The sequence below is a fragment of the Photorhabdus sp. RM323S genome (assembly GCF_042879375.1).
Lineage (GTDB): Bacteria > Pseudomonadota > Gammaproteobacteria > Enterobacterales > Enterobacteriaceae > Photorhabdus > Photorhabdus tasmaniensis.
Genome location: NZ_JBHFKZ010000029.1, coordinates 1 through 57,671, shown reverse-complemented (window position 1 = coordinate 57,671; position 57,671 = coordinate 1). Strand labels below are relative to the sequence as shown.

The following is a 57,671-nucleotide window of genomic DNA, read 5'->3' as shown; positions in this document are numbered from 1 at the left end:
GAACTTCATATTTTTTTGACGGTTATGATGATGTAAACCAAAGAATAAATAGAGAAGATGCGAGGATTTTTCTCGCGGCGCGGTCGGTAGCCAAAGGAGGTTTATTTGAGAATAATGTTATAAAAAAGTTTGTTGATATTTACATAGATAAATTATTGGAGCCTCATGAGCATGATCAGGCTTTTCTAAATGAACTGCATGAAAAATTAGTTCGTTCGTCTGCCAATATGATGTATTTAGTAGCTAAATTTAAGACATCAGGGTTGGCAAAAAATGCTGTTGTTTCTGCTATAACAGAAGCTATTTATGTAGCAGTAATTAAAAAAGCATTTATTAGGGAAGGCTTTAAGAAGCTTGGAATGTCGATCACTTTAGCGTTTCAATTTTATGGTTATTTTGATAAGTCAGCTGTATCTGCGAATAAGTTAAAAAGAGAATGTCCTGTTTTATATTGGTCTTTTTATGCTAATGAGATAGAGATGTTGTATTTTATTTTTGAACCTTTATTTAAAGAAGGCATGACTGCAATACAAAAAGGAAAAGGGAGTAATATAGATGATGTTTATTTGGCTATAATGGAAATCGTTGGTTATAACTGAACTGTAGGTCATGTTAGTTAGGAGCTAAGATATGTTTAGTAAAGGATGGTTAAGAAGAGAAATAATGTCATGGCTAAAGGAGGTTTATTCTTATATAATATGGTCTTTTATTCCAACTTTATGTGTTTTTAGTTGGTCTCTTTTTGTGTTTATTGTTTTCCCAAATCATTGGGGCTTGTTAACTGTGGTAGGTATCATTGTTGTTTTATTATTTACTGCTTATTTTGCATTTAAATCTAACTAAGCATATTTTATATGCTTAGTTAATGTTTTTAATAAATTCGTTCATTCCATATGCTATAAGCTGATGTTCCGGCTGTTATATGATTCCATGTGATAGATTTATATTTTAGCTGTACTTTTTCATATGGCATTTTTTCATTATTGTTTATTGAATTTGGGTAAACACAAGATATATCAACAATTGTAGCTTCTATAATTTTTACTTCATAGAACAATTCCAATTGCCCTGCTTGACTTGTTCGGAGGAATATAAATTCGCCATTTAATAATTCGTTACAATCTATAGACATAGCCAATAATGGAGATGATTTATCTATTGGTTTTATGAATTGTATTGGGTGATGACTAACATTTTGATCTCTAGTTATCGAGTGGTCTAGACTCAATATCTGTATTTGGTCTTCGTGCCCTTTTTGATACCGATTCCCTATAGAATCAAGTGTTGAACACCCTGCGGAGATTAAACCTTGCTTCTTGCCGTTTAAAGTTAAATAGATCATGTATGACATAAAGATTACCATCCTAGTTTTTTATTCAAATGATGTTAACTCAATAGATAGGGGTAGAATCAACAGTTACACTATGAACCGCCATCTGATGGAAAGCTAGTACTGGCGCAGGTTGACGCAAAACACTTGTTTTCCGGTGCCCACTCGCCAGAGCCTCATCTCGCACCGCCAAAAATACCCGGTAAACCATGTCGGATACTTTTCTAACCGGAAACCTCATATTGGGCGTTTTCCGGTGGCAACATGGCGGCTGGTGACTCAACTGTTGGGCCTACCCTTAATATGAGGTTCGGTATTAATTCTTGCAAGCATAATTTAACATATTAAAAATAATATCTATAGTCGAATCCGCCCTTGATATCTTTCTCAGTTGGTATAGAGAAGCTGATCGCTATTTCTGACATTATTGGTTTCCAGAATTAACCTGCTTAACAACCATAAACAGTTGGCTTTCATATAAAATTGCCAATTTCCCCTCAAATTGATATTTATCCACCAGCATTTTTAATCTTTCAATAAATAACTCACCGTGGACAGCTAAAGCACGTTGCACTTGAGTCGATGAACGACTCATCCCGATAAATGCTTCGCCGGGAATAGGCATACTCCAGCAGGTATTGAGTGTAATATGGAGGACATTTTCATGCAGGAATGTAGTATTCAATTCCTGCGCATAATCAAAATCCCGATAGTGACGGCTATAGTTAGGGCTTAATTCTTCCAGCAGATTTTCATACTCATTCAGAAATTCACTATGCCGGTAATCTCGGTTATTTTGCAGGATCGCTATGATGCCATTATCTGCCAGACTGTTTCTGACCAGATTTAATACCGTTGCTCGATCCATCCATTGAAAAGATTGTGCTGCTATGATCAGGTCAGGATTACCCACATTGGTTAGATGCTGCCATGTAACCAACTGACCCATGGCAGTTTCTGTTTACCGGTGTCAATCATATCCTGCGAAATATCAATGGCAGTGCAGTGGTGTTGCTGACCAAGCAGATTTGCCAGCCCTTCGAGAGCAATGCCGGTTCCTGCACCGATATCGACAACAGACAGTGCCCTGTCTTTAGGCAGCCAGTGGCAAATTTCACGGAAAAGTGCCTGCGGGTAACGAGGGCGGTAGCGATCATAACTTTTAGCCAAACCATCAAATTTTTCTTTATGCTGTGTCATATTATCCTCTGCTCCTTCCCTTTGGGTGATGGGTTTTCGGGCAATTGATTAAGAATGTAATTGAGTCGTCCACCTGCGCGGACAACAACCAACATTTGTTCAGATGGTGGATAAAAATCCGCTAATGACGTTTCAGCGATAAAACGGCCTTCGTGAATTAAGCATTCAACAGCTAATCCTTCACGAAAACCTTTAATGTCGGCTTCAATCGCTAACAAGCCAAGATTCCATGCGTTGCGGAAAAAAATCCGCCCGAAAGCAGGAGCGATAACCATAGATATACCTACGGCTAACAAAGTGCTCACCGCCTGTTCCCTTGAACTGCCAATACCAAAAATACCATCACAGACAATGATATCTCCAGGTTGAAGTGTAGAGACAAACTCAGGAAACCGGTTTTCAAACAGATGAGTTTTGTTCTCTGAATTTTATGACCATAAGATCACGATATTTATCCTATTAACATGACAAAAGTGTGACATTCATCACAAAAATAGCCCATTAATTACTCCCCCTCGTATGGAATGAATAAACATCGCCGGATGTTTTCGCCTAATTCGGGGGAAATTTGAAACGCCGAAAGCGTCAGGATATTAATCCGGTATATTGGAGCTGATGATATATAACTTTGAGTGTTTCTATTTGAATTTGGTGACCGTTTTAACGATCACCTTTAATTGAATGGCAATGAGATAAAATGGTGTCGAAGTTAATTAGCAATTAACTTGCCCATTACTCTTCCTTTATTGAGTTATTACCAGATGGTGTATTCTTATCTTCAAGCTTCGCCTCCAATTCACTTAAACGCTGCTCCATCGCCGTTAATTTTTCACGGGTACGCAACAGAACCTGAGTTTGAATATCAAATTCTTCGCGGTTAACTAAATCAAGTTTGCCAAGCTGGGATTGCAAAATCATCCGTAATTTTTTCTCTATATCGTCACCAAACTCTTTAACTCCCTTTGGTAAGGAATCCTGGATCTGGCGGGCGATTTGTTCAATTTTTTTGGGATCGAGCATGATGCATCCTTCTTTATGACATAAATAATTCCCGATAGTGTAATACCAGATGGTAAAACCACAAACCATTGTGAGCCAGGTTTCACATCTGATTTTGTTGATTGCCCCCGGTAAATATTAGCGTTATAGTTTGCTGGCTTATCTCAGGGCGGGGTGAAAGTCCCCACCGGCGGTAAACATCAGGTCATCTTACGGGTGACTGGGTGAAGCCCGCGAGCGCTCCGTTTGTAGTTATCTTTATGATAAATCGGAGGTCAGCAGATCCAGTGTAATTCTGGAGCCGACGGTTATAGTCCGGATGGGAGAGAATAACGGCATCTGTCGGGCTTTTTGCCCGCCTGTTGTTCCGGCTATGGCATACGAACATTGTATTAATAACATTAATGTTGCGACCCAGTGTCATAGTGAGAACTCCTCAAGACTGCCCTGATTCTGGTAATCCATAAATTTTAATGAGGTTTTTTACCATGAATCAGACGCTACTTTCTGAATACGGCACATCATCAGAACGTGTTGAACGCGCGATTGACGCTTTACGTGATGGCGGCGGTGTGATGGTGCTGGATAATGAAGATCGTGAAAATGAAGGTGATATTATCTTTGCGGCCGAAACGATGACCGTAGAGCAAATGGCACTGACTATCCGTCATGGCAGCGGTATTGTCTGCTTGTGTCTGACCGAGGACCGCCGGCAGCAATTGCAATTGCCCATGATGGTGGAAAATAATTCCAGCTCGTTCCAGACGGCTTTTACTGTAACCATTGAGGCGGCTCAGGGGGTGACAACCGGCGTTTCTGCGGCTGATCGTATCACTACCATTCGTGCAGCAATTGCGGATCATGCGAAGCCCAGTGATTTGAACCGTCCGGGCCATGTTTTCCCACTGCGCGCTCAACCTGGCGGTGTTTTAGTCCGTCAAGGACATACTGAGGCGACAATTGATTTGGTCAGTTTGGCAGGTTTTAAGCCAGCAGGTGTATTGTGTGAATTGACCAATGATGACGGTTCAATGGCGCGTACTCCTGAAGTAGTGCAATTTGCCAAATTGCATCATATGCCAGTGGTAACCATTGAAGATTTGGTGGCTTATCGCCAGGCAGTAGATCTGAAAGCCAGTTGAAACGTAATTATCTGATAATTGGCTGAAATATCGGTTATAACGTACATGCATTTACCAAAACCACAGTTCGCACAAGCTGTGGTTTTCAGTTTTTTTGAATAACTCAATCACCTTTGGCACACTGTTTTACTGGTCTGAAAGGCGTAATCTCTCTACAAGTATTAAAATTATCTATATTTGGTATGGGAGATCATTATGAATATTTCCAGAATGCCAGCATTGTTTATTGGTCATGGTAGCCCAATGAATGTACTGGAAGAAAATCGTTATACCAACGCCTGGCGTGAGCTTGGCGAAAGACTGCCTGTCCCCAGAGCGATTTTGGTGATTTCTGCTCATTGGTACACCAATGGCACAGCGGTAACTGCCATGACTCAGCCGAAAACTATCCATGATTTTCGCGGTTTTCCACAGGAATTGCATGAAACTCAGTATCCGGCTAAGGGATTACCTGAGCTGGCCGCTTTAGTGCAGGAAATACTGGAACCCGTGGAGGTTTATGCCGATCACCATCAATGGGGATTAGATCACGGCACTTGGGGCATTCTGATTAAGATGTATCCTCAGGCCAATATTCCTGTGGTGCAGTTGAGTATTGATGATGCCAAACCCGCGACGTATCACTATGAATTGGGGAAAAAGCTGGCTGCTTTACGAAATGAAGGGGTGTTGATCCTGGGAAGCGGTAATGTGGTACACAATCTTCGTGCCATGAAGCGGCAAGAACCTAATGCTGAACCGTATCCTTGGGCAGAAAGATTTAACCATTATGTACGTGATAACCTTACCAGCAATGAACAGCCTTATCCTTTGGTTCATGCATTGGACAGAGAAGATGGTCAGTTATCCAACCCATCTCCTGAACACTTTTTGCCATTGCTGTATGTCATGGGAACGTGGGATAGAAAAGAGGTGGTTTCTATTCCTGTAGATGGCATTGTATCCGGTTCACTGAGTATGTTGTCTGTGCAGGTTGGTTAAATAGTCAATTTTTGTGCTGGGTTGTTAGCATGTGATTTACTGTATTGACAGGCAAAATGATAGATGCGCTCCAAATCATTTGGTGGCATAGTTATTAACCATTATAGCATCAATAACGGTCAGATTCTTTACTTTTTAAGGCTTAATAGCTGACCGATGAGACAGGGATTGTGTGAAAATGCATTGATGTTTCGTCACCAAAAATTTCATTGGTTTAATTATCTTTGTGTTATATAAAAAGGAATCGGTTTCGTGAGCAGCCTAATAGAATGAGGTGGTGGATTCACATGATAAGTGCAACGTTTTTTCATCGGATATTTAAGGGAGGAATTTTTGGCGTTTTTACTATCTTCCTCATTCCTCCCTTGTTTGGATATTAATCCAAAATAATGTGCGGATAGAAGCGGGATAAATCCTGGGTTATCAGTTCACGATCTTCACGCAAACCAATACCACAAGGTTGATCATTGATCAGCCAGCTACCCATCAGCGTATAACTGTCACCGAATTTTGGCAGTGTATGGAATTGCTGAATGATCATGCCTTCTTTACCGTAAGGACCATCAGCACGGGCAATTTCCTGGCCATTCTCAATGATGCGAATATTTGCCCCTTCCCGTGAGAACAACGGCTTAATAACATAGCTGTCCATTGCTGGATGGTTATCATCAGCAAAATAAGCGGCTAACAGGTTTGGGTGATTCGGAAACATTTTCCACAACATTGGCAGTAATGCTTTGTTAGAGATAATGCTTTTCCAGGCAGGTTCTAACCAGCGAACACCAGCATCTTCCAGTTTGGTGGCGAAAATCTCACGGAACATCATCTCCCAAGGGTAGAGTTTGAACAGATTGCTGATCACCTGGTCTTGCAGATCAGTAAACTGGCCTTTCTCACCCAGACCGATCTCTTCGATAAACAAGAATTCAGTCGGAACACCGGCTTCCTGCGCGCAATCCTGTAAGTACTGAATAGTACCGCGATCTTCTTGCGTATCTTGACAGCAGGTCATGTGCAGTAAGCCAAAACCCTGTTCATCACGCAACTGAGCAAAGCGTTCAATCAACTGCTCTTGCATACTGTTGAATTGATCGGCATGGGCTGGCAGTAACCCAGCATTCATCTGATCTTCCAACCAGATCCATTGGAAAAAAGCAGATTCATACAGTGAAGTTGGCGTATCGGCATTATTTTCCAACAATTTTGCTGGGCTTTTACCATCGTAAGCCAAATCCAAACGGGAATAGAGTGACGGCTGGCTGGTAATCCAGGAACTGCGGACAAAATCCCAGCAATGTTTTGGGATCTGGAATTTAGTCAACAGCTCTTCACTATCGATGACTTTCTCTACTACCTGCAAACACATCTGATGCAGCTCGGCAGTGGTATTCTCGATTTCTTCAATTTGAGCAAGAGAAAACTGGTAATAAGCATCTTCACACCAGTATGGTTCACCATGCATGGTGTGAAAATTAAAGCCATATTCTGTCGCTTTCTCGCGCCAGTCCGGGCGCTCAGTAATCGCAATGCGTTTCATCCGTGATTAGCCCCCCATTGAACGTGAAGTAGAACTAGAAGAAGAACTACGTTGCATGGTTGACTGTTTTGCAACAGAGTTACCGAAGCCGCCACGGGTGATGGTTGTTGTTGTTGCCGGCTTTGGTGCCATAGCGGTTTTAGGCACTGTCATGGAACGGCCACCGGCAGTCGCAGGGCCATAGCTTTTGCCTGTCGCATCAACAAATTTACCGTTTGCCGGGCTGGTGGCAGATTTGGAGCTAAACAGCGGTTGTGAGGGTGCTGCACCGCCGCCCATCAGACGCCCCATCATAAAACCTGCCATCAGAGGCATCCAGATGCTGCCACTTTGCTGCGGTTGGGCTTGTGCATTGCTATTCGCTGCTGTGCTGGAGCCATCCGTGGTAGATGTGCTGCCAAGGCCCGCCTGTGCCGGAGCCTGAGTACATTGTGCTTCACCAAACTCAGCGATACAGTCTTCTTTGGTCGCATATTTAGGCGCTGTTTTTTCCGCTTCTTTCAACGCGTTGTTGTAAGTAAGGGTGCATTGTTCACTTTGTGATGGGTTTGTCTGAGAACAATCATCTGCATTCATGTAAAGAGAGACGGTTTCATCACTCTGTTCACAGGCAGATAACATAAAAACTGCACTGACAGCGATTGCCACAGGGGCAAGGCGATAGTGACGCCAAGCCTTACGGAATGCGTCGTGATTAATATTTTTGGTCCGTTTTATTGTCATAGTCGTATACCCAGATTTTAGGTGTCTGTGATTCTTTAATGAAATAGCTCTAAGGATAGGGGAAAGATGAACAAAATTAAAGCATAAACCTTCGAATTGATAACCTAATTTTTTGTCTGACAAAGCGGCTGCTGGATATTGATTATCTGGTATTCCGTTAAATCTGGTTTTAATGTTGTGAAATATTAAAAATCAGTGCTGTAATTGATATTTTGTGGTATTAATCCTGCCCGTATAAATTCCGGTAAATTAAGGATAATTAAACGAGTAACGTTATGGTGTAAGTGAATTTACTAATTACAGCATCTGCTGTTTTAGCGACAAAAAATAATCTCAGCAATATAATCTTAAATTAGTAACAAATAGTTATTATATTATTGATGTTGTATTTTCTATTTTAATTCAGGAATTAAGTAGTATGGATAAAAGCCAATATTCGGAAAAATGGCAGGCGCGTTTTGCATTCTATGAACAATACGGTTCTCCTCAAGCACCTGAGCATAAAGCTGCCATGAAAGCAGAACCATTTAGGCACCGTATCTTGTTGAACATGAATTTTATCGCCTTCTTTTTTGGTTTTATTTACTTCTTTGTTTTAGGGTTATGGCGGAAGAATCTGACCTTATTGGGCATCGCCGTTGTAGTGAGTACGCTATTAGTGATTATTGCAAGTGCTCTGAATCTTGAGATCTCTCAGGCTGTGAGTACGGGAGTTAACTGTGGTTTTGCGGCAATATGGGGAATGACGGCTAATTACGCTTATTATCTGAAAGAAACGGTGAATAGCCAGAGTTGGAATCCATTTGAAGGATTTTTCTGATTTATATATTTCCTGCATTAAGATAAATATCGCATTTTCTTTCAGAACAAGTTGTCGTTGGCAGGAAAAAACAGCCCGCTTTCTGGCGGGCTGTTATTAGTGAAGGTTGAAGAGCTGAATTAGTTACGGCCAGACGTTGCGGGTGCGTTTGTTTCCCGAACAATACTGCTGGCTGATGTTGAGATCTGTTTATCCAGCGTATTATTCAGAGCCGCTAAATCGTTCTCATTTAGCGTGCCAAGTGCGTGCTGAATGTTCAGTTGATTAATCAGATAATCATAGCGAGCGTTGGACAGTTTTTGTTTGGCATCGTACAACGTTGTCGTCGCATTCAGCACATCAACAATGGTACGTGTACCGACCTGATAACCCGCTTCCATTGCATCCAGTGAGCTTTGCGCGGAAACAACAACCTGCTTGTAGGCGTTGATACTGCTGATGGAGGCAGATATGTTGTTAAAAGAAGAACGGACAACCTGTACAACATTGCGATAGGTGCTTTCCAATTGTTCGCTGGCGCTGACAAAACCATATTGTGCCTGTTCAACGCGGGAACTGGTCGCCCCACCGCTGTAAATGGGGAGGCTGAGTGTTAGACCAACACTGTTTTCGCCATTATAGGCATTGCCGGGTTTTCTATTTAGCTCATAGCCGGAGCCATGAGACTGGACGTTTGAAACGCCGGTAGAAGCGCTTAGATCAATTGTTGGCATATGACCGGTTTGTGCTGCTTTGATTTGCTCACGGGCCAGATCCTGACCTAAACGGGCGGATAACAGGCTTAGATTACGTTTCTCCGCCTCTTTCACCAGAATATCCACTGCTTCTGGTTTATGTGTTTTGAAGCGATCAATATTCAGCGAAGATAACAGAGGATAATAAGTACCGGTTACCTGACGCAGAGCTTCCAATGCATTATCCAGATCGTTGCGGCCGACTACTTCCTGAGCGAGCACGCTATCGTAGTTAGCCCGGGCGTTCTGAACATCAGTAATGGCGACCAGACCGACATTAAAACGCTGAGTGATTTGATCCAACTGGCGGTAAACAGCTGCTTTCTGCGCTTCAATGTAAGAGAGTGAATCAATAGCGCGCAGTACTTTGAAATAAGCCGTTGCACTATCCAAAATCAGTTTTTGTTCACTGCTCTGATAGCTAACGTCGGCAATACCCGCTGTTTTTTCTTGTAAGTTCAACTGACGCCATTTCGACATATCAAAAATGGTTTGAGTCAGCTTAAGCGACGCGCTCAAGGCATTGTTTTCTGTGTCACGCGTATCGCGGTAACCACTGTTATAGGTATATCCTGTATTTAATCCCAACTGAGGTAATAATGGACTACGGGATTCATTAATTTTTTCAAAAGCCGCATTACGCTCTGCCATTGATTTACGTAGTTCAGGATTACTTTCTTTTGCTTGCTTATAAACCTGCAAAAGATTTTCAGCCTGACTGACAGAGCTAAATCCCGCTAGGCTCATAGCGATAAAAAGGGAGAGCAGTTTCTTCATTTGCATTCCTTGTTGTGCAGCTATTTTGCTTGTTGCCTTGATGAAAAACGAAATATCACTGATTCTAGCAGAGTATGCTATCAGCTGAAGGTAGCCGTTTGTGCCATATTGCCTTAATTAAGCTTAACTTTACACCACCAAAGGATGAATTTTTTAACTCTGCTTGATTAATATCATTTGGTGGCGAGTAAATTAAGAAAGTATTTAGGAGAATTTTGTGAATAAAAAACTGTCAATACCTGTCGTGCTGGATAAACAGGATGTGGAAATTATCGCGAAAAAGAGTTTGTATGAAGGATTCTTTAAACTGACAAATTATCGCTTCCGTCATCGTCTGTTTGCGGGTGGCTGGAGTGAAGAGGTCAGCCGTGAAGTTTTTGAACGGGGACATGCGGGAGCTCTGTTACCTTATGATCCGCGTCGGGATGAAGTTGTGCTGATAGAACAGATACGAATTCCGGCGATAGAAACTAAAGCAACGCCGTGGTTGCTGGAAATTATTGCCGGTATGATTGAAGAGGGCGAGGATGTGGAGCATGTGGTGCGCCGCGAAGCGATGGAAGAGGCAGGAATTGAAGTTAAACGTTGTAAACCGGTATTGAGTTATCTCTCCAGCCCTGGAGGAACAACTGAACGCATCTCTGTCATGGTAGGTGAAGTGGATGCCACTACCGCCGCCGGTATTCATGGATTGTCGGGTGAACATGAAGATATCCGAGTACATGTGGTCAGCCGTGAACAGGCTTATCAGTGGATGGAAGAGGGAATTATTGATAATGCCGCTTCAGTGATTGCGATACAATGGTTGGCATTGCACCATGAAAAGTTAAAAAAAGTGTGGAATTAAGATAATTCCTGATTTTTAACTGAGAAAAGGGAAGTGTGTGCCAGTCAGCAGATCTCTTGCGTTAAAACGGGTTATGATGCCCGTCAATGTTTATAGGACAAGGAAACCATTTGGAAAGCCAGTTTGAACTGCCTGTGGTAGAAGGAACCACAGCCAAAATATTGCAAATAACAGATACGCATCTTTTTGCCGGCAAAGAAGAGACTTTGTTGGGTATTAATACTTATCGCAGTTATCACGCGGTGCTGGATGCCATCCTCAAACAAAATGCTGATATTGATTTAATCGTTGCGACAGGTGATTTGGCACAGGATCAGTCGCTGGAAGCCTATTGGCATTTTGCTGCGGGTATTGCCCGTTTGCCTGCGCCTTGTGTCTGGTTGCCCGGTAATCATGATTACCAGCCTGCTATGGTGGATGCCCTGGCAGCTGCGGGCGTTTCTCCGTCGAAACAGATTTTGGTCGGTGAGCACTGGCAACTCCTAATGCTGGATAGTCAGGTACCGGGTGTTCCGCACGGAGAGCTGTCAGAATATCAGCTTGAATGGATGAAAAAGTGCCTGGATATGTATCCTGAACGTTACACGGTGATCCTGCTTCATCATCATCCATTACCATCGGGTTGCACCTGGCTGGATCAGCATAGTTTGCGTAATTCACACATCTTGGCTGAGTACCTGCAAGGTTATACCCGGGTTAAAGCGATGCTTTGTGGGCATATCCATCAGGAGATGGATCTGGATTGGAATGGCATCCATATGATGGCGACACCATCAACAAGCGTGCAATTCAAGCCACACTGCACTAATTTTACGCTTGATACCGTCGCTCCGGGGTGGCGTTATCTCGAATTGTCTATTTCTGACCGTGGTGAATTTGGTTTGACAACTCAGGTCCACAGATTGGAGAGCAATGAATTCTGCCCTGATTTAGATTCGGATGGATACTAGGTTGTGGTTGTCTCCTTGTGCCGCTGTGTTACCCTCTGCTTATTGGGTCTGCCAAGCCTCACAATTTGTGGCTTATCGCACAGGAGCATAGCGGCCAGTGGTATTTACGCACAATTGAGGGATACAGCCTGATGTCAACATTACTTTATCTGCATGGTTTTAACAGTTCCCCGCAATCCGTAAAAGCAAATGCCCTGAAAAAGTGGCTGCATCAGCATCATCCTGAAATTGACATGCTGGTGCCTCAGTTACCGCCTTATCCTGAAGACGCGGCTGAATTGCTGGAAAATCTGGTGGTGGAACGTGCCGGTGATTTGGGTATTGTTGGCTCTTCTTTCGGCGGTTATCTGGCGATATGGCTTTCACAATGTTTCAGTTTGCCCGCAGTGGTTGTCAATCCGGCGGTTCGCCCGTTTGAGTTACTGCGCGATTATCTTGGGGAAAATATTAACCCCTATACCCATCAACGGTATATTTTGGAACAGCGACATATTCATGATCTCAAAATCATGCATATTGAACCGCTAGAGTCACCGGATCTTATCTGGTTGTTGCAGCAAACCGGGGATGAGGTGCTGGATTATCGTCAGGCTGTTGCCTATCTTGTATTATGTAAGCAAACTATTGAATCTGGTGGTAATCACACTTTTATCGGGTTTGAGCACTATTTCCCGCAAATCATCAACTTTCTTGGGTTTTCCAGTGATGGCGAGAAAAAACTTGCCAAAAATGTTTGAACGACTGGTATTATCAACAGTATACAAAACTGATTAGCCCTTTAATCAAGAAGCAACCGACAGAATTACAACATGACTCAATCTAGTTACAACGCAGATGCCATTGAAGTTCTCAGTGGTCTGGAGCCGGTTCGCCGTCGTCCGGGAATGTACACTGATACAACTCGTCCGAACCATTTGGCGCAAGAAGTGATCGATAACAGCGTGGATGAAGCCTTGGCGGGTCACGCTAAACATATTGAAGTGATCCTTCATAGCGATCAGTCACTGGCGGTCATTGATGATGGCCGTGGTATGCCGGTTGATATCCATCAGGAAGAAGGGGTTTCAGCGGTTGAACTGATCCTGAGCCGTTTACATGCCGGTGGTAAATTTTCTAATAAAAACTATCAGTTTTCCGGTGGTCTTCACGGTGTGGGGATCTCGGTGGTTAACGCGTTGTCCAAGCGGATTGAAGTCACCGTCCGCCGTGACAGCCAGGTTTATCAAATCGCTTTTGAGAATGGCGATAAAGTGCAGGAGCTGGTAGTGCTCGGTAGTTGTGGTAAACGCAATACCGGTACCAGTGTTCACTTCTGGCCTGATGACAGTTTCTTTGACAGCCCGCGTTTCTCAGTTTCTCGTTTGACGCATCTGCTGAAAGCGAAAGCGGTTTTGTGTCCGGGGGTGGAAATTGTTTTTAAAGATAAAATCAACGATACCGAGCAAAAATGGTGTTATGCCGATGGTCTGACCGACTATCTGATGGCGGCGGTTAATGGCCTGATAACATTGCCGGAAACCCCTTTTGTCGGTACTTTCAGCGGTGAAACCGAAGCGGTTGACTGGGCGCTGCTCTGGTTGCCGGAAGGGGGAGAACTCCTGGCTGAAAGTTATGTGAACCTGATCCCGACGATGCAGGGGGGGACCCATGTAAACGGGTTGCGTCAGGGGTTACTGGATGCCATGCGTGAATTTTGTGAATTCCGCAATATCCTGCCACGTGGTGTGAAGCTTTCTGCTGATGATATTTGGGATCGCTGTGCTTACGTTCTGTCTGTAAAAATGCAGGACCCGCAATTTGCCGGTCAGACGAAAGAACGTCTCTCTTCCCGTAAATCCGCTGCCTTTGTTTCTGGTGTCGTCAAAGATGCTTTCAGCTTGTGGCTGAATCAGAATGTTCAGGAAGCCGAGCAATTGGCGGAATTGGCAATCGCCAGCGCACAGCGCAGAATGCGTGCCGCGAAAAAGGTTGTGCGTAAAAAACTGACCAGTGGCCCTGCGTTGCCGGGAAAATTAGCTGACTGTACATCACAGGATCTGAATCTCACTGAGTTATTTTTGGTGGAAGGGGATTCTGCGGGCGGCTCGGCGAAGCAGGCTCGTGATCGTGAATATCAGGCGATCATGCCGTTGAAAGGGAAAATTCTGAATACCTGGGAAGTCTCTTCGGATGAAGTGTTAGCGTCACAGGAAGTCCATGATATCTCAGTCGCTATTGGCATCGACCCGGATAGCAGTGATCTCAGCCAGTTACGCTATGGTAAAGTCTGTATTCTGGCGGATGCCGATTCGGATGGCTTGCATATTGCGACGCTGCTGTGTGCACTGTTTGTTCGCCACTTCCCAACATTGGTTAAGAATGGCCATGTTTATATGGCAATGCCACCGTTATATCGTATCGATTTGGGTAAAGAAGTGTATTACGCACTGGATGAAGAGGAAAAGAGCGCGGTGCTGGATCGCCTGAGCCGCAAACGGGGTAAGCCTAACGTACAGCGCTTTAAAGGGTTGGGTGAGATGAACCCGCTGCAACTGCGTGAAACGACGTTAGACCCGAATACTCGCCGTTTGGTGCAATTGACTATCAATGATGAAAACTACCAGGAAACCTTCTCGGTGATGGATATGCTTCTGGCGAAGAAGCGTTCAGAAGATCGCCGTAACTGGCTGCAAGATAAGGGTGACACTGTGGAAATTGAAGTGTAACGCCCACAGCGATAGTCAAAGAAGATTCTGAGGAAATTAACGAATGAGTGAGATAACTCACGATGGCGTGGAGCGTTTGCCGCTCCATTCATTTACTGAAAACGCTTATCTGAACTACTCCATGTACGTCATCATGGACAGGGCGCTGCCTTTTATCGGTGATGGTTTGAAACCGGTTCAGCGCCGTATTGTTTATGCCATGTCAGAGCTTGGGCTGAATAATACCGCTAAATTTAAGAAATCCGCCCGTACCGTAGGTGATGTATTGGGTAAATACCATCCACATGGTGATGGTGCTTGTTATGAAGCTATGGTGCTGATGGCGCAGCCATTTTCTTACCGTTATCCGCTGGTGGATGGACAAGGGAACTGGGGGGCACCGGATGATCCCAAATCTTTCGCCGCAATGCGTTATACCGAATCCCGTCTGTCCAAATACGCAGAGTTGCTGCTGACGGAATTGGGGCACGGCACCGTTGACTGGGTGCCAAACTTTGACGGCACGTTGCAAGAACCGAAAATGCTGCCGGCGCGTTTGCCAAATATTCTGCTGAATGGTACCACCGGTATTGCGGTTGGTATGGCGACAGACATTCCACCTCATAACGCTCGTGAAGTGGTCAATGCACTGGTAACGCTGCTGGATAAGCCACAAAGCTCCCTTGATGAGCTGATGGAACACGTTAAAGGGCCTGATTATCCGACCGAAGCGGAGATCATCACGTCGCCCGAAGATATTCGTAAAATTTATAAAAGTGGCCGCGGTTCGGTACGGATGCGTGCAGTTTGGTCAAAAGAAGATGGCAATGTGGTGATCACTGCGCTACCACATCAGGTTTCTGGTGCCAAAGTGCTGGAACAGATCGCCAACCAGATGCGGGCTAAAAAATTGCCTATGGTTGATGATTTACGTGATGAATCTGATCATGAAAACCCAACCCGCTTGGTGATTGTTCCGCGCACAAATCGGGTGGATTTGGAGCAGGTCATGAACCACCTGTTCGCGACAACCGATCTGGAAAAGAGTTATCGCGTCAACCTGAATATGATTGGATTGGATAACCGCCCGACGGTGAAAGGTTTGGTTGAAATCCTTTCCGAATGGCTGGTATTTCGCCGGGAAACGGTCCGTAAGCGTTTGAATCATCGTCTGGAAAAAGTCCTTAAACGCCTGCATGTGCTGGAAGGTTTACTGATCGCGTTTCTCAATATTGATGAAGTCATCCACATTATCCGTAGTGAAGATGAGCCAAAACCGGTGTTAATGGAACGTTTTGGTTTAAGTGAGACTCAGACAGAAGCCATTCTTGAGCTGAAATTACGCCACTTGGCGAAACTGGAAGAGGTGAAAATCCGTGGCGAACAGGATGCATTGGCAAAAGAGCGTGATAAGTTACAGGCAATTTTAGGTTCTGAGCGCAAGCTGAACACGTTATTGAAGAAAGAGATTATTGCTGATGCGGCGACTTATGGTGATGCGCGTCGTTCTCCAATGAGGGAACGTGATGAAGCCAAGGCCATGAGTGAACACGACATCACACCTTGCGAGCCGGTGACCATCGTCTTGTCAGAGATGGGGTGGGTGCGCAGTGCAAAAGGTCATGATATCGATCCGGCCGGGTTGAATTACAAAGCAGGCGACAGCTTTCGTGGCACCGCTCGTGGTAAGAGCAATCAGCCGGTGGTCTTTATTGATACAACCGGGCGTAGTTACTCTCTTGATCCACGGGATATGCCTTCTGCCAGAGGTCAAGGGGAGCCACTGACGGGTAAATTGACGCTGCCCGCAGGTGCAACAGTAGAACATGTACTGATGGCACCGGATGAACAGAAATTTTTGATGGCATCTGATGCCGGTTACGGTTTTATCTGTACCTTTAGTGATCTGGTAGCTAAAAACCGGGCAGGTAAGGCACTGATTACATTGCCGGAAAATGCGGGTGTCATGACGCCGCTGGAAATAAATAACGCGCAGGATGATATGCTACTGGCAATCACCAGTGCAGGCCGAATGTTAATGTTCCCGGTTGCGGATTTACCTCAGCTTTCCAAAGGGAAAGGAAATAAGATCATCTCAGTTCAGTCAGCGCCAGAAAATGATCTATTGAGTTGGTTATTGGTACTACCGCCACAATCGTCTATTACACTTTACTTTGGTAAACGTAAACTGACACTGCGTCCTGAAGATTTGCAGAAATTCCGTGCAGAGCGTGGGCGTAAAGGAACATCTCTACCTCGTGGGTTGCAACGTATTGAGCGGGTTCAGGTTGATACACCACCCTCTGCTATCGGTGTAACCAAATAGTAGGATTAAATGAAACTAACGGGCTTGAGTGAGGGCCCGTTAAACAAGAGGCGGCTATGTTAGCTATTATTCGTGGCATTATTGTTATTCTGTTTTCGATTGTAGTGTGTGTCTGTGGTGGTATTTACTGTTTATTTAAACCCCGTAATCCGGACCATGTCATGGTATTTGGTAATATGTTTGGTCGGTTGTCGAAAATATTTGGCATCAAAATAATTGAGCGTATTCCTGCTGACGCCAAAAATTATGGTCCGAGTATCTATATAGGCAATCATCAGAACAACTATGACATGATAACCATGTCCAATGCGGTTCAGCCGGGCACGGTGACGGTAGGTAAAAGAAGTCTGGTGTTGATCCCATTTTTTGGTCAGCTTTATTGGCTGACAGGTAATATCCTGATTGATCGAAATAACCGAGCTAAAGCACACGGCACTATTACTCAGGTTGTCGAGCAGATTCAAAAGCGCCGTATTTCTGTCTGGATGTTCCCGGAAGGAACGCGCAGCCGTGGCCGTGGCTTACTGCCGTTTAAAACGGGGGCTTTCCATGCGGCTATCTCTGCGGGAGTGCCGATTATCCCGGTCTGTGTCTCTTCCATCACGAATGGCAATATTAAGTTGAATCGCTGGAATAATAGCACCGTTATTGTGGAAATGTTGCCACCCATTGATACTTCTGGATATACCAAAGAGCAAGTGCGTGAATTGGCAGAGTATTGTCATCAAATGATGAAAGACAAAATAGACGCGCTGGATGAGGAATTAGCGGCAATGAAGAAGCAGGGTAGGTACTCATAATAAGTTATCTTGTTTGCCCTCTTTTTTGTAATAAAGAGTGGACCTGACAAAAACGAACGTACTTTAATCCTCACATATCTGGCATATGTGAGGATTTTTGTCTGTTATCCGTGTCCGCAATGTATTGTATAGAAATGATATGTACTGATCGCTTACAGAGATAGATTCGTGTAATGCATTCGGATAGTTTAATTCCCTGTCTATTCGCGTTATGATGAGCGCTTGATAAATAATACTTTTGTTAAATGCAATCAAAAGGATAATAAACTTTAATAACTTCAATAATGAGTTATTAGCTTCCAGGTGAATGATTGCAATATTTCAGGTATTTCTGAGACACATAATACCCGGAATTTCATTAGGTTTGTCGCGGAGAAAATATGTCATTTAGTCGGCGCCAATTTATTCAGGCATCAGGCTTGGCAATGTGTATCGGAGCCGCTCCTTTTGTAGTTGGGGCCAGCAAAAATCAGCAAACTGCCTTGCCGATTCCCCCTTTATTGGAATCCCGTGGTGGGCAGCCGCTATTTCTGACTTTACAAAAAGCGCACTGGACTTTTGGTGGACAATATAAAACCAGTGTGTGGGGGATTAATGGTCAATATCTTGGTCCGACGGTACGGGTTCATAAAAACGATGATGTCAAACTGATATACAGTAATCGGTTGGCGGAGCCAGTTTCAATGACCGTCAGCGGATTGCAATTACCGGGAACGCTGACCGGCGGGGTTGCCCGTCAAATTGCTCCAGGGGCTGATTGGTCGCCGGTGTTGCCTATTCGTCAGCAGGCGGCGACGTGCTGGTATCACGCCAATACCCCTGACCGGATGGCACCCCATGTTTATAACGGTTTGGCTGGTATGTGGCTGGTGGAAGATGAAACCAGCCGTAATTTGCCGTTGCCAAAACATTATGGTGTGAATGACTTCCCGGTTATTTTGCAGGACAAACGGCTGGATAATTTTGGTGTTCCTGAGTATCAACCCGTCGCGGGTGGTGGGTTTATCGGTAATATATTGCTGGTGAATGGCGTACAGAATCCTTTTGTTGAGGTATCTCGTGGTTGGATCCGTCTGCGTTTACTGAATGCATCCAATGCCCGCCGATATCAGCTACAGATCAGTGATGGCCGTCCTTTCTATATGATAGGCACCGATTTGGGGTTGTTACCTGCGCCGGTCGCTGTTCCGCAACTGTCCCTTGCGCCAGGTGAACGGCGTGAAGTATTGATTGATATGTCAGAGGGGGATGAAGTTTCTGTTACCGCGGGTGAATCAGCCGGCATACTTGACAGGCTGCGTGGGTTGTTTGAATCGTCTACTATGCTGATTTCCAGCACTGTTCTGACCATTAAACCGACAGGTTTGTTATCTTTAGTGACAGATGCTTTGCCATCCCGTCTGGTCGATGATGTTATGCCGGTTTCTAACGTCATCCGTAACCGGGAAATTTATCTTGATGGTAATACGCCAGGAATTAACGGCATGTTGTGGGATATGAACCGGGTAGATATTACCAGCCAGCAGGGAACATGGGAGCGTTGGATCGTAAATGCAACCTTCCCACAGCCGTTCCATATTGGCGGTGTGCAGTTTAAAGTGATTAATCACAATGGTGAGACGCCTCAGCCACAGGATTATGGTTGGAAAGATACTGTCTGGGTTGATGGACGCGTGGAATTACTGGTTTATATGAACCAACCATCTTATAAACACTTCCCATTTCTGTATTACAGCCAGATCTTGGAAATGGCCGATCGCGGCTCTATTGGACAATTAGTGACCATACCTGCCAGTTAATAAGTGAAAACCGAGGTTGGTGATAATGGTTGGGTAAAACCGAAGCGCGGTATTGATACCGCGCATGTTCTCACCCTTTTACCCATTATCACCATATGAATTCAGTACTAATTATCAAAATCAATATAATCAAGCAAATGGCTGAACTCACTGAAATCAACGAATGTCTCAGGGCTTGGTCCCAGACGTTTACCGATATCCAGTGCGGTCATCGCGGTCAGATCTTCTTTGTCCAATTTGAAGTCGAACACGTCAAAATTCTCTTTGATTCTTGATAACGTGCTTGATTTTGGGATCACAATCATACCGTTATCAATATGCCAGCGGAGAACTATCTGAGCCGGTGTTTTGCTGTACTTTTGTGCCAGATGTTGAACCAATTGATTATCGAATACACCTTCACCACCTTGTGCCAGCGGACTCCAGGATTCGGTAACGATATTGTGAGTGGCATTCCAGGCATGAAGCTGGCGTTGTTGCAGTAGTGGGTGTAATTCAATCTGATTAATCACGGGATGAACGCCAGTTTCATTGATCAGCCGTTGGAGGTGCTCGGTATGGAAGTTAGAAACTCCGATACTGCGGATAAGCCCTTCTTTCTGTAATTCAATAAATTGCTGCCAGGCTTCTACATATTGATCCTGCGGTGGTGCAGGCCAGTGCATGAGATAAAGATCAATATAATCCAGTTGCAACTTTTCCAGACTTTCTGTCAAAGCGGCGCGAACATCACGATGCCGGTCATTCCACAATTTGGTTGTGACAAAGATATCTTCACGCGGGATATCTGTTTCTTGTAGCGCTTTGCCTACTCCTTTCTCATTATTGTAAATCGCGGCGGTGTCAATTGCCCGATAACCGATATCCAGAGCAGTATGGATTGCTGCCGCTATCTGTTGATTATCTGCGGCCCATGACCCAAGCCCCAATTGGGGCATCTGGTTGCCGTCAGCAAGTCTGATGATTGGTTGATTGTCCATGACTACCTCCTAAAAGATAGATTTAAAATATCAGCTAAAATGAATAATGCAGCCTCATAACAGGGTGGTTGATATTAAGTTGATGTTAAAGGTAATTGAAGAAAGTAATACGACGGGCGTGATCTAAGCCATGTATTTTGACTAAGATATGGCTCAATACATGAATTGATCGGTTTTATGGAGCGGCGACACCAGGAATATCACCCATTGACTGGGCCGCAGTTCACATAATATTGACGCATTAAGTTAAGAATAAAAATCCTGTTGCAGCTTGTAAACCATAATGACTTTTATTTACGTTTTACCGCAGTGATTTTCCTGTGGTGCCAGTACATCAGCAGAGAGGCAATTAAACCACTTAACAGCAGCACAATGGGTAGAATGATCAAAATGTTTATCACCAGATCCTGATGATTCTTAACAAACGGGATCTGATTGAGGAGATAACCAAAACCGACCATGATGACCACCCATAGTAAGCCACTCAGCCAGTTGAAAATTTGGAAACGCTTACTGTTGAGCCCGGATATACCTGCCAGTGTTGGTAACAGAGTACGGACAAAAGCCAGAAAACGGCCAACCAGCAAAGCGGGCAGGCCATGCTTGAAAAACAGCATATTGGCCCGTTGGCGGTACTGAATAGGAAGGTGTGCCAACCAACCTTTAACCCGTTTAGTATCACCGAGCCATCTTCCTTGAAGATAGCCGAGCCAGCAACCGATACTTGCTGCGGCTGTCAGAATGAAAACGGTTGGGATAAAACTCATTACCCCTTTGGCAATCAACGCACCGGCGAGGATTAATAGCGTATCACCGGGCAGAAAAGCGGCGGGTAATAAACCATTTTCCAGAACCAGTGTTACAAACAGAATGCCATAAATAATCCAGAGAACATCGGGGTTGGCAAGTTTGGAAAAATCATGCTGCCATAATGCTTGCATGATCTCGTTTAGCACTTCCATTGTTTATCCTGTGACTGTTATAAGTGAATTTATTGCAATTGCATTATAAAAGTCAGTTTACCGTAAAATTTCAAGCATAGCTTGATTTGATCCCTTACTGGGGAAAACTTATGGTTGGTGTTCATCAATAAAGGTAGATAAGTGTGGTGAATCGATCGATTCTTTTAAAAGTGAATTCCAGTCATCTGGTGGGCGTCCAGCGTTAAGCATTTCACCAAATACTTTGCAAGCGTCATGTTGATCACCATACACTCTTTTTGTTCTCTCATCATTCACCCAACTGAAGATAATCATTTTACTTTCGGTGTGAAAACGGAAAAAGAGTCGATATTGTTGGATGAATTTTGCTCTGAGCCAGTGTTTTCTTTTGCCACCTAATGTATGACTCAAACGAAAGGCTATATTAGTTGGGTCACTGGGAATAATTTCAGTAATGAATTTTATGATTGCAGCCAAACGTTTTGTATCATTTTTTTTCAGATAGTTATTTGGATATTTCTGTTGAAGTTGTTCGACTTTATCTATTATTTGTTTCAATTGTTCTATAAAACCCGGATGGGTAAAAAGAGCCCATCCGTTTATTACACATACTCGATCGTACATAATCATTTACTCATCGTCAGCAGATAGTGGGTTATTTAGAACTATGTCTATTCCTGCGGTAAGTGACTTTGCCTGGTTGATGAGCTGTTCACTTAATTGTTGTATTTGTTCAGGATTTTCCTTAATGTATTTATCAGCGACGTTATCCTTCGCTTATTTTACATTTACCTGTCCTGTCATAACCATTTAAAAGCACGAAAACAGATGTATTAAAGCTTTTATATAAAAGACGGATTTAACTATAAGTGCAATTTTTTAAATTACATTAACCATTAATAGAAAACTTAAAATAAATCAGCGAGAAAAAGAATATTATTCGAAAAAACATAACGGGGTATCTTTATACCACCAAGCTATTTACGGATTGATTTATGAAGATAAAAGACTTATAAAAACTGTTCATAATTGCCAGTAAAACAACGCCAGTAAAGATAAAAAACGAATATGATTAACATTGGTTAAACGTAAAACATGAATCATACCCGGTTTTTATTGTTATAAATCAGCCAGTAAATAGTCTGATGATATAAAAATATCTCTTTATGTTTTTTCGGATAATCTCGTTTTTTTCAGGGCTTAAATACGGAAAAATTAACCGTTTTATCTACTTTTTATGGCTTACTTTGTAAAATAACGGCAAGAAAACGCTTTAATACTCATTTATTGATTTAAATCTACTGGTTAAATAAAGTTTTTAATGATTTTTAATGATTTTTAATCTTTTTAAAATGTTTTCATGTTTTTTTACGGCTAATTTTTTAATGCGATTGATCCTGTTAAATTTTTTAATATAATATCATGTTTTTGTTATTGGATTAACGTTGTCATTTTTCGCCTTATTAATCAATTTAAAACCTGTTTTTCCTGATGTTTTTTCTTTCAATGCCAGCAGAACATCGAATCTTTTACCCGCTTTAAAAAAACTTAATCACTGCTTTTTACTTTTAATAATTAAAGTTTTCACCTGTTTTTTCATGATGTGCTTGTTCTTTTTTTCCAGATTTTAAAACCACATTGACAACCGAAAAACAGCTTTTCTTAACCGCTGTTTTATCACATTTAGATAAAGCGTGTGAAATACCGTTTAAATAAGGTTCAGTGACTTAAACATTATTTAAATCTCAGTCATTAACGGTAGTAATCCTAAATTCACTAACTGAATTTCAATATCATTGGCTTTATCAATATCGTCCTGATTTTCACCGTCAAAAATGCCTTTTTTAGTGATAATTAATGTACCCAATGGTTCTTTATCATTAGAAACAGGCAAGATTTCTTTTGCCATTGGTAACAATGAGGGTTCTATGACCGTGGGTAAATAAATCATCCACCCTACACTTAACCTGTCGGGGAAGACCTGGTTTCGCTTCAAGGTATAACCGTTAGTTTCTACTATAATATAAGGGGCATTACGGCTGAAAACCAAAAAGGTGATAAAATCAATCAACCGTGAAAATTGAAACTCTTTTTCGTCAATGTTGAGATTTATTGTTACCTTGGTTTTCCCTAGTTTGTCACTACGGTAATTTTCATAAAATAGGGAACAAGCAAGATCATCAACTTCACCATCCCAGATTTTTTTTCCTATAAAAGGAAAATTTTTTTTATAACTTTTTTCAAATTCCTGGACCGCTTTTTCTGTCGGGTGTTGTTTTTCAAAAACAGGATGCTCCAATGCTTCCTTACGGGTATGTCCAGTTAAATACCAGGTTTTATGACAGCCAAAAAAGTGATCGATTTGTTGAGTAATTCGATATAAATCAGTCAGTATTACTTGTGGAGTCAAAGGTTTTTTCAGGTCAAAATACAGTTTTATTTTTGTTGATAAAATAGCCATGAATTGCCTCACACTATCCGAGTAAAGGGGTATGAAATACTTTAATATTGTGGAATTCAGAAAATTCCTGTGAATAATAAGTAGCGCTCACAGGCTCCATAAAATGCCAGTGAGTGCGTGGAATACCGTTTAATGAGACACACACGTCTTGTTGTCGCCTTCCTTGATCTTTTATGGGTTCATCCCCCGTCCACCATCCCATTGGTTCTCCCTTCCTAAAAAACTGATCATATTTAGCCTTAGATTCCAGAAACAGGCAGGCTTTTGGTCGCCAGCCATCAAAACTGACACCCAGACATTCCCATACTTGTATGAGTTTTGCGTCTGGTTTGTAAACGGTTTTGGCGATCTGGAGTTGATAATCAAGGGTAACCTGCGAATATGAGCGGGTACTTTCCCAGCCAGGATTCACTTTTTCAATATAAGCATCGTCCTCTGCATCAATAAATTTATTGAACTGTTCCTGAGTGAGTTTAATCATGACGTAGCTCTTTAACCATAAGCTGTTATTACTTATATTGGGTCTTTGCTCTGTATGCAATTTGTGCCAAACGATCACGCGAGAAGCAATAATGCTGTTTTTTAATCAATTAAGGCAATAAAATCATTCGATATTGAGTAGAAACAATAAAGTTTGGCTTCAAGAAAGATGAAGTTTGTGCATGTACCTGTGTTTAAGCAGTGCTGAGGTTAATGAGAGAAGTTTTTTAGTTGAAGTGTGGGAGAAAATACCTTTATTGCGTGCAGATTATTTGTAGCGAATTTAAGGTTCGGGTATACTGCTTTCCCGTCCTGGTTGTATCCATCATCTTTAAACCTAAACTTTCAGGTTCAGCATGAAAACTAATTATATTTTTGTGACCGGCGGGGTCGTATCCTCTCTGGGTAAAGGCATTGCCGCAGCCTCTTTGGCCGCTATACTTGAAGCCCGTGGACTCAATGTCACTATTATGAAACTGGATCCGTACATCAACGTCGATCCGGGGACGATGAGCCCAATCCAGCATGGGGAAGTTTTCGTTACCGAAGACGGCGCTGAAACTGATCTCGATTTAGGTCACTATGAGCGTTTCATCCGCACTAAAATGACCCGCCGTAATAATTTCACCACTGGCCGGGTTTATTCCGAAGTTTTGCGTAAAGAGCGTCGTGGCGACTATCTAGGCGCGACCGTTCAGGTTATTCCTCACATCACCAATGAAATCAAAGATCGCATCATCAGCGGTGGTGAAGGTCATGATGTGGTGTTGGTAGAAGTCGGCGGTACCGTCGGCGATATTGAATCTCTACCATTCCTTGAAGCGATTCGTCAAATGGCTGTAGAAGTTGGCCGTGAACACACTCTATATCTGCACCTGACGCTTGTTCCTTATCTGGCTGCGGCTGGGGAAGTCAAAACCAAGCCAACCCAACATTCTGTAAAAGAGTTGCTTTCTATTGGTATTCAGCCGGATATCCTGATTTGTCGTTCAGATCGCGTTATTCCTGCTAATGAACGGGCAAAAATTGCCCTTTTCTGTAATGTGCCGGAGAAAGCGGTTATCTCCCTGAAAGACGTTGATTCCATTTATAAAATCCCAGGGCTATTGAAATCTCAGGGTTTAGATGATTATATTTGTAAACGATTCAGCCTTGATTGCCCGGAAGCAAATTTGTCCGAATGGGAACAGGTCATTTACGAAGAAGCGAATCCTGCCGGTGAAGTGACTATCGGCATGGTGGGTAAGTATATTGAATTGCCTGATGCGTACAAATCTGTGATTGAAGCGTTGAAGCACGGTGGATTGAAAAATCGTCTGACGGTTAATATCAAGCTGGTTGATTCTCAGGATGTTGAAACCCGTGGCGTTGAATTACTCAAGGGGCTGGATGCGATTCTGGTGCCTGGTGGTTTCGGTGGTCGTGGTGTGGAAGGCAAAATCATGACAGCCCGCTATGCCCGCGAGAATAAAATCCCTTATCTGGGGATCTGTCTCGGTATGCAAGTGGCATTGATTGAGTTCTCACGTCATGTTGCGGGTTTGGAAAAAGCCAGCTCAACAGAATTCGAACCTGATTGCCGGTTCCCGGTTGTCGGCCTGATCACCGAATGGCGTGATGAGGAAGGTAATTTAGAAGTGCGTAGCGAAGAGAGTGATCTCGGTGGAACGATGCGTGTAGGTGGTCAGCCATGCCACCTGACAAAAGACAGTCTGGTTCATACTTTGTATGGGGCAGATACCATTGTTGAGCGCCATCGGCATCGTTATGAAGTTAATAATTTGCTGTTGAAACGTATTGAAAATGCCGGCCTGCGGGTAGCTGGTCGTTCAGTAGACAATAAATTAGTGGAAATTATTGAGATCCCAGACCATCCTTGGTTTGTAGCTTGTCAGTTCCACCCAGAATTTACTTCCACTCCTCGTGATGGTCATCCGCTGTTTGCCGGTTTTGTTAAAGCAGCCGGTAAATACCAGAAAGGCCAGCTCAAATAAGATGTGCAGTAAGTGGCGGTATAGGTGTTCCGTCACTTACCTGAAATGTAACTTGTACTGAGGAAAACCTAATGTCCAAAATCGTTAAAGTGATCGGTCGTGAAATCATTGATTCTCGTGGTAACCCAACCGTAGAAGCAGAAGTGCATCTGGAAGGGGGCTTTGTTGGTTTAGCGGCTGCGCCATCTGGCGCATCTACCGGCTCCCGCGAAGCGTTGGAACTGCGTGACGGTGACAAATCCCGTTTTATGGGTAAAGGTGTACTGAAAGCTGTTGATGCAGTAAATGGATCCATTGCCCAGGCAGTTATCGGTCAGGATGCTAAAGATCAGGCTAACATCGACAGAATCATGATCACCCTGGATGGTACTGAAAACAAATCTAAATTCGGTGCTAACGCGATTCTGGCGGTTTCTTTGGCTAATGCTAAAGCAGCGGCAGCGGCGAAAGGTATGCCGTTGTACGAGCACATTGCTGAACTAAATGGTACTCCAGGTAAATTCTCTATGCCGTTGCCAATGATGAACATCATCAATGGTGGTGAGCACGCGGATAACAATGTTGATATCCAGGAATTTATGATTCAGCCGATTGGCGCAAAAACGCTGAAAGAAGCAGTTCGTATCGGTTCTGAAGTGTTCCACAACCTGGCTAAAGTTCTGAAAGCGAAAGGGATGAGCACTGCCGTTGGTGACGAAGGGGGTTATGCACCTAACCTAGAATCTAACGCTGCCGCGCTGGCCGCGATCAAAGAAGCGGTAGAGCAGGCAGGTTATGTTTTGGGCAGAGATGTCACTTTGGCGATGGATTGCGCCGCTTCTGAATTCTACAACTCAGAAACAGGTAACTATGAACTGAAAGGTGAAGGTAAAACTTTCACTTCTCAGGAATTCACTCATTACCTGGAAGATTTGACCAGAAAATACCCAATCGTATCTATCGAAGATGGCTTGAATGAATCTGACTGGGACGGTTTTGCTTACCAAACTAAAGTGTTGGGTGAGAAAATTCAGTTGGTTGGTGACGATCTGTTCGTGACCAATACTAAAATCCTGAAAGAAGGTATTGAGAAAGGCATTGCTAACTCTATTCTGATTAAATTCAACCAGATTGGTTCTCTCACTGAAACGCTGGCCGCGATCAAAATGGCAAAAGAGGCGGGTTACACCGCCGTCATCTCTCATCGTTCCGGTGAAACTGAAGATGCGACCATTGCTGATCTGGCAGTAGGTACAGCAGCAGGTCAGATCAAAACGGGTTCTATGAGCCGTTCTGATCGGGTTGCTAAATATAACCAACTGATCCGTATCGAAGAAGCTTTGGGTAATCGCGCTCCTTTCTATGGTCTAAAAGAAGTAAAAGGCCAAGCTTAATCGGTAATCAAAGCTAAAAATGATTGATATTAACAGGAGGGGTAAAACTCTCCTGTTTTTTTATGTCTGCAAGCTTGCATAAAATGCAGTGACCGCCTATACCTAAAAAGACGTAATAGTGTGATGTAAAAACAAAAAAATTGTATAAAATACCATCTGTTATGATTTTATTAGTCAATTCCAACGTTTTAGATCCCAAAATGCAAAGAACTGCGTTTTCTTCCTAGAAAAGACTCCTTATATTCACACGCCTTGTATTTTTTTAACAATTGTAGCAATGGTGGATAAGATATCACCGGCGCTAATGGAGTCACCATGGATGCTTCTGAATCTTTAACCCCAGCCATTAGGTCAAATTTCTCAAATAAAAAAGGCTTAATCATTCTGGCTGCTGATATTGTATTGCTGTTTATTCTGCTCAATGTCTTGCCGTTTGATGAAAAAGCTAATGCGGGTTTGGCACTGATGGTATTTGTTGGCGTGCTATGGCTTACCGAAGCTATCCACGTCACTATTACTGCGTTATGTATTCCGCTTCTGGCGGTTGGCATGGGATTGATGAATACGGGAGACGCGTTGAAATCTTTTGCCAATCCTATCATCTTCCTGTTTTTTGGTGGTTTTGCACTGGCAACGGCACTGCACATACAAGGATTGGATCGACTGATTGCTAACCGTCTGCTGATGATTGCCCGTGGACGTTTGTCTGTCGCAGTGATGTTGCTGTTTGGTGTGACTGCCGGTCTTTCTATGTGGATCAGCAACACAGCGACCGCCGCGATGATGCTGCCATTAGTATTAGGTATTTTGTCTAATCTGGATGTACGCACTGAGCGTCACACTTTTGTCTTTGTATTATTGGGTGTGGCTTACAGTGCAAGTATTGGTGGTTTAGGCACGCTGGTTGGTAGCCCGCCGAATGCGATTGCGGCAGCTCAACTGGGTATCGATTTTTTCAGTTGGATGAAGTTTGGTATTCCACTGGTTGTTATTTTGATGCCAATGATGATCGGCTTAATGTATCTGATGCTACGTCCGAATTTGGATCATAAATTCGACATGAAGCTGGAAGAACTTGATTGGACAGGTAAACGTCTGATTACCATGCTGATTTTTCTGTTAGCTGTGTTTTGCTGGATCTTTAGCTCGGTGATCGGTTCTGCTCTGGGGGGCGTGAAAGATCTGGATACCATTATTGCAATCGGTGCGGCTATTTTGATTGGTATAACCGGTGTAGCGAGTTGGTCCCAAATTCAGAATAGCACCGAATGGGGTGTATTGATGTTGTTCGGTGGGGGCCTGACGTTAAGTGCCATTCTGAAAAACTCAGGTGCCAGTGAGATTATGGCAAACGGTATGGCCGCTACTTTCGGTGCCAGCCACTGGTTTGTGATTATTATTGCGGTGGCGGCGTTTATCATTTTCTTGACTGAATTCACCAGTAATACCGCAAGTGCCGCTCTGCTGGTACCGGTATTTGCAACGGTTGCGGAAGCGTTGGGTATGCCGGTAGTGACTTTGACACTAATTATCGGTTTCGGGGCATCCTGTGCTTTTATGCTACCGGTTGCAACACCACCTAATGCCATTGTTTTCGGCTCCGGTTATATCAAACAGGCTGAAATGGTAAGAGTGGGTATAGTGCTGAATATTGCCTGTGTCGCGATCATCTCGCTGTTTGCCTGGTTTTTCTGGCTGTAACTGAAAATTTAATCGATGCCCTTTGAGCGCTACAATGTATAACGACCCTGCCTGATGTTCCGGCCGGGAGATAAAGCCAGAGGGTAAAGAATTCATACCAAAGAGTTTGCTGAATTTTTGGAACGAGTCAGCCAGAAATCTAATATTGTTAATGTAAGACCGATAACCAATCCTACCGATAATACAACCATTGCAGCGTGTGGGCCTGCTGTGGCTAGTCCTGTCATGGCTAATGGCACTAAACTCAAAATGCTCAGATTATTGAACGTTTCTGCAAAGGCCAAAACCATACCTTTATTAGCACTTGCTCTTGTCACCAAAACCACTGTACTTGAAGGTGCTCCAGCACCAAGTGCGATTCCCCAAAATATCAAACATTCCAATGAACCGAAGAGTGTAATTGGAACGAGCATGAAAACTGAGATCACACTAGTTAGTAGCAGACTGATAACGACTAAAGTCGCTTCTTCTCGACCACAAAGCTTGCGAAGCCCACCAACTGAGATATTCCCTATCCCCAGACCGACGCCAAAGGCTATCACGGTCAAGCCGATTTCGGTTGGACCAAATCCGTACCGTTGACGCAAAACTTCTCCCGACAGAAGAAAAGCAGAGACACCGGCACCATTCCAGGCCCCTTTTGCAATGAGTGGTCTGATAATTGACCATTGCCGAAACCAGACTAATTGCCGCCCTACAGGCTTTTTTGATGCTGTTTGTGTCGGAAAACAGTAAAACCCGGCGACAAATGTGATGATGCAGCCAAGTGAGCTAAATAAAAAGGGGGCTTGCCAATTGATGAGATCCGTGAGTATTCCGGCTAAAGCTGGACCAAATGCAATACCGAAAGTCATACCAATCATTACGCTGCCCATAGCGCCCGCTTGATGATTATAAGGAATGATATCGGAGATCAAGGCAAATACTGTGGGTATGATTACCGCTGATGCTATACCGCCAAAAATCCGTAGTACGATCGCGATCTCAAGGGTAGGCGCAAGAATGATAGCGAGGCCATCTGCGGCGAAAAACAACAAAGCGCTCAGAAGTAATCCGCTTCTGTTAATACGATCTGAAAAATATCCAAATATAGGTGCTGCCAGAGCGTAGGAAAATGCATAGCTGGATACCAGCCAGGAGGCACCGACCGCAGTTGTCCCGAAGGCTACTGCGAGAGGGGTAAGCATGGACGATAACATGAATTCGGTCGTGCCGACGAAGAATACGGTGACTGAAAGGATAAATAAAAACGTATAGTTTGTATTCTGTCTTAACGTTGGTGGATGTTGTGTTTTATTTTTCATAAATTCAATTTTACTCCGTATGGATATAAGGTTTATTTCATCTATTTCTTGCGATAAAGCCTGATGGACCGGTGACAGAGAAAAGCTGTTGTGAAATACGCAGAAGGGAGGAAATACCAAGCCAAATTAGAAAGGATAAAGGAGTGATAGTGAAAGTATTAGGTACTACAAGAGCGGTTGGGAAAAAGGAGGGTATAAGATTGTTAGCAATATACCGGGCAAAGAAAGCTTGCACTTATTAGTCGAATCCGCCTGAGATTAGTATTTGATGCTCTCTATCTGATTACATGAGGATTAAGTGAATTTGGCACACCTGACGTCCATAGAGAGCAGGTTTGTTCTTTAAGCTGAATTAATAAAGCCCTTGAGTATGTTGTTCATACGTATTCTGAAGAGTTTTATTTACAGGGTCCCGTAAACCCTTATCTTTGATAAGGTGGGGAGCAGTCACAAAATCTTCAAAACTTGTTTCAAGGGCCAGACCTTTATCATGTTTGTATTTTTTATTTTGGCCATGCTCATTCATATCTATTATTTATATTATTACTCCTCAGATTGATTATGTGTAAAATATCTACAAATTACCATCACTATCATCGAATGTCCGACCCGTTTCCTGAACAGCAAATTCTTCGAAGGATTGAACTCTGATTGGACCTTGGGGAGAGTGTTTGTAGATATGACTGGTCAGATTGTTGTCTAAAAGCATCACATATGACATCCTGTCGCGCTGTCCATTTCGTTCTGTGCGAACAACACCATGCACATTGGCCCGAACATTCCTCGTTAAATTTTCTGTCAGCACTTCCATCGAACTACCAAAGTTAATTATTAGGTAGCCTGGAGCCGGATCGATAGCCAAAAGCTCATTATCTATATAGGCCAAAAGGCCGCGTTCGGTTGTTCTTAGGACTGTCACCCATCCTAAATCGCGATGAAACTTAGAACCTCTGGTTGCTTTCTCTGAACGGTAGTGATTAAACCCGAACATCTGGTGCCCTAGGCCTTCTGAAAGGCCATCAGTGACTAATTCCCAGTCCCTGCGAGGAATACCAACATGGTTTAACACTGATCGTAGTATACATATACCTACGTATGCCATGTGGCGGCCTAGTGTAGCGACCTCAGATGGAATAAGGTCCCAGTGTTTTCGTTCGACGAAGAAACTTTCCCATTGATCATGTTTTCTGTCGTAATAACCTTCGTAATCGGTAGAAAGAGTGCATGATTTAAATCCCGTATAGGGTCGAAGATCACCTTCTGTGACGGGTTCAAAGAAGTGGTGTGCAAATCGATCTCCATGTTCAAAATTTATATAGGATGGCGCTTTCAGGAGGAAAAAACCATACCGGAGGGCCCGGTCAAATCCGTCACTGTCAGCGAAAATAAGATTATCACCTTCCAGATGGGCTCGTGCCATATTTGCTGATTTATACATTTTTAAGGCTACGCTTTCGGATAGTATTGATGGTAGTTTCACCGGAGTTCGCGTTGTTGGTGAGGTTTTCATAGTCATGGTCCTTGGTATGGAGAAAGAACTTTTGTTTTATCCGTGAATATTCTCGATTTTTGGATGAAATTCATAATCAATTTCATCAGCTTTCCTTTTCCCTTCTGAAAATCGAGAAATGATTCTATAGATGTAAGAACGCCATCGTTATCGTATTGATAAATATCTTTGGCTATTATAATAGGAGCCAAAAGTAGATTTATACCTGCTCTATATTGAGCATTTTTTAGAAAAGGATGACATCGTAATTATCTATTACAGCCACAAACATCAACGAAACCACATTAATTGAATATGGTTAACGTTTTTACTGCATGTAATTAATGTATGGCATAGAAAGAATTAAAATGCAAATGATAAAAATAAAAAACACACAATATATTTTCTTTATGGAAAGCAATTGGAATAAAGCTTTATAAATCATTTGGTTATATGTGTAATTTTTTGTTATTAATTTTTAAATACGATGATTTATAAATGAAATTTCTTTATGATTTTTATTAATTCTATTTTAATTCTCTATATTGAGAAAATAACAAATGATTTATTTCAATTAAAATCTATTTAAGAATAGTGATTTCAAAGGATTGTAAATTCAGACTCGATCTTCTAAGGTTAAAAGTGTAGGTAAATAACCTGACTGTCATTTTCAATAAAAATATTATTATACAACTGTGTTGTGAATTTTGACTAATTGAATCCTTCTCAATTAGATAATGTTTTCTTTGAATTATATTTTCCTATAGTGATGACTATTTTTTCTTTCACTTTTTTATGAATTAATTTGTTGTTGAAATTATTATCTCCTAATTATATCGTTAAAAAACAACAAAGCTTCCAGAGGTTTTATTGTAAAGTTGCTGCAAAAGCTGAGTAATGGAATTATTTCTATGAGCCGGATATTTCCTGGTTTTATTTTTATAATGTCCAATCTTCAAGGGACAAATCCGGTATCATTGAAAACGCTTTATCGTTCGTTACCATAGTGATCCTTCGGCTAAGTGCGTGAGCGGCGATAAGTTGATCGAGTGCCCCCATAACTTTCCCTTTCTTTTCCATAGCAGCTCTTAGAGTGCCGTAGCTTGCCGCAGCTTCACTATCCCAATCATAAACTTTAATGGAATCTAAAAAGACATGTACCGTGGCTTTCAGCACTCTATTTTGATGTTTAGCAATACCGTAAAGTAATTCAGCTTCAGTAATACTGGAAATGCATATTTCTGACAGTGGCGTACATTTCATTTTTGCTATAACTTGTGGATGTTTCCGGTATAGATAACTAACTGTATTTGTATCCAACATATACATTATTATTTCACTCCAGCAAACGGATCACGATCTGCTATTCCTTGCTGCCGTTCATCAGCATCTAGAAATGTTGAAGGTACAGTTGTCTTTTCAAGTAAATTGAAAAAATGCTCTAAATTATCTGGTTTGGCTGGTTGTTTTGACAGGATAATATTACCGTTATCGTCTCGACGAATATATACACGGTCTGTATCAAACTCAAATTCGACGGGTAATCTTACCGCTTGATTCCGGCCATTTTTAAATAGTTTCGCGATTCTTTCCATCGTAATCTCCTTCTCTAATCATATGCTAAAGCATAGGCCACAAGTAGGCATATGTCAAAGCATATGTTTTAGTATGCTGGGTCGTGCCTTTTACGGTTGAAATTTATGAAGAAATGGCCCTAAGGGAGGGCCATCTATTATATTTCTTTAACAACAAACAATTGCCGGAAAAGGCTTTATGCTTCATCATAATATTCATCGATATAAAGCGTTAGTTCAATTCCTGGTTTTATATCTGTTGTTTTTATGCCATCGTTCCAGTTCATTAAATCCTTAATATTGATACCGTGACGTTTAGAGATACTGGCAATTGAATCCCCTTGGCGGACACGGTAAATAATGGCATTGTCATTATTTATTCTTAATACTTGTCCAATTTTCAACAGTTTGGTGGTTCTCAGATTATTTATGCGTTGTAATTCACGGGTGGAAACATTAAACCGTTTTGCAATAGCGGATAATGTATCACCTGAGCGAACTTTATATTGATTTTGCTTATTTATCCGCCGGTTGTTCTTCGCAACTTCCTGACGCATATTGCCCAGAATAGTTTCATTTGCCAACGAGTTTTTAAACTGATCAACTTTTGCCTTTGGCAGCATGATGTAATGCGGACCGTTAGGTGATGTGACTCCCCGTTTATATCCAGGGTTATATGCTTTAATGGATGTCAGGGACATGCCCGCCATTTCTGCGGCTTGAGACAGTGTGATTTGCTGACCAACATCAATCTGATCAAGTGCTCGTTGATCATTGGATTTTGGCAGTGTAATACCATATTTATCACTGTGACGGATGACATCACTGAGCGCGAGAACTTTAGATACATAGCGCGCAGTTTCTCTTGGCAGCGATAAGGACCAAAAATCGGTTGGTCTACCTTTTGCTGCATTTTCTTTCATTGCGCGCATAACACGGCCTTCGCCGCTGTTGTAAGCCGCAATAGTCAATAACCAGTCACCATTGAACATTTTATTCAGGCGTTTTAACAGATTCAGGGCGGCAGTTGTTGAGGCAGCAACGTCTCGGCGTGCGTCGTACCATTTATCCTGAGTGAGACCGTAATTGCGACCCGTATCCGGGACAATCTGCCACAGACCTGCCGCTTTAGCGCGTGAGGTAGCATGCGGGTTAAAAGCACTCTCCACTATGGGTACCAGTACCAGTTCCATGGGCATATCGCGCTGCTTGATTTGCCTGACTATCCAGTACATATACGGTTCAGCCCGTAAAGTGACATCGTGGAGATAGCTCTTGTTTTTCAGGTAATAATTTCGTTGTTCACGAACCCTGTAATTATCAGGGATCTGCATCCTCAACTCATCACGGATGTATCTCCACAGCTCCTGTTGAGCGCTGGGATCGCCATCCTTCCAGGCAGCAAACTGATTGGTGCCATCAGTTGCTGCTATCTTGCCTGTTTTTAGATTCGTTGAAGACGAATTCTGTACCCGTTGCTTGGCTGTCATTGACCAATCAGGTCCGGATTGACAGCCAACCAGCAAGACAGATGCGAACAGAATCGCTTTTGTCTTCATAATTAATTTTTATAGTTGCTTAAAAGACGAGCAATAATACTTATCTTGGCTTGATATAGCAACTATCTAAATCAGAATTGATCTTTTTGTATTCTTAGCTGACGGAAAACGCTGGAAAGCGGTTGAGAGTGCGGTGTGATCCCAATATTTCTTTGTAAATCAATATCATCACATTTTAAGAAAATATTGATTTTTTTCTCAGTTTGTAACGTGGTTGGTACTGTTGGTTGATTATTTTCCCTCATTTTAGTTACTTTTTGCTGGTATTCGCTGATAGTCTGATTGGGCAAAACAGCATGAGCGAACTTCATATTAGAAATGGTATATTCATGGGCGCAACAGATCAGTGTGTCATCAGGCAATTCAGCTATTTTTCCTATAGATGCGTACATCTGTTCTGCGGTGCCTTCAAAGAGACGTCCGCAGCCACCAGAGAACAATGTATCCCCACAAAAGAGATAAGGGGCTTGATAAAAAGCAATGTGTCCCAGAGTATGGCCTGGAACATCAATAACCAGAAAAGAAAAACAACCAAAATTGATGCTATTACCGCCACGTACTATTATTGTGGCACCTTTGTTCTGGGTTTCTTCTGGGCCGTATACTGGCAGATCAGGGAATTGATCAATAATCCCAGGGACGCCACCAACATGATCGTGATGATGATGGGTAAGTAAAATTGCATCGGGTATCCAGCCACGGGATTTCAAGGTATCAAGAACCGGTTGTGATTCTGCCGGATCAATAATTACAGTGTGTCTATCTTCATCACAAAGTAACCAAATGTAATTATCCGAAAGGGCCGGAATGCTGATAAGCTCCATTGTATACCTCTTATTAACAGCGGTTTATTAAGGAAAAGAAGCCATGAAATCTGCACAGACAACACAGAACATGAGTCCCCCGGCTTCTTGGTCTGATTTACCTTGGGGGGAGTATTACCGTGCCGCGTTGGAACGTCAATTACAACCCTGGTGGCAGAAAATATTTGGTTTCCATTTGTTGAAAATCGGTCATTTGAGTGCTGAAATTGACAGCAAGGCGTGTCCGATTTTTAATCAGATCAATGTGGGTAAGGAAGGAAAGAATATGCAGGTGATTACTGATCCTTACCATCTGCCATTTGAAGGAAAGTCTGTTGATGCTTGTTTGCTGAGTCATGTGTTGGCTTACAGTGCTGATCCTCATCGTCTTTTACGGGAAGTTGACCGGGTGATGATTGATGATGGCTGGCTTATCATCAGTGGTTTCAATTCATTGAGTCTGCTAGGTTTAGGGAAATTAGTACCAGGATTATGGCGACATCAGCCCTATTGCAGCCGTATGTTTTCCCTGATGCGTCAACTTGATTGGTTGAGTCTGCTTAATTATGAAGTGATGTATCGTGGGAATTTTCAAGTACTACCCTGGCGAAATGAAGCCGGCTTTTTTAACCGGCATTCGCCTGTATTTGGTTGTGTAAGCCTGATTATTGCCCGTAAGCGGACACTGCCATTAACGCTAAACCAGATAAAAATGACGCTATTAAGGCCCAAACTGGGGGGGGCCGTTGGTGTAACAAAATGTTACCGAAAGCGCGATTAATCTGTATTTTCGACATACCCGGTATCGGTTTTGGTTGGTGAGTTTGCGGCGGTTCGAGCCAATTCATCACAACGTTCATTTTCATCATGCCCGGCATGGCCTTTAACCCATTGCCAGTCAATATCGTGGCGGGTAATTGCCTGATCGAGACGTTGCCATAAATCGACGTTACTGACAGGAGATTTATCTGCTTTACGCCAGCTGCGCTTTTTCCAATTATGGATCCATTGGGTAATGCCCTGGCGTACGTATTGACTGTCGGTGGTTAAGACAATTTTACAAGGACGGGTTAGGGTTTCCAGGCCAATAATTGCGGCCATTAGCTCCATTCTGTTGTTGGTTGTGCGATAAAAACCGTCACTGAGGGTTTTTTCGTGTTGTTGATAACGTAATAAAACACCATATCCACCTGGCCCTGGGTTTCCAAGACAAGATCCATCGGTGAAAATTTCTACCTGCTTGCTCATATCTGGTAGACTCTTCTTATTCAATCCAAAACCTTAAGTCTGACATAAAAAAGCGTTATGAGCACTGCGATTACACGACAAGTTGTCCTCGATACCGAAACTACCGGTATGAATAAGTTAGGTGTTCACTATGAAGGACACAAAATTATTGAAATTGGCGCCGTAGAGGTTATTAACCGCCGTCTGACAGGCCGCCATTTTCATATCTATATTAAACCGGACAGATTGGTCGATCCTGAGGCATTTGAAGTTCATGGAATCAGTGATGAATTTTTGCAGGATAAGCCGATATTTGCTGATATCGCAGATGAGTTCATTGAGTTCATTCGTGGCGCTGAGTTAATTATCCATAACGCTCCCTTCGATATCGGTTTTATGGATTATGAATTTGGGAAACTGGGCCGTGATATCCCACCAACAGCTGATTTCTGCAAGATTACCGATAGCTTACAATTAGCAAGAGCGTTGTTTCCGGGAAAAAGAAATAACCTTGATGCGTTGTGTGATCGTTATGATATAGACAACTCTAAACGCACCTTACACGGGGCGTTACTTGATGCTGAAATATTGTCTGATGTCTATTTGATCATGACCGGCGGGCAGACTTCTCTTACATTCTCAATGGAAGGGGATGTTTCTGGCAATGCGGGGGGTTCTGAAGTGCAGCGTATTATCCGGCCTCAAACTGCGTTAAACGTTATTTATGCAGCGGATGAAGAACTTGCCGCTCATGAATCCAGATTGGATTTAGTTGAGAAGAAAGGCGGGAGTTGTTTATGGCGTACAAGTTCTGGACAGAGTTAAAATAAAATTGCAGATAAATCACCTTTAAGGGTGAAAAGTTGATCAGGCGCGCCACTTTGTAATAAAAAATATTGACGGGATGATCCTGGGTTCGTAATATCTACCTCGTTCTCAACCAGAACGCTGCGCGGTGCGGTAGTTCAGTCGGTTAGAATACCGGCCTGTCACGCCGGGGGTCGCGGGTTCGAGTCCCGTCCGCACCGCCAAAGATTTCGAAGCCTTGGGTAATCGCCCGGGGCTTTCCCGTTTATGTCATGCAGCAGTCTCTTTATTGGCAATGATGAAATTGCATTAAAATAAGACATAGGGAAGCTACCAGCTTTCTATATTTCTTGTTTCTGCAACCTTTATCAGGAACTTATTTTCTTTACCAGGTCTATAGCGTGATGGCCAAATAGCCGATGGATGTAAACCCAATTCGGTGGCGATTAACGCTTCTCCCTTTGGCCATGGACGATGCAATGCATTACTCAGTGTAGATGATGCCAAACCTGCTTTGCGGGAAACCGCTGAAAGGTTTGTTCCTTGTTTTCTTAAGGCTGCAATAATATCCGCTGGATGCCAATCTTGAATATTCATCATAATCTCCTAATTTTAATTATTAGAAAACACTGATAATAGATAAATTATCAATGTTTTTACCACTTGGTGGTAATTGGGAGACAGATTATCAATGAGGGTTAATTAAAGAGGCTATCGAAACGATTACGTAATAATGGTAACGGTTATTTTTCAACAAAATAAGACCTATATATTGAAGGTGTTTTTGCCGGATGTAAAGGTCATAATTATTATATATTGAAAGTATTCTTGGTTTAATAGCTCGATTGGCTAATAGTTTCTTATTGGTACTTTTGACGCATTTTTTACAGTCTCAAGACAGCATCCATCCAGGGTAATTCACAATCAAAATGCCCCTCAATGTTCAAATCAAGGGGGAATATCTTGTAGCATAGCCATTACTTTATTTTCATAAATAAAATAAGTGCTTTTGTCTTTAATGCTCCAAGGATCGGAGCTATTTTTATTATTCTATTTAAAATAACCTGATTATATAATGGATTGCAATAATTAATTCGTCAAAAAATAATATTTTTGTTTTATCGATATTTGTTAATTAAATTTTTTATTACTTTACGTAAAAATATCATTATATAATAAAATATTAATATAAGTATTATTTGATTTTAAATTATTTATTTGTTGATGTGACGATGATATTGATATCTGGAGGGGGGCTGAGTATTAATCAATGTGGTAGTTGGAAATTGCCTTGAATTGAAGGTGTGTTTCCGTTTAATTGGGTATTTTATCTATCACTTTGCGCCTAATAGTTATGTTTAATTAAATGACCTCTCTCTATAGCGTAATGAGTTTGTTTATTACTCTGATAATGATGAAGTTCATGCAAACCAGTAACGTAAATCAAAGAATTGTTGTTCAGGTGAGATTAAGATAGTTTCCTTAATATCTGGCTTTAAAGATTGCGGTTTGTACGCTGTGCTGAGAAAATTATCCCCCTAAACGTTTTTATCCCACTTGGAGTAGAAAATGACCACTCGTAAAACCCTTGCTAATGCTATTCGCTTCCTTAGCATGGATGCTGTGCAGAAAGCAAAATCAGGGCACCCTGGTGCGCCTATGGGAATGGCTGATATCGCTGAAGTTTTATGGCGTGATTATTTAAATCATAACCCAACTGATCCACATTGGGTCGATCGTGATCGTTTTGTATTGTCTAACGGCCATGGCTCTATGCTGATTTATAGCCTGTTGCATCTCACCGGTTATGACGTTTCTATTGATGATCTGAAAAATTTCCGTCAGTTACATTCCAAAACTCCAGGCCATCCTGAGTATGGTTATGCGCCAGGCATAGAGACAACGACCGGTCCTTTGGGGCAGGGGATTGCCAATGCGGTAGGTTTTGCGATTGCTGAACGTACTCTGGCTACACAATTTAACCGTCCTGGTCATGATATTGTTGACCATAACACTTATGTGTTTATGGGGGATGGTTGCATGATGGAAGGCATTTCTCATGAAGTTTGCTCACTGGCGGGAACGTTAAAACTGGGCAAACTGATTGCTTTCTATGATGACAATGGTATTTCTATTGATGGTCATGTTGAAGGCTGGTTTACCGATGATACCGCAGGTCGTTTTGAGGCTTATGGCTGGCATGTGGTTCGCGGCGTTGATGGTCATAATGCAGATGCAGTCAAAGCAGCGATTGAAGAAGCGCGTAAAGTTTCTGATAAACCTTCATTACTGATGTGTAAAACAGTGATCGGTTTTGGCGCGCCAACCAAAGCGGGTACGCATGATTCTCACGGTGCCCCACTGGGTGACGCAGAAATTGCTGCAACGCGTGAAGTGCTGGGTTGGAATCATCCCCCCTTTGAAATTCCAGCGGAAATCTATTCTGCGTGGGATGCAAAAGAGATGGGTAACGCGAAGCAAGCAACCTGGAATGAGAAGTTCGCTGCTTATGAAAAAGCGCATCCTGAATTAGCCGCTGAATTCAAACGCCGTACCGGTGGCGAATTACCGGCAAACTGGGAAACCGAATCAAAAGCATTTATCGAACAATTGCAACAAAATCCTGCCAATATTGCCAGCCGTAAAGCTTCTCAGAATGCTCTGGAAGCTTTCGGTAAAGTGCTGCCTGAATTTATGGGGGGGTCTGCTGACCTGGCGCCAAGTAATTTGACGATGTGGTCTGGTTCTAAGCCATTGAACGAAGATCAGGCAGGTAACTACATCCATTATGGCGTTCGTGAATTTGGCATGTCCGCCATTATGAACGGTATTGCTCTGCATGGTGGTTTTGTACCTTATGGCGCAACTTTCCTGATGTTCGTTGAATATGCCCGTAACGCCGTGCGTATGGCGGCACTGATGAAAATTCGCAGCATCTTTGTTTATACCCATGACTCAATCGGTTTGGGTGAAGATGGTCCGACTCACCAACCGGTAGAACAGATTGCCAGTTTGCGTGTGACGCCAAATCTAAGCACATGGCGTCCATGTGATCAGGTTGAATCCGCAGTGGCGTGGAAATACGCTATCGAACGTAAAACAGGTCCATCAGCACTTATTTTCTCTCGCCAGAATCTGGCACAGCAAGAGCGTACTGCTGAGCAGTTGGCGAATATTGAAAAGGGTGCTTACATCCTGAAAGATTGTGAAGGTCAGCCAGAGTTGATTCTGATCGCAACAGGTTCAGAAGTTGAATTGGCGGTAGGGGCCTATAATCAATTGACTCAGGAAGGCCGTAAAGTACGTGTCGTTTCTATGCCGTCTACTAATGCTTTTGATAAGCAGGATGCAGCGTACCGTGAAGCGGTATTACCAACGGCGGTTTCTGCGCGTGTTGCAGTTGAAGCGGGTATTGCTGATTACTGGTTTAAATATGTCGGTATGCATGGCGCTATCGTGGGCATGGAGACATTTGGTGAATCGGCTCCTGCTGATCAGCTGTTTAAAGAGTTCGGTTTCACTGTAGAGAATGTCGTCGCTAAGGCTAAAGCTCTGCTGAAATAATGAATTAGTCTAGAAGTGAGCGCATCCGGGGTAAATGTTGATCGGGTGCGCTCTTTTACTTATGCCTCGCAGATTCCGGGAACGGCTAGTTTTTGAAATATGTGCGGTGACCCGGTTATCCCATCGGGATACTTGGCGAGCTTCGCCTGAAATTCTGGATTAGTGAATGCAGCGCGAAAACATTCCAAATTTTCCCAAACAGCATAGTTCATGAACGTACCACTGCCAGCGATCCCGCGATGTAATTGTGCGGAAATCAGGCCGGTTTGTGCCAGCATATACTCCGCATCTTCCTTCCAGGCCGCCTCCAGGATGTCTGCCTGTGCGGGATCAACATGAAATATGTTCATCAGTACTATGGAACCATCGGTGTTCGAAAATAATTGTTCCCGCATGGTCACGTGGGTGTCCATTTCTTCTAGCTTTAGCATCTTTATCTCCTGAAAGTGACTTGTTTGTATTTATGTTTGTTTTACTATTCTGCCGGAGTGAGCCGTGCGATTCATGCGGTTCACGACGGCGACATGCCAACATAGGTATGAAGGTTGTGCAGCGATCCGTTGGTGCGTCGTACTTTTAGTCGAATTCTTTGTCGTGATTGATAAACCAATCCTCAGTACTGTCTGGCATCGATGGATCTTCCAGTCTGGCCTCCAGGCTGAGTAATGTGTCCAACGTCACTTTCAGCTCGTTGAGTTCAGTGTCTTTCACGAGCGATTCCATCCATTCGGTTTCAAGCGACGTCGCCGTATCAAAGGTACGCTGACCAAGCTCAGTGAGTCGATAGAGCGGTGAGCGTTCGTGTCGGGGATTAATGATGGCTTTCACCATTCCTGCCTTCAATCCAAGATTCAGTTGTTTCTGCGCACCTTGGCGTGTGATGCGCATCGTTGCGGCAATCTGCGGCGCTGAGAGTGGATGCGGTGCGAGTGCAATCGCACTGAGTACCTGCCATATCGCGCTCGTGATACCCAACGGGGCAACGAGCTTATCCCCTTTAGAGAGCAGTCGGGCATTGAGCCGGAATACCGCCAATGTGATTTCGTTGAATATCTCAGACGCCGGAGTTTTCCTGATCGACACGATTTACTTCCTTTCCTAGACTTCAATAAACGACAACCAGTTTCCATATATTGAAGCTGGTTGTCAATATTTGAGCGAATGGTATTGATAGATCAATGTATTGGGTTTGATTTATATCAAATGCTGTCACAAAAAAGTGACAGTTGATTGTCGTATTCATCATTTGTGGATTAAGGTCGTTGTTTAATCTATGCAGGCTCTTATGGCACGTTTTCCATTTCGTGAGTTTACTATTGCCATCAATCTACTTTTCCCTTAATCTCATTGTCAGTAGCTGAATCGTTTCATTTTGTTGTCTGGAGAGGTTTTTTGTGCCACAGTTTTAGCAATTTTGTGATAAACAATCAGTACATTAGTGATTGAGTCAGTTATCCTAAACGGTTGCGTGGTAATAACTATATTCAGGGAGTAACATGACAATCAAGGTAGCAATAAACGGTTTTGGCAGGATAGGGCGCAGTATTTTACGTGCTCTTTATGAGTCTGGGCGTCGGGCTGAAATTGCTATTATTGCTGTTAATGAGTTGGCCAATGCCGAAGGGATTGCTCACTTGCTGAAGTATGACTCCAGTCACGGTCGTTTTGCCTGGGATGTGCGGTTGAATAATGATTTGTTGCAGGTTGGTGACGATAATATTCGTCTGTTTCATCAACCCGATATATCGGCATTGCCCTGGCAAGAATTGGGGATTGATATTGTTCTTGATTGCAGTGGGATATATGGCAGCAGAGCTGATGGGGAAGCGCATCTTGCCAGTGGCGCAAAAAAGGTGCTGTTTTCTCATCCGGGTGGTAATGACTTAGACGCGACGGTGGTTTATGGTGTGAATCAAGACTTACTGACAGCGGAGGATCGCATTGTATCCAATGCCTCTTGCACCACCAATTGTATTATTCCCATCATTAAATTATTGGATGATGCATTTGAGATTGAATCTGGCACAGTGACAACAATTCATGCCTCAATGAATGATCAGCCTGTGATTGATGCCTATCATCAAGATTTACGGCGTACCCGGGCTGCCAGTCAGTCTATCATTCCGGTGGATACCAAACTGGCCGCAGGGATAACCCGGATTTTTCCAAAATTCTGTGACCGTTTTGAAGCCATCTCAGTACGCGTACCAACGATTAATGTTACTGCTATTGATTTGAGCGTTACAGTAAAATCTCCAGTGAATGTCAGAAAAATCAATGAATTAATGCAAAAATCAGCTGCAACTTCATTTCGTGGTATAGTTGACTATACCGAATTGCCGTTAGTTTCAACGGATTTTAACCATGATCCCCACAGCGCGATTGTTGATGGCACACAAACGCGGGTTAGTGGGCAACATCTGATTAAGACATTAGTCTGGTGTGATAATGAGTGGGGTTTTGCTAACCGAATGTTGGATACAACGTTAGCAATGGCTGCTACGGGTTTCAAATGATCTGTTGCTGACAGACGGTGCATAATAATAGATCTGCACACGGCACAAGATTAAACAATTTAGAGAATCAACGAGAGGATTCACCATGTCTGTAATTAAGATGACCGATTTAGATCTGGCGGGTAAGCGGGTTTTGATCCGCGTTGACCTGAACGTTCCGGTAAAAGATGGCAAAGTCACCTCTGATGCGCGTATCCGGGCTTCTTTGCCGACCATCGAAGCAGCATTAAAACAGGGCGCTAAGGTTATGATTACTTCTCACCTCGGCCGTCCTACTGAAGGCGAATATAATGAAGAATTCTCGCTGAAACCAGTAGTCGATTACCTGAAAGAGAAATTATCTTCCCCGGTTCGTCTGGAAAAAGCGTATCTGGAAGGCGTGGACATAGCGGAAGGTGAGCTGGTTGTTCTGGAAAATGTTCGCTTTAATAAAGGTGAGAAGAAAGACGACGAAACTCTGGCTAAAAAATACGCTTCTCTGTGTGATATTTATGTCATGGATGCATTCGGTACGGCGCATCGTGCTCAGGCTTCTACCCACGGTGTGGCTAAGTTTGCTCCTGTAGCCTGTGCAGGTCCTCTGCTGTCCGCAGAACTGGAAGCATTGGGTAAAGCGCTGGATAAGCCGGCCCGTCCAATGGTTGCTATCGTTGGTGGTTCTAAAGTTTCAACTAAGCTGACCGTATTGGACACCCTGTCCAAAATCGCGGATCAACTGATTGTGGGCGGAGGTATCGCGAATACTTTTGTTGCCGCGGAAGGCCACAATGTGGGTCGTTCACTGTATGAAGATGACCTGATCCCAGAAGCGAAAAAACTGCTGATAAGCTGTGATATTCCAGTGCCAACTGATGTTCGTGTGGCAACAGAATTCTCTGAAACTGCGGAAGCCACCTTGAAATCGACCGGCGATATTAAAGATGATGAGCAAATCCTCGATCTGGGAGAGGAATCCGCTCAACGTCTGGCAGATATCTTGAAAAACGCTAAAACTATTCTGTGGAATGGCCCGGTTGGTGTATTCGAATTCCCTAATTTCCGTCAAGGAACTGAAATTGTCGCCCGCGCAATTGCTGATAGTGACGCATTCTCTATCGCAGGTGGTGGCGATACGCTGGCAGCGATCGACCTGTTCGGTATTGCTGACAAAATTTCTTACATCTCTACTGGTGGTGGTGCTTTCCTTGAATTTGTCGAAGGAAAGAAACTGCCTGCGGTTGTGATGCTGGAAGAACGTGCAAAACAGTAATTAAGTCATGACGGGCAGTTTTATCTGCCCGCTCTAAACAGGACCCACGTAACATGTCTAAAATTTTTGATTTCGTAAAACCGGGTGTCATCACTGGTGATGATGTTCAAAAAGTGTTCGCAATAGCCAAAGAAAACCACTTTGCGTTGCCGGCAGTAAACTGTGTAGGTACTGATTCAATCAACGCAGTGTTGGAAACGGCCGCCAAAGTTCGTTCTCCTGCCATTATTCAGTTCTCTAACGGTGGTGCTGCTTTTATTGCCGGTAAGGGTGTGAAAGCTGAAGGTCAGCAAGCGGCTATTCTGGGTTCAATTTCGGGTGCTCACCATGTTCATCAGATGGCTGAACATTATGGTGTGCCTGTGATCCTGCATACTGACCACTGTGCGCGTAAACTGCTGCCGTGGATTGACGGCTTGTTAGATGCAGGTGAAAAGCATTACGCGGCGACGGGTAAACCGTTGTTCTCTTCCCATATGATCGATCTATCAGAAGAATCGCTGGAAGAAAATATTGAAATTTGCAGCAAATATCTGGCTCGTATGGCAAAAATCGATATGACGTTGGAAATCGAGTTAGGTTGTACTGGTGGTGAGGAAGATGGTGTTGATAACAGCCATATGGATAGCTCCGCTCTATACACTCAACCGGAAGACGTTGCTTATGCTTATGAGAAGCTGAATGCTATCAGCCCACGTTTTACTATTGCGGCTTCTTTCGGTAACGTTCATGGTGTTTATAAGCCTGGCAACGTTAAACTGACACCAAAAATTCTGCGTAACTCGCAGGACTATGTTGCTGAGAAATTCAATTTGCCACACAACAGCTTGGACTTTGTTTTCCACGGTGGTTCCGGTTCGACAGCGGAAGAGATCAAGGAAGCGGTCAGCTACGGCGTTGTTAAAATGAATATTGATACCGACACCCAATGGGCGACTTGGGAAGGTATTCTGAACTATTACAAAAAGAACGAAGGCTATCTGCAAGGCCAGTTGGGTAATCCGGAAGGCGCAGATAAACCCAATAAGAAATTCTACGATCCACGGGTATGGTTGCGTGCCGGTCAGGTTTCTATGATTGCCCGTCTGGAACAAGCGTTCAAAGAATTGAATGCGATTGATGTGTTGTAATTAGAATTATTGTCGTAAATAAACAACCCCTGGAAGAAATTTCAGGGGGATTAATATTTATAGCTAATTTGATTATTTATTTTGATCTAAATAATCTAGCACTCTTTTGGTGACATGATTTAGAAAATCTAACGCGGTAGTCTCCCATAACTCTGGATCAAAGTCATATTGATACCGATCTTTGAACTCTTTTTCTAAATCTTTAGCATTATGAATAAAATCCTCAATCTCCTCTAATAATTCTCTTTTCATCCCCTCAGTTGTCGTCTCAAGATAGTCATTTATTGTGTCATCAATTTCCGGGCCAAATATAAATTCGCAATCTTGATTAAAGTAAGCGCCGATTAAACGATTGAGTTCCATTTTTCTTTCCTATGTTTCAATTAAATTTTGGAAACGCTGTCAATATATAGTATGGTTGACCATTATACTCAGAATGAACTAAAACAACTCTGATTTTATATAATTTTTCCGCATTTTGTGAGCCTTTAATAACACCAATGCCGACAGGCGTATGTGAGATGTAATCTATCTCTAGCTTTAATTCTTTTGGAGCATATTTTAGCATGGAGGTTATTCTAAATTGATTCGATTTTAAGGCTTTTGAAATTGCTGTCTCTGCTGTTTTTATATCATAGAAAGAACTTGATGCTCTCATTGATTTAGATGCTAAAAGTCGAGCTTTTAGTTCCTGCTCTGATAATCCAACATGTTTAAGCAAAGTATGGCCTCCTGGCTTTAACCCAGTCTCTGATTCATGTTCAATTAATTTAATTCTGCCTACCCGTACAGAAGCAACTCTAACCGCACCTACCATTGAAGCAAATGAGAGCGGTACAGCGATATCAACGGTGAGCCCTATTTCAGACGCGGTGTAGTCATCAGCACCAAACTCTTTTGCTAATTCTACCGCCTCTCGATAAGTTTCGGTCGTTGTTTCTCTACCGGTTATCATTTGATTGGCAGAAGCATTCATTACATCAAGACTGTGTGCCCCGATAATAACGCAACCAACTTTGGTTAATGTTGTTGGATCAGGTGCAATGCAAAGCCCTCCGGCACCAATGAGCTCAACCACTCCAGCGGCTAAACCCGCTCCGCCTAATATTCTATTACTCCAAGTTTCCTCTTCTGTAATGGTATTATCCGACAGAATTGCCGCTAGCTGAACTGGCGATAAAACAATGCGTAACCCATTTTCAAATTCTGAGTCAACAGCGTCATCAGTTAAGTAATTGGTATTATTCACGTTAATAAATCCTGTCATCTCAGCGGCGGTAAGAATCTATTGAGCGGCGATATAGCTAATTCTCAGGCCTTTTGTTGGTATCGAATGTATCAAGGATCGTCACCAGTGTAGATCAAACCTTGTTTTTCACCTTTTCAGTGTTGAATAAAACATATTTTTCATACTGGTTGCTCCTTATACTGGATTTGTCTGATTTTGCTTCGCTTCTGTGGAGAAATCAATCAAAAATTTATAAATTTAAAATAATTTACATTAGTTAATAAGGAGAGTTAAGGAAGAAACAGGGTCAAGAATGCGATTGATACTATTCAATATCACAATGCCATAAAATTATTTATATTTTATATCATATGGTTAACTTTATTTTCGTGTTTTTATTTACTCAATGGATATAGGGTTATAAGGGCATAGGTATAAGTAATCATCAAATTTATTAATTTCTTCTGCTAAAATTAAAATATATTTCTATGAACAACTAATATAATAGAAAAACAAGCTATAAGATGAACTTTTCCTTAATAGCTTGTTTTTAAAGATGTTTGTTGACTCCCCCTTTGAATCTTTATTTATTCAGGGAGGAGTGGTATTCAGCAAGTGGTATTATCTTCTATTTGAGATTCTGCTCGAAATTCATGAAGCTCTCCTCATTCCTAATTTTTCAGCAATAGCCGCAGAGCGAATATTAATAGCGTCTGTTGATATTTTATTTATATTTTGTCCTTTTAATGATTTCTTTATGGATTTTATTGTCAGGAATTTTCCAACACCTTTGAAATTATATTCTCTATTAGTTGCAATAGCTGATTCTGTTTCTTGCAACATAGCTCTTTCTTCATTACTGAATTGAGTGTAGGGATGAGCTAATGCATAGTTGACATGTAGTTCTGTTTTTTTATTTTTTACATCATGATATGTTTTAACTTCCATTGCTGCATAAATTTTTCTTTCACCGGTATAATTGTTTTTTTCACTTTTATCCATTAAAGCAAAGAAGTCTGTTTCTGCATAAAAATCAGGGTGATTGCTTCTATATTTATGTCCTTCTCTGTACTCTGATATCGTATCCTTTATCGTTTTTACCATATAGCCAGATATGTCAGATCCTAACGAAAGATTTTCCTTTGATTTTTCCGAAAGGGCTGTATTTGCTTCAAGCCTGCTATATATTATTTGACTTTGTTCTATACTTTTTAGCAATTCTTCATGACCAAGTAAATAGCCGGAAGGATTGGAGTCCCCTACGCGAACAACTTTTAATGATTTATTTTTTGTATAACTGCTTTCTCTTTCATCCCATTTAACGACATGTGAGCTTCGTGCCGCTAATTTAAATTTTAATTTATCAAGTGAACTCACCTCTTTGGTATATTTTCCTGTTTCTGGTGCTAATCCATTTTCATCTTGTAAGCTAACTGGATTATTTCTTACCATCCGGTATAAATTCAGTCCATCAATTGTTCCTGCCGGGTCTGCACTTAACCATCTGCCTGTCCACGGTTGATAATAGCGGTAACCGTAATAATACAGACCGGTGACATCCCGCTCTTTACCTGAGTAACGAATGGTTTTATAACCGGCCTCTATCTGGCTGTTTGCCGCCCATAATGCGGTACCACCAAATGGGTAATATTCTTCCTCACTGATAATCTGTCCCTGATTGTCCAGTTCAAGCTGGCTGGAGCCGATAAGGTTATCGTAACTGTAACGTAGCTGATTGTTGTCGATACCTTCTGGTTTTCCGTTCTCCCAATACAATGCCCGCACCTGTGCGCGACCGGCTTCACCTACGGTGATAACTTGCAGGTCTTCTATTATGGTAGTGCTGTTTTGTGTTGTGCGTAGCTCTAATCCAGGCAGATAAGTGACTCGCTGCTGCGTGGTATTTTGTGTTTGCTGTTGATTGACTTTCAGCCGCCGCATCCCGTCACTGTCATAGCGATACCACTCGTTTCCTGTGCCGTTATTGACTTGCTTCAATTCGCCTCGTGGTGTCCACACCAGAGCCTGTCCGGGCAACAGACTGGTTTGATGACCGCCAGCATCGAACAGTGCATCAACTTTGTTTGGATCGGTCGTCAACGTGCTGAGAACCCCCCGATTGCTGTGATTTGAGATCGTTATATCTGTCGTGTAGTTGTTTTGAGTGGCCGGTGAGCTGTGCCGGATTTGCATCAGATTACCGCTGTGATCGTAACTGTAGCGGCGAGTATAGTTGGTGTAAGTGTTGTTATCAGAAGGTAGCGCAGGTGAAGGAAGTTGATTACTTTGCTGACTAATATTCGCCATTTCACGCCCTGTCGCCGTGATAAGCTGATACAGGGAGTCGTAAGTATAAGTATTCTCTGGCACCACTTTTTGATTGCGCCAGAAGCGGGTGGCTTCTGCGTCATTACGGATACTGATGACATTGCCTACCGGGTCATATTCATAGCGTAAATCCTGTAACACCTTGGTATCTGACGAACGGCGGGTGGTGATACCGATAAGCCGCTGAGTTTCCGGTTCATAGCGGTATTCAGTGATAACCCCGTTACCGTGCTCTTCGCGTAATTTTTGTCCGGCGGCGGAGTAGGTCAGGGATTTGATAATAACTTGTTCATTCTGGCCTTTTAGTGTTAACCAGCTCCCTTTTAGTTGCCCGGCCACATCATAGGTTAGACGTTGTATATTTCCTTTTGCATCGGTTTGGCTCAACAGAGCGCCAGTTGTATCGGTTTTACTTTGGGTAATATAGACATCGTTGCTCAGTTTCTTCTGCCAGATGCTCTGGTCTTCACCTGTCCAATCAGCTTCCTGACCATCAAGCAACAACCGGTGGGATTGTGATAAAACGGTACCTGTCAGGGAAAGGCTGTTCAGTTGAGTTAATCCCGCGGTATCGTAATGGCTAACACACTGACCGGCGAGGTTGAGATTTTTCTCGGTGGTTGTATTGCCTGCCCAGATAAGGCGTTCGGTAATTTTCTCTTCCGTCTGCATTTGCTCGGTGATCGCGAGCAGGCGACCGGGCAGCGTGCTGTCTTCATAACGATGGTTTTGGCGGACACCGGTTGCATTGATGATCAATACCGGGCGGCCTTCAATATCGCTGAGTGTGATAGTCCGGCCGGCATCAACACTTTCTTCACGCAGGACATTGCCTGCCAGATTAAAGACACGAATGAAATTCGGGCCGCTCTGGTTTTTGTTCTTGCGTGGATCGGTACTTTTTGCCTGAAATCCCTGAATATTGAATTCATAGAGAGTGATCAGTTCGTTACTGTTTTCATTTGCTTGAATACGTAGATATTCCAGAGTGCGTACACTTAACTTCCGGTTATCCAATACACTGATCGATGGTGTCTTTTTGTCAATTGCAGATTGATAACTGCTCATATTTTCGCTCCTGAGGCTATTTTAATCTTTAAGATAATTTAAGTTACGACAACAACCGAAAAGACATTATCACTAAATGAGCAGGGAAAGCGATTTATCGTGATGTTATTAATGCAAACACTGTGGTGATTTTTGAGATTGTGCTGGTGGGGGATTAAAGTTTCAGATAGTGGGTATGAGCTGCTAACCATCAGGAAAATAAGTAGTTATCAGATTTGGTATGTTAATAGGGCTTAATAACGAATGATTTATATTTTAGCTTTAAAGATAAGCAAAATTTATTAAGCAGCGGTAGTAAGAACATCAATTACATTACTGTCTGTCATTTATTGAAGTACCCATCCACATAACAAAGAGGACGTGTTATGAGTTTTGCATTCGATATGGCGGATTATCATATTCTCACTGAGAAGTTAGGCATTACCACGTTAAGCGAAATTGCCGGCTTTTCCTTTGAGCAAGTGTGCGAGGCTGCGGCCGGCACGCTAAGTATGGGGGAGTGTCGTGCAGTATTTGATGCTGTGGTAGCCCAGCAATCGCTTGAAAACACACAGGTACGCCGCATCCTGGCGAAAGCCAATCCTCAGTTTAGGAGTGCGGTCACGCTGGATATTCCAACTGAAGAAGTGCAGTTTTATAGCAACAATTTTATTCCTGAACGTAATGAGTCGTTTGTTAGGGAAGGGGATGTGGCATCTATGTTCTCCCCAGCGGCCTATTTGACTGAATTATACCGTGAAGCGCGCTATTTACATGATCCAAACTCCTTTCACCATCTGGATAGACGCCGCCCGGATCTGGGGGAACTGGTCCTCAGCCAACAAAACATGGAGGAGGCGGTTTCTACCCTGTCTCTGTCCAATGATATCTTGGTAGCGGGTATTAAGAAAAAATTCAGCTTTAAAACCGATGTTGAGGTGTACCAAAAGCTGGTTCACCATCTCTATAACAACCAGCATAGTTCGTATCATGCGGCGTATGACATTATTCGCCAGGTCTTGGTCGCCAAGAAAGTGTCGTTGCCGACCTTGTTGTCACTGGATAACCGCCCGGATCAGGCTGACCGCGTGTTGCCGGTTGCTATGGAGTTGGGGATTTCACCTGGGAATTATGCACTTCTGAGCCAGAGCGGGATACAGAATAGTGCTGATGTATTGTACAAGAGGATGTTTGGTGATGTAGCCCCGGGATCGCTGCTGAATGCGCAGGCACTAGCCGGATATTATGACCTGCCTGCGGCAATGTTTGAGAACATTCTGACTGTACTTGAACCGGAGGTGTCTGATACAGAAGGTCAATACATTGATGATGTTCTGACATATGTTGGCTCAATTAAGCCGTTGCGATTTACCCGCATTACACGCGTCAATAAGACAAATCCTGGGGCGCGTTCCTTAAATCCGGAGATCCGGGTGACGAGTGAAGGAACTTTGCAACTGAGTTTTATTTGGAGCACAAATGCTGCGAATTTCAATGTGAAGGTTAATGGAGAGTCTGTATGGAACAGCTACGATACTGGGACAGATCGATATAAATCCCATACAGTTGACCTTAATTCTTCTTTGCTTACAGTGGATAGCCTAAAGGTTACGGTATTCGAATATGATGTTGACCAAGGTTATTCTCATATTTTTACCATTGAACGCTACTCCTCCCACAATGCTTTGCTGTATTTGAATAGTTTGGTGTTACTGCATAGAACGACCCGGCTTTCATTACCTACTGTCTTTCAGGTGTTTGAGCGTCATAGTAAGACCTTAAACGAAGCCATGTTGAACTCTCTGGATCGCGTTAAGCGTTATGTTGCCCGTTACAATATCAAGGAAGAGCAGGCTTTGGTGCTTGCCAACTTCGATATTTCCCAACATGTTGTTGATGGACAGGCAAGTCAGTTTGATGTGTTGTTTAACACTCCACCGCTTGATGGCAAACATTATGTTCTGGGAGGTGACAAAATGGACACCAATCCTGGTAAAGAGCATGCCAACCATAACAAGAGCATATTAAAACGTGCCCTTAAGGTTGATGATGTTGGCCTTAATAAACTGCTCTATGTTGTTGATCCAATAGATACAGATGGATGCTTTGCCAATAATATCGGCAACATTTCGGATATGTATTGTGCGGCGCTATTAGCGAAAGTTCACCAGCTTTCTGTGGCTGAACTGGATGTGTTATGCAAGACGCTCGGTTACAGCAAAACAGCAATTTATGATGTTTCTGATGATGCACTCGCCACATTGGTGGATAACGTTTACCAGACGGTCATGTGGTTGTGTAAACATAATCTGAGCATGGTTGATTTGGTGCTTATGACCACCTCTACCTATGACACCGCTCAAATCCCGGAAATCGAAAACCTGGTGAGCACACTGGTTACAGGTGTACAAGAAGCGACATTGACAGGGCACAAGCTTAAGGCTGCGATGGCTCCACATTTAGCGTCAGCCCTGGGGCTATCTTCCAGTGAAGTGGCACATAATCTATTGATTTGGCTGGATTCATTGACTAAAGGTTCGGTAGATAGCATGTGGGGGATGATTCAGAATCTGGATACCGGCAAGCCGTTTACCGTTGATGGCAAAGTGATTACGTTCTGTCACCGGTTGGCCCAATTGTCACTGATTTATCAACGTCTGCAACTGAGTGAGCGTGAACTGATGTTAATCGTGGCGAAGCCGGTTTTGTTGCAAAAGGGTATGATTGTTGTCAACAACGATGTGCTTTCACTTATAAAGTTGTCCCGTTTCCATCAGTGGATAATTAAGCTGGGAGCACAGGCTTCATCAGTACTGATGTCGTTGTTAAAAGAAACACTGACTGTAGAGCAGGTTGCTCAGGCAATGGCGGCAGACACCAAGGCTATGCAATTGGCGGCTGAACAGGTGAATTCGTCGCTGAAAGCTTCTCCATTACTGGATATGACCACGGTGGAACGTGTGCTGCAATGGCATGAGGCAACACAGACGCTGGGGATTTCTCCGCAGGAGATCGCTCAACTGTATCGTCTGAGTTATGCCACATCGATAAAACAGGATGGGGCATTAATTGAAGGCACTCTCTACGAAGATTGGCAAAAACGGGCTACGGCACTGGTTGCACGTCTGAAAGAGACTCAATGGTTGGTGGTCATGAAGATCTGTGATGAAAGATTGAGCACTGCACTGTGCGAATTCTATCTGAATCATGTCGTTGACAAAAACTTTAATCTGCGTACTCGGGATGACCTATATTCCTATTTGCTGATTGATAATCAGGTGAGCGCTGAGGTAAAAACCAGCCGGGTAGCTGAGGCAATGGCGAGTATTCAGCTGTATGTTAATCGTTGCTTACAGCAGTCCAGCCGGGAAGCGAGTGTTAAAACTGCGGCTCTGAGTCGATCTTTTATCAAAGAGTGGGAGATCTATAACCGCCGCTACAGCACCTGGGCAGGTGTATCCCAGCTAACCTACTTCCCGGAGAACTACGTCAATCCTACCCAGCGGATTGGTCAGACAAAGATGATGGATACCTTGTTGCAGTCCATCAATCAGAGCCAGCTTTCGACTGATACGGTTGAGGATGCTTTCAAGGCGTATCTGACGGAGTTTGAGCAGGTAGCAAACTTGTCCATTGTCAGCGCCTATCACGATGCTTTGAACCTGGATTCTGGCCTGACCTATTTTGTGGGCAAAAACCAGGATGCCACTCCGGCCTATTATTGGCGCAGTGTGGACCATGATCAGTTCAAGGAGGGAGTGTTCCCGGCTACGGCCTGGAAGGAGTGGAAAGAGATCACTTGTGCTGTTACACCGATAGCAGACCTTATCCGCCCGGTTATGTTTAACACCCGTCTGCATCTAATGTGGCTGGAGCGCCGCGAGGATGCCAAGTTGCAACAGGTCAAAGAAAAACAAGAAGAACAAAAACCAGCCTGGGTTTATGAGTTAAAGCTGGCATACCTGCGTTATGACGGAACCTGGAGTGCGCCATTGAGCTTCGAAGTTAACTTGAAAAGCGGGCTACCAAAAGAGGCGGGTTTGTACTGTACGGTGTCCCGGGGGAGCAACAGTTCTCTACAGGTTATGGTGTATGAGAAACTTGCCCGGGCTAATGAATACACTGTCAGCCATGTTCGTTATTCTTGTGCCATTGATGGGGGATTTCAACTTGTGTCGGCTATGGCGACCGATGCATTGGTGAGGGCTGTCAGACATGAGCTTGATACTATTGAGGTGCCCAGAGTCGCTAATCATTTTGCGTCTGGACAGTATGAATTTACAAGTGACACGGTGAAATTTACCGATAAGTATACTAACAAGAAAATTACGCTGGTTGGGCAGAGTATTACTAAGAATACAGAAACGAATAAGTACATATTTAAAGGTCAGCTCCGTGATGTCGCAGCTATAGCGCCCGGTAAGTCTCTGTTGTCACTGCCATCGGGCATGAGACTGGAATTTACCATGCGACAAGTGTTGCAACATGCTATGAACCGTAGAATTGGCAATATTTATCTGCTGCAAGCGGTGAAGGACGGTAAATATCTGACTTTGGGTTGGTTCTTGGGAGAAGGAAATGAAGGCGAATTCTTTTATGCTAAAGACCCGAGTTTTCCGTCCGTACGCTTATTTATAGATGGATATGTCAGAGCTACCTTGGATAGAACAACGGGGAATATTCCGGGTTTTTCTAAGATGTTGGGTAACATATGGGTGGGTATCTCTCTTGAATCTGTTTCGGCAATTAAAGCGCCTTCCCCCATCACTTTGCGTGAGACGCGTGCTTTTCCGCTCATTCTTATTGCGGGTGGCGGCATTGATCAGGGAGAAGCAGGCCGTACGACAATTGAGGTTAATCCCGGTCAGACTACCTATGACGTCGAGTTTGATGTGGACTTGAGAAGTTTAGAGGAGAAAGAGCGTCAGAGTCTTTCCTTTGATCTGTTGTGCGCTGATTTTCCTGATTTACTGTTGGCTGAGATTATTACCCGGCTGGTTATCACCACTAAAAAAAGCGATGAGAGCAACGTTATTCAATTGGTAACGAATAAAGCTGGTGCCCAATATATGATGTGGGGGAAGGGGGGAGAATTTAAAACCCGTTTAAACACTTTGTTTGCCCGCGAATTAATGCGCCGCGCTAACCGGGGGTTGGATACCATTCTTAGCCTAGAGACACAGAGAATCCTTGAGCCTGCTCTGGGTATCAATGATGATAACCGATTGGATCAGGCGATGGACTTTGCTGGAGCCAACGCCCTCTATTTCTGGGAACTGTTTTATTACACTCCGATGCTGGTGGCACAGCGTTTGGTGCAAGAGCAGAGTTTTGACCAGGCGGCACGTTGGTTAAGTTATATTTTTAATCCTGGTAGCATCGATCCCAATGACAAACTCTGGAAAGTACGTCCGTTGCTGGAAGATACCCGCTGGAATGACACACCGTTGGATTCCACCAACCCTGATGCGGTGGCACAGGCAGATCCGATGCACTACAAGGCGGCTACTTTTATGCGCTTGTTAGAGTTGTTGCTGGCCCGTGGGGACAGTGCCTACCGCCAACTGGAGCGGGATACGCTGGCAGAAGCCAAAATGTGGTATGTGCAGGCGCTGGCATTGATGGGCGAAGAGCCGGTCTCTGCGGCTATCTCTTGGAAAGCACCGGTGCTGAAAAGGGCTGCGGAGCAATCAGCGACACGTTACTCAGCTAATTCTCTGACCAGGATATTCTATCCACAACAGAATGGACGTTGGGAAAGTTTGCGCCAGACATTAAAACAACGCTTGTACAACCTGCGTCACAATCTGGCGCTGGACGGCCAGCCATTGAGTCTGCCACTGTTTGCTGAATCGGTTGATCCGGCAGTGTTACTGAGTGCGGCAACGGCATCTTCGCAAGGTGGTGTGGCTTTACCGACGGTCAATACCTTGAGCTTGCGTCGTTTCCCGGTTGTGCTAGAAGGCGCTCGCGCAATGGTGTCACAGCTTTCGCAACTGGGTAGTACCCTTTCTGGGGTGATAGAACGTCAGGATGCGGAACAGATGGCGGTGTTGATGCAAACTCAGGGCAAAGAGCTGTCGGCTCAGAGCGTTGATATGCAACAAAAAAACCTGGATGAATTGGCTGAGGAGACGAAAGTACTGGCAGCGTCGCTGGCGGGGGTTGCACAGCGTCACGCTCACTATAGCGCCCTGTACGATGAAGATGTTAACGTTGGCGAGCAAGCGGCTATGGGTCTGCGTATTGCTTCGGGGGTGACTCAGA

The 57,671-nt window shown here is 43.3% G+C and carries 49 protein-coding genes, 1 tRNA gene and 1 riboswitch (1 of these 51 running past the window's edge); of the genes, 23 read left to right on the top strand and 27 right to left on the bottom strand.

From position 1 onward, the window contains the following. Both ACGF7G_RS13245 and ACGF7G_RS13240 read left to right on the top strand, forming a co-directional pair. Window positions 1-599, top strand: partial view of a hypothetical protein gene (locus ACGF7G_RS13245; RefSeq protein WP_133815516.1) — the 3' portion only. Its footprint begins 172 nt before the window's first position; 599 of the gene's 771 nt are visible here — the last part of the coding sequence; the start codon falls outside the window, past its left edge; the stop codon is at window positions 597-599. 31 nt (window positions 600-630) lie between these two features. Next, the gene (locus ACGF7G_RS13240) at window positions 631-843 is read left to right on the top strand and encodes a hypothetical protein (RefSeq protein WP_133815515.1); all 213 of its coding nucleotides are present in this window, start codon (window positions 631-633) and stop codon (window positions 841-843) included. Window positions 844-871: 28 nt separating this feature from the next. Here ACGF7G_RS13240 and ACGF7G_RS13235 read toward each other — a convergent pair whose 3' ends face one another. The 6 genes from ACGF7G_RS13235 to ACGF7G_RS13210 form a co-directional block, all read right to left on the bottom strand. Further along, entirely contained in the window at window positions 872-1,351 is a 480-nt protein-coding gene (locus ACGF7G_RS13235) for an Hcp family type VI secretion system effector (protein ID WP_387466067.1), read from the bottom strand. A gap of 40 nt (window positions 1,352-1,391) precedes the next feature. Then, the gene (locus ACGF7G_RS13230) at window positions 1,392-1,571 is read right to left on the bottom strand and encodes a hypothetical protein (RefSeq protein WP_387466065.1); all 180 of its coding nucleotides are present in this window, start codon (window positions 1,569-1,571) and stop codon (window positions 1,392-1,394) included. 183 nt (window positions 1,572-1,754) lie between these two features. Further along, window positions 1,755-2,279, bottom strand: coding sequence for a hypothetical protein (locus ACGF7G_RS13225; RefSeq protein WP_387466063.1), 525 nt, complete (start codon window positions 2,277-2,279; stop codon window positions 1,755-1,757). After that, entirely contained in the window at window positions 2,249-2,530 is a 282-nt protein-coding gene (locus ACGF7G_RS13220; RefSeq protein WP_387466062.1) for a class I SAM-dependent methyltransferase, read from the bottom strand. The genes ACGF7G_RS13225 and ACGF7G_RS13220 overlap by 31 nt, the downstream gene beginning before the upstream one ends. Beyond that, window positions 2,527-2,883, bottom strand: a complete 357-nt coding sequence (locus tag ACGF7G_RS13215) for a hypothetical protein (RefSeq protein WP_387466072.1) — start codon at window positions 2,881-2,883, stop codon at window positions 2,527-2,529. Before ACGF7G_RS13215 ends, ACGF7G_RS13220 begins: the two co-directional genes overlap by 4 nt. A 379-nt stretch (window positions 2,884-3,262) precedes the next feature. Beyond that, the gene (locus tag ACGF7G_RS13210; RefSeq protein ID WP_387466060.1) at window positions 3,263-3,550 is read right to left on the bottom strand and encodes an accessory factor UbiK family protein; all 288 of its coding nucleotides are present in this window, start codon (window positions 3,548-3,550) and stop codon (window positions 3,263-3,265) included. A gap of 136 nt (window positions 3,551-3,686) precedes the next feature. After that, a riboswitch (FMN riboswitch) is annotated at window positions 3,687-3,864 on the top strand. 153 nt (window positions 3,865-4,017) lie between these two features. Between ACGF7G_RS13210 and ribB the strand changes: the two genes are divergently transcribed. Together ribB and ygiD are read left to right on the top strand one after the other, a co-directional pair. Then, window positions 4,018-4,671 carry a 3,4-dihydroxy-2-butanone-4-phosphate synthase gene (gene ribB, locus ACGF7G_RS13205; protein WP_387466059.1) on the top strand — a complete coding sequence of 218 codons (654 nt, stop codon included), beginning with the start codon at window positions 4,018-4,020 and terminating at the stop codon, window positions 4,669-4,671. 195 nt (window positions 4,672-4,866) lie between these two features. Then, the gene (ygiD, locus tag ACGF7G_RS13200) at window positions 4,867-5,652 is read left to right on the top strand and encodes a 4,5-DOPA dioxygenase extradiol (protein WP_387466058.1); all 786 of its coding nucleotides are present in this window, start codon (window positions 4,867-4,869) and stop codon (window positions 5,650-5,652) included. 376 nt (window positions 5,653-6,028) lie between these two features. Here the strand turns inward: ygiD and ACGF7G_RS13195 are convergent, their stop codons facing one another. Continuing rightward, the gene (locus tag ACGF7G_RS13195) at window positions 6,029-7,189 is read right to left on the bottom strand and encodes a glutathionylspermidine synthase family protein (protein ID WP_387466056.1); all 1,161 of its coding nucleotides are present in this window, start codon (window positions 7,187-7,189) and stop codon (window positions 6,029-6,031) included. A gap of 6 nt (window positions 7,190-7,195) precedes the next feature. Continuing rightward, on the bottom strand, window positions 7,196-7,912 hold the full coding sequence (locus tag ACGF7G_RS13190) for a DUF1190 family protein (RefSeq protein ID WP_387466054.1): 717 nt from the start codon (window positions 7,910-7,912) through the stop codon (window positions 7,196-7,198). 418 nt (window positions 7,913-8,330) lie between these two features. Here ACGF7G_RS13190 and ACGF7G_RS13185 point away from each other — a divergent pair, with 418 nt between their 5' ends. Continuing rightward, window positions 8,331-8,732: a DUF2628 domain-containing protein gene (locus ACGF7G_RS13185; protein WP_387466052.1), complete on the top strand. Its 402-nt coding sequence runs from the start codon at window positions 8,331-8,333 to the stop codon at window positions 8,730-8,732. Window positions 8,733-8,851: 119 nt separating this feature from the next. On the opposite strand, the gene tolC is transcribed toward ACGF7G_RS13185, so the two are convergent. Next, window positions 8,852-10,243 carry an outer membrane channel protein TolC gene (tolC, locus tag ACGF7G_RS13180; RefSeq protein ID WP_166295743.1) on the bottom strand — a complete coding sequence of 464 codons (1,392 nt, stop codon included), beginning with the start codon at window positions 10,241-10,243 and terminating at the stop codon, window positions 8,852-8,854. A 217-nt stretch (window positions 10,244-10,460) separates the two neighbouring features. Between tolC and nudF the strand changes: the two genes are divergently transcribed. From nudF to ftsP, 7 genes are all read left to right on the top strand, one after another. Continuing rightward, window positions 10,461-11,090, top strand: a complete 630-nt coding sequence (gene nudF / locus ACGF7G_RS13175) for an ADP-ribose diphosphatase (protein ID WP_387466050.1) — start codon at window positions 10,461-10,463, stop codon at window positions 11,088-11,090. 110 nt (window positions 11,091-11,200) lie between these two features. Then, on the top strand, window positions 11,201-12,040 hold the full coding sequence (gene cpdA, locus ACGF7G_RS13170) for a 3',5'-cyclic-AMP phosphodiesterase (RefSeq protein WP_387466070.1): 840 nt from the start codon (window positions 11,201-11,203) through the stop codon (window positions 12,038-12,040). A gap of 131 nt (window positions 12,041-12,171) precedes the next feature. Then, the gene (gene yqiA / locus ACGF7G_RS13165) at window positions 12,172-12,777 is read left to right on the top strand and encodes an esterase YqiA (RefSeq protein ID WP_133815505.1); all 606 of its coding nucleotides are present in this window, start codon (window positions 12,172-12,174) and stop codon (window positions 12,775-12,777) included. Between the two features lie 72 nt (window positions 12,778-12,849). Further along, a complete protein-coding gene (gene parE / locus ACGF7G_RS13160; protein WP_387466048.1) occupies window positions 12,850-14,745 on the top strand; it encodes a DNA topoisomerase IV subunit B in 1,896 nt (631 codons plus the stop codon). Between the two features lie 43 nt (window positions 14,746-14,788). Continuing rightward, the gene (gene parC, locus ACGF7G_RS13155; protein ID WP_387466047.1) at window positions 14,789-17,050 is read left to right on the top strand and encodes a DNA topoisomerase IV subunit A; all 2,262 of its coding nucleotides are present in this window, start codon (window positions 14,789-14,791) and stop codon (window positions 17,048-17,050) included. Window positions 17,051-17,106: 56 nt separating this feature from the next. Then, window positions 17,107-17,850 carry a 1-acylglycerol-3-phosphate O-acyltransferase gene (locus ACGF7G_RS13150; RefSeq protein WP_387466045.1) on the top strand — a complete coding sequence of 248 codons (744 nt, stop codon included), beginning with the start codon at window positions 17,107-17,109 and terminating at the stop codon, window positions 17,848-17,850. A gap of 380 nt (window positions 17,851-18,230) precedes the next feature. Continuing rightward, the gene (gene ftsP, locus ACGF7G_RS13145; protein WP_387466044.1) at window positions 18,231-19,649 is read left to right on the top strand and encodes a cell division protein FtsP; all 1,419 of its coding nucleotides are present in this window, start codon (window positions 18,231-18,233) and stop codon (window positions 19,647-19,649) included. A 107-nt stretch (window positions 19,650-19,756) separates the two neighbouring features. Here the strand turns inward: ftsP and dkgA are convergent, their stop codons facing one another. From dkgA to ACGF7G_RS13120, 5 genes are all read right to left on the bottom strand, one after another. Then, on the bottom strand, window positions 19,757-20,629 hold the full coding sequence (gene dkgA / locus ACGF7G_RS13140; protein ID WP_387466042.1) for a 2,5-didehydrogluconate reductase DkgA: 873 nt from the start codon (window positions 20,627-20,629) through the stop codon (window positions 19,757-19,759). 290 nt (window positions 20,630-20,919) lie between these two features. After that, on the bottom strand, window positions 20,920-21,591 hold the full coding sequence (locus tag ACGF7G_RS13135) for a DedA family protein (RefSeq protein ID WP_387466040.1): 672 nt from the start codon (window positions 21,589-21,591) through the stop codon (window positions 20,920-20,922). 108 nt (window positions 21,592-21,699) lie between these two features. After that, window positions 21,700-22,194, bottom strand: coding sequence for a type II toxin-antitoxin system YhaV family toxin (locus ACGF7G_RS13130; RefSeq protein WP_387466038.1), 495 nt, complete (start codon window positions 22,192-22,194; stop codon window positions 21,700-21,702). Between the two features lie 1,114 nt (window positions 22,195-23,308). Then, window positions 23,309-24,031 carry a hypothetical protein gene (locus ACGF7G_RS13125; RefSeq protein ID WP_387466036.1) on the bottom strand — a complete coding sequence of 241 codons (723 nt, stop codon included), beginning with the start codon at window positions 24,029-24,031 and terminating at the stop codon, window positions 23,309-23,311. A 13-nt stretch (window positions 24,032-24,044) separates the two neighbouring features. After that, window positions 24,045-24,512, bottom strand: coding sequence for a restriction endonuclease fold toxin 5 domain-containing protein (locus ACGF7G_RS13120; protein WP_387466034.1), 468 nt, complete (start codon window positions 24,510-24,512; stop codon window positions 24,045-24,047). Between the two features lie 355 nt (window positions 24,513-24,867). Here ACGF7G_RS13120 and pyrG point away from each other — a divergent pair, with 355 nt between their 5' ends. The 3 genes from pyrG to ACGF7G_RS13105 all read left to right on the top strand — a co-directional run bounded on the left by pyrG (window position 24,868) and on the right by ACGF7G_RS13105 (window position 29,579). Further along, window positions 24,868-26,505, top strand: a complete 1,638-nt coding sequence (gene pyrG / locus ACGF7G_RS13115; protein WP_387466032.1) for a glutamine hydrolyzing CTP synthase — start codon at window positions 24,868-24,870, stop codon at window positions 26,503-26,505. Window positions 26,506-26,576: 71 nt separating this feature from the next. Then, window positions 26,577-27,878, top strand: coding sequence for a phosphopyruvate hydratase (gene eno / locus ACGF7G_RS13110; protein ID WP_387466030.1), 1,302 nt, complete (start codon window positions 26,577-26,579; stop codon window positions 27,876-27,878). A gap of 315 nt (window positions 27,879-28,193) precedes the next feature. Further along, window positions 28,194-29,579, top strand: a complete 1,386-nt coding sequence (locus tag ACGF7G_RS13105) for an SLC13 family permease (RefSeq protein ID WP_387466028.1) — start codon at window positions 28,194-28,196, stop codon at window positions 29,577-29,579. 92 nt (window positions 29,580-29,671) lie between these two features. Here ACGF7G_RS13105 and ACGF7G_RS13100 read toward each other — a convergent pair whose 3' ends face one another. The 6 genes from ACGF7G_RS13100 to gloB form a co-directional block, all read right to left on the bottom strand. Continuing rightward, window positions 29,672-30,883: an MFS transporter gene (locus ACGF7G_RS13100; RefSeq protein WP_387466027.1), complete on the bottom strand. Its 1,212-nt coding sequence runs from the start codon at window positions 30,881-30,883 to the stop codon at window positions 29,672-29,674. A gap of 574 nt (window positions 30,884-31,457) precedes the next feature. Beyond that, window positions 31,458-32,393, bottom strand: coding sequence for a 2OG-Fe(II) oxygenase family protein (locus ACGF7G_RS13095; protein ID WP_387466025.1), 936 nt, complete (start codon window positions 32,391-32,393; stop codon window positions 31,458-31,460). 918 nt (window positions 32,394-33,311) lie between these two features. Next, window positions 33,312-33,701 carry a type II toxin-antitoxin system VapC family toxin gene (locus tag ACGF7G_RS13090; protein WP_387466023.1) on the bottom strand — a complete coding sequence of 130 codons (390 nt, stop codon included), beginning with the start codon at window positions 33,699-33,701 and terminating at the stop codon, window positions 33,312-33,314. Window positions 33,702-33,703: 2 nt separating this feature from the next. Continuing rightward, window positions 33,704-33,967 carry an antitoxin gene (locus ACGF7G_RS13085; RefSeq protein WP_133815492.1) on the bottom strand — a complete coding sequence of 88 codons (264 nt, stop codon included), beginning with the start codon at window positions 33,965-33,967 and terminating at the stop codon, window positions 33,704-33,706. Window positions 33,968-34,143: 176 nt separating this feature from the next. Continuing rightward, window positions 34,144-35,505, bottom strand: a complete 1,362-nt coding sequence (gene mltD, locus ACGF7G_RS13080) for a murein transglycosylase D (RefSeq protein WP_387466020.1) — start codon at window positions 35,503-35,505, stop codon at window positions 34,144-34,146. Window positions 35,506-35,576: 71 nt separating this feature from the next. Continuing rightward, window positions 35,577-36,329, bottom strand: a complete 753-nt coding sequence (gene gloB / locus ACGF7G_RS13075; RefSeq protein ID WP_133815490.1) for a hydroxyacylglutathione hydrolase — start codon at window positions 36,327-36,329, stop codon at window positions 35,577-35,579. Between the two features lie 43 nt (window positions 36,330-36,372). Between gloB and ACGF7G_RS13070 the strand changes: the two genes are divergently transcribed. Next, complete coding sequence (locus tag ACGF7G_RS13070; RefSeq protein ID WP_387466019.1) at window positions 36,373-37,089, top strand: class I SAM-dependent methyltransferase; 717 nt, start codon at window positions 36,373-36,375, stop codon at window positions 37,087-37,089. On the opposite strand, the gene rnhA is transcribed toward ACGF7G_RS13070, so the two are convergent. Further along, the gene (rnhA, locus tag ACGF7G_RS13065) at window positions 37,086-37,556 is read right to left on the bottom strand and encodes a ribonuclease HI (RefSeq protein WP_387466018.1); all 471 of its coding nucleotides are present in this window, start codon (window positions 37,554-37,556) and stop codon (window positions 37,086-37,088) included. The two genes, ACGF7G_RS13070 and rnhA, sit on opposite strands and share 4 nt — an antisense overlap. Window positions 37,557-37,613: 57 nt before the next feature. Between rnhA and dnaQ the strand changes: the two genes are divergently transcribed. Further along, window positions 37,614-38,360, top strand: coding sequence for a DNA polymerase III subunit epsilon (gene dnaQ / locus ACGF7G_RS13060; protein ID WP_387466017.1), 747 nt, complete (start codon window positions 37,614-37,616; stop codon window positions 38,358-38,360). 129 nt (window positions 38,361-38,489) lie between these two features. After that, window positions 38,490-38,566: transfer RNA gene (locus ACGF7G_RS13055), tRNA-Asp, on the top strand. Window positions 38,567-38,672: 106 nt separating this feature from the next. Here the strand turns inward: ACGF7G_RS13055 and ACGF7G_RS13050 are convergent. Further along, window positions 38,673-38,939, bottom strand: a complete 267-nt coding sequence (locus ACGF7G_RS13050; protein ID WP_133815696.1) for a helix-turn-helix transcriptional regulator — start codon at window positions 38,937-38,939, stop codon at window positions 38,673-38,675. A gap of 972 nt (window positions 38,940-39,911) precedes the next feature. On the opposite strand from ACGF7G_RS13050, the gene tkt reads away from it, so the two are divergent. Beyond that, on the top strand, window positions 39,912-41,906 hold the full coding sequence (tkt, locus tag ACGF7G_RS13045) for a transketolase (RefSeq protein WP_387466015.1): 1,995 nt from the start codon (window positions 39,912-39,914) through the stop codon (window positions 41,904-41,906). Window positions 41,907-41,965: 59 nt separating this feature from the next. On the opposite strand, the gene ACGF7G_RS13040 is transcribed toward tkt, so the two are convergent. Then, window positions 41,966-42,337: an antibiotic biosynthesis monooxygenase gene (locus ACGF7G_RS13040; RefSeq protein WP_023044239.1), complete on the bottom strand. Its 372-nt coding sequence runs from the start codon at window positions 42,335-42,337 to the stop codon at window positions 41,966-41,968. A gap of 145 nt (window positions 42,338-42,482) precedes the next feature. Next, window positions 42,483-42,989 (bottom strand): MarR family winged helix-turn-helix transcriptional regulator, encoded by a 507-nt coding sequence (locus ACGF7G_RS13035; protein ID WP_387466012.1) that lies wholly within the window; start codon window positions 42,987-42,989, stop codon window positions 42,483-42,485. A 413-nt stretch (window positions 42,990-43,402) separates the two neighbouring features. On the opposite strand from ACGF7G_RS13035, the gene epd reads away from it, so the two are divergent. From epd to fbaA, 3 genes are all read left to right on the top strand, one after another. Beyond that, a complete protein-coding gene (epd, locus tag ACGF7G_RS13030; RefSeq protein WP_387466010.1) occupies window positions 43,403-44,422 on the top strand; it encodes an erythrose-4-phosphate dehydrogenase in 1,020 nt (339 codons plus the stop codon). Window positions 44,423-44,507: 85 nt separating this feature from the next. Next, on the top strand, window positions 44,508-45,671 hold the full coding sequence (gene pgk, locus ACGF7G_RS13025; protein ID WP_387466008.1) for a phosphoglycerate kinase: 1,164 nt from the start codon (window positions 44,508-44,510) through the stop codon (window positions 45,669-45,671). 53 nt (window positions 45,672-45,724) lie between these two features. Beyond that, window positions 45,725-46,801, top strand: a complete 1,077-nt coding sequence (fbaA, locus tag ACGF7G_RS13020; RefSeq protein ID WP_133815480.1) for a class II fructose-bisphosphate aldolase — start codon at window positions 45,725-45,727, stop codon at window positions 46,799-46,801. 72 nt (window positions 46,802-46,873) lie between these two features. Here fbaA and ACGF7G_RS13015 read toward each other — a convergent pair whose 3' ends face one another. From ACGF7G_RS13015 to ACGF7G_RS13005, 3 genes are all read right to left on the bottom strand, one after another. After that, window positions 46,874-47,164, bottom strand: a complete 291-nt coding sequence (locus ACGF7G_RS13015) for a contact-dependent growth inhibition system immunity protein (RefSeq protein ID WP_133815479.1) — start codon at window positions 47,162-47,164, stop codon at window positions 46,874-46,876. A 16-nt stretch (window positions 47,165-47,180) separates the two neighbouring features. Beyond that, complete coding sequence (locus ACGF7G_RS13010; protein WP_387466006.1) at window positions 47,181-48,050, bottom strand: RNase A-like domain-containing protein; 870 nt, start codon at window positions 48,048-48,050, stop codon at window positions 47,181-47,183. Window positions 48,051-48,680: 630 nt separating this feature from the next. Then, window positions 48,681-51,425, bottom strand: a complete 2,745-nt coding sequence (locus ACGF7G_RS13005; RefSeq protein ID WP_387466004.1) for an RHS repeat domain-containing protein — start codon at window positions 51,423-51,425, stop codon at window positions 48,681-48,683. Between the two features lie 365 nt (window positions 51,426-51,790). Here ACGF7G_RS13005 and ACGF7G_RS13000 point away from each other — a divergent pair. Further along, a partial coding sequence (locus ACGF7G_RS13000; protein WP_387466002.1) for a neuraminidase-like domain-containing protein occupies window positions 51,791-57,671 on the top strand: 5,881 nt, incomplete at its 3' end.

What these genes read in the sequence shown, in the direction of transcription:
- ACGF7G_RS13070 (WP_387466019.1), top strand. Translation starts at nt 36,373, where the DNA reads ATGAAATCTGCACAGACAACACAGAACATGAGTCCCCCGGCTTCTTGG.
- parC (WP_387466047.1), top strand. Translation starts at nt 14,789, where the DNA reads ATGAGTGAGATAACTCACGATGGCGTGGAGCGTTTGCCGCTCCATTCA.
- ACGF7G_RS13040 (WP_023044239.1), bottom strand. Translation starts at nt 42,337, where the DNA reads ATGCTAAAGCTAGAAGAAATGGACACCCACGTGACCATGCGGGAACAA.
- ACGF7G_RS13130 (WP_387466038.1), bottom strand. Translation starts at nt 22,194, where the DNA reads ATGTACGATCGAGTATGTGTAATAAACGGATGGGCTCTTTTTACCCAT.
- fbaA (WP_133815480.1), top strand. Translation starts at nt 45,725, where the DNA reads ATGTCTAAAATTTTTGATTTCGTAAAACCGGGTGTCATCACTGGTGAT.
- ACGF7G_RS13220 (WP_387466062.1), bottom strand. Translation starts at nt 2,530, where the DNA reads ATGACACAGCATAAAGAAAAATTTGATGGTTTGGCTAAAAGTTATGAT.
- ygiD (WP_387466058.1), top strand. Translation starts at nt 4,867, where the DNA reads ATGAATATTTCCAGAATGCCAGCATTGTTTATTGGTCATGGTAGCCCA.
- pyrG (WP_387466032.1), top strand. Translation starts at nt 24,868, where the DNA reads ATGAAAACTAATTATATTTTTGTGACCGGCGGGGTCGTATCCTCTCTG.
- ACGF7G_RS13095 (WP_387466025.1), bottom strand. Translation starts at nt 32,393, where the DNA reads ATGAAAACCTCACCAACAACGCGAACTCCGGTGAAACTACCATCAATA.
- yqiA (WP_133815505.1), top strand. Translation starts at nt 12,172, where the DNA reads ATGTCAACATTACTTTATCTGCATGGTTTTAACAGTTCCCCGCAATCC.
- ACGF7G_RS13230 (WP_387466065.1), bottom strand. Translation starts at nt 1,571, where the DNA reads ATGAGGTTTCCGGTTAGAAAAGTATCCGACATGGTTTACCGGGTATTT.
- ACGF7G_RS13235 (WP_387466067.1), bottom strand. Translation starts at nt 1,351, where the DNA reads ATGTCATACATGATCTATTTAACTTTAAACGGCAAGAAGCAAGGTTTA.
- ribB (WP_387466059.1), top strand. Translation starts at nt 4,018, where the DNA reads ATGAATCAGACGCTACTTTCTGAATACGGCACATCATCAGAACGTGTT.
- eno (WP_387466030.1), top strand. Translation starts at nt 26,577, where the DNA reads ATGTCCAAAATCGTTAAAGTGATCGGTCGTGAAATCATTGATTCTCGT.
- rnhA (WP_387466018.1), bottom strand. Translation starts at nt 37,556, where the DNA reads ATGAGCAAGCAGGTAGAAATTTTCACCGATGGATCTTGTCTTGGAAAC.
- epd (WP_387466010.1), top strand. Translation starts at nt 43,403, where the DNA reads ATGACAATCAAGGTAGCAATAAACGGTTTTGGCAGGATAGGGCGCAGT.
- mltD (WP_387466020.1), bottom strand. Translation starts at nt 35,505, where the DNA reads ATGAAGACAAAAGCGATTCTGTTCGCATCTGTCTTGCTGGTTGGCTGT.
- ACGF7G_RS13210 (WP_387466060.1), bottom strand. Translation starts at nt 3,550, where the DNA reads ATGCTCGATCCCAAAAAAATTGAACAAATCGCCCGCCAGATCCAGGAT.
- ACGF7G_RS13100 (WP_387466027.1), bottom strand. Translation starts at nt 30,883, where the DNA reads ATGAAAAATAAAACACAACATCCACCAACGTTAAGACAGAATACAAAC.
- ACGF7G_RS13195 (WP_387466056.1), bottom strand. Translation starts at nt 7,189, where the DNA reads ATGAAACGCATTGCGATTACTGAGCGCCCGGACTGGCGCGAGAAAGCG.
- ACGF7G_RS13240 (WP_133815515.1), top strand. Translation starts at nt 631, where the DNA reads ATGTTTAGTAAAGGATGGTTAAGAAGAGAAATAATGTCATGGCTAAAG.
- ACGF7G_RS13120 (WP_387466034.1), bottom strand. Translation starts at nt 24,512, where the DNA reads ATGATTAAACTCACTCAGGAACAGTTCAATAAATTTATTGATGCAGAG.
- ACGF7G_RS13050 (WP_133815696.1), bottom strand. Translation starts at nt 38,939, where the DNA reads ATGAATATTCAAGATTGGCATCCAGCGGATATTATTGCAGCCTTAAGA.
- dkgA (WP_387466042.1), bottom strand. Translation starts at nt 20,629, where the DNA reads ATGGACAATCAACCAATCATCAGACTTGCTGACGGCAACCAGATGCCC.
- dnaQ (WP_387466017.1), top strand. Translation starts at nt 37,614, where the DNA reads ATGAGCACTGCGATTACACGACAAGTTGTCCTCGATACCGAAACTACC.
- gloB (WP_133815490.1), bottom strand. Translation starts at nt 36,329, where the DNA reads ATGGAGCTTATCAGCATTCCGGCCCTTTCGGATAATTACATTTGGTTA.
- ACGF7G_RS13225 (WP_387466063.1), bottom strand. Translation starts at nt 2,279, where the DNA reads ATGGGTCAGTTGGTTACATGGCAGCATCTAACCAATGTGGGTAATCCT.
- ACGF7G_RS13090 (WP_387466023.1), bottom strand. Translation starts at nt 33,701, where the DNA reads ATGTATATGTTGGATACAAATACAGTTAGTTATCTATACCGGAAACAT.
- tkt (WP_387466015.1), top strand. Translation starts at nt 39,912, where the DNA reads ATGACCACTCGTAAAACCCTTGCTAATGCTATTCGCTTCCTTAGCATG.
- ACGF7G_RS13015 (WP_133815479.1), bottom strand. Translation starts at nt 47,164, where the DNA reads ATGGAACTCAATCGTTTAATCGGCGCTTACTTTAATCAAGATTGCGAA.
- ftsP (WP_387466044.1), top strand. Translation starts at nt 18,231, where the DNA reads ATGTCATTTAGTCGGCGCCAATTTATTCAGGCATCAGGCTTGGCAATG.
- pgk (WP_387466008.1), top strand. Translation starts at nt 44,508, where the DNA reads ATGTCTGTAATTAAGATGACCGATTTAGATCTGGCGGGTAAGCGGGTT.
- ACGF7G_RS13190 (WP_387466054.1), bottom strand. Translation starts at nt 7,912, where the DNA reads ATGACAATAAAACGGACCAAAAATATTAATCACGACGCATTCCGTAAG.
- ACGF7G_RS13005 (WP_387466004.1), bottom strand. Translation starts at nt 51,425, where the DNA reads ATGAGCAGTTATCAATCTGCAATTGACAAAAAGACACCATCGATCAGT.
- ACGF7G_RS13135 (WP_387466040.1), bottom strand. Translation starts at nt 21,591, where the DNA reads ATGGAAGTGCTAAACGAGATCATGCAAGCATTATGGCAGCATGATTTT.
- tolC (WP_166295743.1), bottom strand. Translation starts at nt 10,243, where the DNA reads ATGAAGAAACTGCTCTCCCTTTTTATCGCTATGAGCCTAGCGGGATTT.
- ACGF7G_RS13105 (WP_387466028.1), top strand. Translation starts at nt 28,194, where the DNA reads ATGGATGCTTCTGAATCTTTAACCCCAGCCATTAGGTCAAATTTCTCA.
- ACGF7G_RS13085 (WP_133815492.1), bottom strand. Translation starts at nt 33,967, where the DNA reads ATGGAAAGAATCGCGAAACTATTTAAAAATGGCCGGAATCAAGCGGTA.
- ACGF7G_RS13185 (WP_387466052.1), top strand. Translation starts at nt 8,331, where the DNA reads ATGGATAAAAGCCAATATTCGGAAAAATGGCAGGCGCGTTTTGCATTC.
- parE (WP_387466048.1), top strand. Translation starts at nt 12,850, where the DNA reads ATGACTCAATCTAGTTACAACGCAGATGCCATTGAAGTTCTCAGTGGT.
- ACGF7G_RS13125 (WP_387466036.1), bottom strand. Translation starts at nt 24,031, where the DNA reads ATGGCTATTTTATCAACAAAAATAAAACTGTATTTTGACCTGAAAAAA.
- ACGF7G_RS13150 (WP_387466045.1), top strand. Translation starts at nt 17,107, where the DNA reads ATGTTAGCTATTATTCGTGGCATTATTGTTATTCTGTTTTCGATTGTA.